General features: G+C 64.8%; 49 protein-coding genes and 1 tRNA gene (1 of these 50 running past the window's edge). 31 read left to right on the top strand and 19 right to left on the bottom strand.

The window, feature by feature from the left end; genetic code table 11:
* Window positions 1-125 carry the 3' end of a GMC family oxidoreductase gene (locus A7X12_RS02395; protein ID WP_064310058.1) on the top strand. It extends 1,549 nt beyond the left edge of the window, so 125 of the gene's 1,674 nt are visible here — the last part of the coding sequence; the start codon falls outside the window, past its left edge; the stop codon is at window positions 123-125.
* A 42-nt stretch (window positions 126-167) separates the two neighbouring features.
* Here the strand turns inward: A7X12_RS02395 and A7X12_RS02390 are convergent, their stop codons facing one another.
* The gene (locus A7X12_RS02390; protein ID WP_064310057.1) at window positions 168-530 is read right to left on the bottom strand and encodes a response regulator; all 363 of its coding nucleotides are present in this window, start codon (window positions 528-530) and stop codon (window positions 168-170) included.
* 175 nt (window positions 531-705) lie between these two features.
* Here A7X12_RS02390 and A7X12_RS02385 point away from each other — a divergent pair, with 175 nt between their 5' ends.
* The 5 genes from A7X12_RS02385 to A7X12_RS02365 all read left to right on the top strand — a co-directional run bounded on the left by A7X12_RS02385 (window position 706) and on the right by A7X12_RS02365 (window position 8,750).
* Window positions 706-2,808, top strand: a complete 2,103-nt coding sequence (locus tag A7X12_RS02385; protein ID WP_157105480.1) for a PAS domain-containing sensor histidine kinase — start codon at window positions 706-708, stop codon at window positions 2,806-2,808.
* 32 nt (window positions 2,809-2,840) lie between these two features.
* Entirely contained in the window at window positions 2,841-3,608 is a 768-nt protein-coding gene (locus A7X12_RS02380) for an ATP-binding cassette domain-containing protein (RefSeq protein WP_064310055.1), read from the top strand.
* Complete coding sequence (locus tag A7X12_RS02375) at window positions 3,605-5,128, top strand: ABC transporter permease/substrate-binding protein (RefSeq protein ID WP_064310054.1); 1,524 nt, start codon at window positions 3,605-3,607, stop codon at window positions 5,126-5,128. Before A7X12_RS02380 ends, A7X12_RS02375 begins: the two co-directional genes overlap by 4 nt.
* A 419-nt stretch (window positions 5,129-5,547) precedes the next feature.
* Entirely contained in the window at window positions 5,548-7,749 is a 2,202-nt protein-coding gene (locus tag A7X12_RS02370; RefSeq protein ID WP_084444980.1) for a TonB-dependent hemoglobin/transferrin/lactoferrin family receptor, read from the top strand.
* Between the two features lie 17 nt (window positions 7,750-7,766).
* Entirely contained in the window at window positions 7,767-8,750 is a 984-nt protein-coding gene (locus tag A7X12_RS02365; RefSeq protein WP_064310053.1) for a DUF6607 family protein, read from the top strand.
* 223 nt (window positions 8,751-8,973) lie between these two features.
* Here the strand turns inward: A7X12_RS02365 and A7X12_RS02360 are convergent, their stop codons facing one another.
* Window positions 8,974-9,987, bottom strand: a complete 1,014-nt coding sequence (locus A7X12_RS02360; RefSeq protein ID WP_232318284.1) for a serine hydrolase domain-containing protein — start codon at window positions 9,985-9,987, stop codon at window positions 8,974-8,976.
* A 556-nt stretch (window positions 9,988-10,543) separates the two neighbouring features.
* On the opposite strand from A7X12_RS02360, the gene A7X12_RS02355 reads away from it, so the two are divergent.
* The 3 genes from A7X12_RS02355 (at window position 10,544) to A7X12_RS02345 (ending at window position 17,357) form a co-directional block, all read left to right on the top strand.
* Entirely contained in the window at window positions 10,544-12,874 is a 2,331-nt protein-coding gene (locus A7X12_RS02355) for a S9 family peptidase (protein WP_064310249.1), read from the top strand.
* Window positions 12,875-12,882: 8 nt separating this feature from the next.
* Window positions 12,883-15,627 (top strand): DUF5695 domain-containing protein, encoded by a 2,745-nt coding sequence (locus A7X12_RS02350; protein ID WP_064310052.1) that lies wholly within the window; start codon window positions 12,883-12,885, stop codon window positions 15,625-15,627.
* Window positions 15,628-15,785: 158 nt separating this feature from the next.
* Entirely contained in the window at window positions 15,786-17,357 is a 1,572-nt protein-coding gene (locus tag A7X12_RS02345) for a family 43 glycosylhydrolase (protein ID WP_064310051.1), read from the top strand.
* A 67-nt stretch (window positions 17,358-17,424) separates the two neighbouring features.
* On the opposite strand, the gene A7X12_RS02340 is transcribed toward A7X12_RS02345, so the two are convergent.
* The 3 genes from A7X12_RS02340 to A7X12_RS02330 all read right to left on the bottom strand — a co-directional run bounded on the left by A7X12_RS02340 (window position 17,425) and on the right by A7X12_RS02330 (window position 22,118).
* On the bottom strand, window positions 17,425-20,412 hold the full coding sequence (locus A7X12_RS02340) for a TonB-dependent receptor domain-containing protein (protein WP_232318282.1): 2,988 nt from the start codon (window positions 20,410-20,412) through the stop codon (window positions 17,425-17,427).
* A 510-nt stretch (window positions 20,413-20,922) separates the two neighbouring features.
* Window positions 20,923-20,997: transfer RNA gene (locus tag A7X12_RS02335), tRNA-Gln, on the bottom strand.
* A gap of 23 nt (window positions 20,998-21,020) precedes the next feature.
* Window positions 21,021-22,118: a branched-chain amino acid aminotransferase gene (locus A7X12_RS02330; RefSeq protein ID WP_064310049.1), complete on the bottom strand. Its 1,098-nt coding sequence runs from the start codon at window positions 22,116-22,118 to the stop codon at window positions 21,021-21,023.
* 69 nt (window positions 22,119-22,187) lie between these two features.
* Here A7X12_RS02330 and A7X12_RS02325 point away from each other — a divergent pair, with 69 nt between their 5' ends.
* Window positions 22,188-22,673 (top strand): MarR family transcriptional regulator, encoded by a 486-nt coding sequence (locus A7X12_RS02325; protein WP_064310048.1) that lies wholly within the window; start codon window positions 22,188-22,190, stop codon window positions 22,671-22,673.
* A 21-nt stretch (window positions 22,674-22,694) separates the two neighbouring features.
* On the opposite strand, the gene A7X12_RS02320 is transcribed toward A7X12_RS02325, so the two are convergent.
* The 5 genes from A7X12_RS02320 to A7X12_RS02300 form a co-directional block, all read right to left on the bottom strand.
* A complete protein-coding gene (locus tag A7X12_RS02320; protein WP_064310047.1) occupies window positions 22,695-23,306 on the bottom strand; it encodes a hemerythrin domain-containing protein in 612 nt (203 codons plus the stop codon).
* 72 nt (window positions 23,307-23,378) lie between these two features.
* Window positions 23,379-24,182 (bottom strand): pyrroline-5-carboxylate reductase, encoded by an 804-nt coding sequence (gene proC / locus A7X12_RS02315; protein WP_064310046.1) that lies wholly within the window; start codon window positions 24,180-24,182, stop codon window positions 23,379-23,381.
* A 1-nt stretch (window position 24,183) separates the two neighbouring features.
* Window positions 24,184-24,693, bottom strand: coding sequence for a YbjN domain-containing protein (locus tag A7X12_RS02310; protein WP_064310045.1), 510 nt, complete (start codon window positions 24,691-24,693; stop codon window positions 24,184-24,186).
* 112 nt (window positions 24,694-24,805) lie between these two features.
* Window positions 24,806-25,066: an accessory factor UbiK family protein gene (locus A7X12_RS02305; protein WP_064310044.1), complete on the bottom strand. Its 261-nt coding sequence runs from the start codon at window positions 25,064-25,066 to the stop codon at window positions 24,806-24,808.
* A gap of 15 nt (window positions 25,067-25,081) precedes the next feature.
* Window positions 25,082-25,645, bottom strand: a complete 564-nt coding sequence (locus A7X12_RS02300) for a TspO/MBR family protein (RefSeq protein WP_064310043.1) — start codon at window positions 25,643-25,645, stop codon at window positions 25,082-25,084.
* A gap of 97 nt (window positions 25,646-25,742) precedes the next feature.
* On the opposite strand from A7X12_RS02300, the gene A7X12_RS02295 reads away from it, so the two are divergent.
* A complete protein-coding gene (locus A7X12_RS02295) occupies window positions 25,743-26,066 on the top strand; it encodes a hypothetical protein (RefSeq protein WP_064310042.1) in 324 nt (107 codons plus the stop codon).
* 57 nt (window positions 26,067-26,123) lie between these two features.
* On the opposite strand, the gene A7X12_RS02290 is transcribed toward A7X12_RS02295, so the two are convergent.
* On the bottom strand, window positions 26,124-26,873 hold the full coding sequence (locus A7X12_RS02290; protein ID WP_064310041.1) for a TlyA family RNA methyltransferase: 750 nt from the start codon (window positions 26,871-26,873) through the stop codon (window positions 26,124-26,126).
* A gap of 134 nt (window positions 26,874-27,007) precedes the next feature.
* On the opposite strand from A7X12_RS02290, the gene A7X12_RS02285 reads away from it, so the two are divergent.
* From A7X12_RS02285 to A7X12_RS02230, 12 genes are all read left to right on the top strand, one after another.
* Window positions 27,008-27,730, top strand: a complete 723-nt coding sequence (locus A7X12_RS02285; protein WP_064310040.1) for an RBBP9/YdeN family alpha/beta hydrolase — start codon at window positions 27,008-27,010, stop codon at window positions 27,728-27,730.
* A gap of 322 nt (window positions 27,731-28,052) precedes the next feature.
* Window positions 28,053-28,439 carry a MerC domain-containing protein gene (locus A7X12_RS02280; protein ID WP_064310039.1) on the top strand — a complete coding sequence of 129 codons (387 nt, stop codon included), beginning with the start codon at window positions 28,053-28,055 and terminating at the stop codon, window positions 28,437-28,439.
* A 53-nt stretch (window positions 28,440-28,492) separates the two neighbouring features.
* Window positions 28,493-28,951: a Fur family transcriptional regulator gene (locus A7X12_RS02275; protein ID WP_064310038.1), complete on the top strand. Its 459-nt coding sequence runs from the start codon at window positions 28,493-28,495 to the stop codon at window positions 28,949-28,951.
* Between the two features lie 51 nt (window positions 28,952-29,002).
* On the top strand, window positions 29,003-30,928 hold the full coding sequence (gene dxs, locus A7X12_RS02270) for a 1-deoxy-D-xylulose-5-phosphate synthase (RefSeq protein WP_064310037.1): 1,926 nt from the start codon (window positions 29,003-29,005) through the stop codon (window positions 30,926-30,928).
* A 185-nt stretch (window positions 30,929-31,113) separates the two neighbouring features.
* Window positions 31,114-31,485 (top strand): plasmid mobilization protein, encoded by a 372-nt coding sequence (locus A7X12_RS02265; protein ID WP_064310036.1) that lies wholly within the window; start codon window positions 31,114-31,116, stop codon window positions 31,483-31,485.
* Window positions 31,482-31,709: a hypothetical protein gene (locus tag A7X12_RS02260; RefSeq protein ID WP_064310035.1), complete on the top strand. Its 228-nt coding sequence runs from the start codon at window positions 31,482-31,484 to the stop codon at window positions 31,707-31,709. The genes A7X12_RS02265 and A7X12_RS02260 overlap by 4 nt, the downstream gene beginning before the upstream one ends.
* Before the next feature lie 42 nt (window positions 31,710-31,751).
* Complete coding sequence (locus A7X12_RS02255; protein ID WP_064310034.1) at window positions 31,752-32,780, top strand: COX15/CtaA family protein; 1,029 nt, start codon at window positions 31,752-31,754, stop codon at window positions 32,778-32,780.
* The gene (gene cutA / locus A7X12_RS02250) at window positions 32,777-33,091 is read left to right on the top strand and encodes a divalent-cation tolerance protein CutA (RefSeq protein ID WP_064310033.1); all 315 of its coding nucleotides are present in this window, start codon (window positions 32,777-32,779) and stop codon (window positions 33,089-33,091) included. The genes A7X12_RS02255 and cutA overlap by 4 nt, the downstream gene beginning before the upstream one ends.
* Before the next feature lie 136 nt (window positions 33,092-33,227).
* Window positions 33,228-33,707, top strand: a complete 480-nt coding sequence (rplM, locus tag A7X12_RS02245) for a 50S ribosomal protein L13 (RefSeq protein ID WP_019369452.1) — start codon at window positions 33,228-33,230, stop codon at window positions 33,705-33,707.
* Window positions 33,707-34,276 carry a 30S ribosomal protein S9 gene (gene rpsI / locus A7X12_RS02240; protein WP_064310032.1) on the top strand — a complete coding sequence of 190 codons (570 nt, stop codon included), beginning with the start codon at window positions 33,707-33,709 and terminating at the stop codon, window positions 34,274-34,276. Before rplM ends, rpsI begins: the two co-directional genes overlap by 1 nt.
* A 403-nt stretch (window positions 34,277-34,679) precedes the next feature.
* On the top strand, window positions 34,680-36,353 hold the full coding sequence (locus A7X12_RS02235; protein WP_064310031.1) for a DUF1800 domain-containing protein: 1,674 nt from the start codon (window positions 34,680-34,682) through the stop codon (window positions 36,351-36,353).
* A gap of 12 nt (window positions 36,354-36,365) precedes the next feature.
* The gene (locus A7X12_RS02230; RefSeq protein ID WP_064310030.1) at window positions 36,366-37,727 is read left to right on the top strand and encodes a DUF1501 domain-containing protein; all 1,362 of its coding nucleotides are present in this window, start codon (window positions 36,366-36,368) and stop codon (window positions 37,725-37,727) included.
* Here the strand turns inward: A7X12_RS02230 and A7X12_RS02225 are convergent.
* From A7X12_RS02225 to A7X12_RS02210, 4 genes are read right to left on the bottom strand one after another with little or no spacing between them, the layout of a single operon-like run.
* Entirely contained in the window at window positions 37,724-38,470 is a 747-nt protein-coding gene (locus A7X12_RS02225) for a metallophosphoesterase family protein (RefSeq protein WP_064310029.1), read from the bottom strand. The two genes, A7X12_RS02230 and A7X12_RS02225, sit on opposite strands and share 4 nt — an antisense overlap.
* Entirely contained in the window at window positions 38,467-39,309 is an 843-nt protein-coding gene (locus A7X12_RS02220) for a diacylglycerol/lipid kinase family protein (protein WP_064310028.1), read from the bottom strand. Before A7X12_RS02220 ends, A7X12_RS02225 begins: the two co-directional genes overlap by 4 nt.
* Before the next feature lie 39 nt (window positions 39,310-39,348).
* Window positions 39,349-40,122, bottom strand: coding sequence for an enoyl-CoA hydratase-related protein (locus A7X12_RS02215; protein ID WP_084444976.1), 774 nt, complete (start codon window positions 40,120-40,122; stop codon window positions 39,349-39,351).
* 57 nt (window positions 40,123-40,179) lie between these two features.
* Window positions 40,180-41,400, bottom strand: a complete 1,221-nt coding sequence (locus tag A7X12_RS02210) for an NAD(P)/FAD-dependent oxidoreductase (RefSeq protein ID WP_064310026.1) — start codon at window positions 41,398-41,400, stop codon at window positions 40,180-40,182.
* Window positions 41,401-41,980: 580 nt separating this feature from the next.
* Here A7X12_RS02210 and A7X12_RS02205 point away from each other — a divergent pair.
* The 3 genes from A7X12_RS02205 to A7X12_RS02195 all read left to right on the top strand — a co-directional run bounded on the left by A7X12_RS02205 (window position 41,981) and on the right by A7X12_RS02195 (window position 45,697).
* Window positions 41,981-42,673 carry a sugar transferase gene (locus A7X12_RS02205; RefSeq protein WP_232318281.1) on the top strand — a complete coding sequence of 231 codons (693 nt, stop codon included), beginning with the start codon at window positions 41,981-41,983 and terminating at the stop codon, window positions 42,671-42,673.
* Window positions 42,674-43,134: 461 nt separating this feature from the next.
* Window positions 43,135-44,007 carry a glycosyltransferase family 2 protein gene (locus tag A7X12_RS02200; protein WP_064310024.1) on the top strand — a complete coding sequence of 291 codons (873 nt, stop codon included), beginning with the start codon at window positions 43,135-43,137 and terminating at the stop codon, window positions 44,005-44,007.
* 379 nt (window positions 44,008-44,386) lie between these two features.
* Window positions 44,387-45,697 (top strand): cellulase family glycosylhydrolase, encoded by a 1,311-nt coding sequence (locus A7X12_RS02195; RefSeq protein ID WP_064310023.1) that lies wholly within the window; start codon window positions 44,387-44,389, stop codon window positions 45,695-45,697.
* Between the two features lie 25 nt (window positions 45,698-45,722).
* Here A7X12_RS02195 and A7X12_RS02190 read toward each other — a convergent pair whose 3' ends face one another.
* From A7X12_RS02190 to A7X12_RS02175, 4 genes are all read right to left on the bottom strand, one after another.
* Window positions 45,723-47,054, bottom strand: coding sequence for a glycoside hydrolase (locus A7X12_RS02190; RefSeq protein WP_157105478.1), 1,332 nt, complete (start codon window positions 47,052-47,054; stop codon window positions 45,723-45,725).
* 184 nt (window positions 47,055-47,238) lie between these two features.
* Window positions 47,239-48,306, bottom strand: coding sequence for a glycosyltransferase (locus A7X12_RS02185; protein ID WP_443029286.1), 1,068 nt, complete (start codon window positions 48,304-48,306; stop codon window positions 47,239-47,241).
* A gap of 49 nt (window positions 48,307-48,355) precedes the next feature.
* Window positions 48,356-50,566 carry a GumC family protein gene (locus A7X12_RS02180; RefSeq protein WP_064310020.1) on the bottom strand — a complete coding sequence of 737 codons (2,211 nt, stop codon included), beginning with the start codon at window positions 50,564-50,566 and terminating at the stop codon, window positions 48,356-48,358.
* Between the two features lie 46 nt (window positions 50,567-50,612).
* On the bottom strand, window positions 50,613-51,869 hold the full coding sequence (locus tag A7X12_RS02175; RefSeq protein WP_084444972.1) for an outer membrane beta-barrel protein: 1,257 nt from the start codon (window positions 51,867-51,869) through the stop codon (window positions 50,613-50,615).
* Window positions 51,870-52,066: 197 nt separating this feature from the next.
* Between A7X12_RS02175 and A7X12_RS02170 the strand changes: the two genes are divergently transcribed.
* The 5 genes from A7X12_RS02170 (at window position 52,067) to A7X12_RS02150 (ending at window position 56,993) form a co-directional block, all read left to right on the top strand.
* Window positions 52,067-52,753: a polysaccharide export protein gene (locus tag A7X12_RS02170; protein WP_232318279.1), complete on the top strand. Its 687-nt coding sequence runs from the start codon at window positions 52,067-52,069 to the stop codon at window positions 52,751-52,753.
* 75 nt (window positions 52,754-52,828) lie between these two features.
* Complete coding sequence (locus A7X12_RS02165; protein ID WP_157105477.1) at window positions 52,829-53,266, top strand: hypothetical protein; 438 nt, start codon at window positions 52,829-52,831, stop codon at window positions 53,264-53,266.
* 136 nt (window positions 53,267-53,402) lie between these two features.
* Window positions 53,403-54,587, top strand: a complete 1,185-nt coding sequence (locus A7X12_RS02160; RefSeq protein WP_064310016.1) for a polysaccharide pyruvyl transferase family protein — start codon at window positions 53,403-53,405, stop codon at window positions 54,585-54,587.
* Window positions 54,584-55,825: a glycosyltransferase family 4 protein gene (locus tag A7X12_RS02155; protein WP_064310015.1), complete on the top strand. Its 1,242-nt coding sequence runs from the start codon at window positions 54,584-54,586 to the stop codon at window positions 55,823-55,825. Before A7X12_RS02160 ends, A7X12_RS02155 begins: the two co-directional genes overlap by 4 nt.
* A 145-nt stretch (window positions 55,826-55,970) precedes the next feature.
* The gene (locus A7X12_RS02150) at window positions 55,971-56,993 is read left to right on the top strand and encodes a glycosyltransferase family 4 protein (RefSeq protein ID WP_232318277.1); all 1,023 of its coding nucleotides are present in this window, start codon (window positions 55,971-55,973) and stop codon (window positions 56,991-56,993) included.
* Window positions 56,994-57,671 lie beyond the last annotated feature (678 nt).

Here is a 57,671-nt window from a genome sequence, read left to right as displayed (position 1 = left end):
CGTCGAACCTCTATGTCACCGATGGCGCGCAGATGGCTTCCGTCTCCTGCGTCAATCCGTCGCTGACCTTCATGGCGCTGACGATGCGCGCCGCCGATCATGCGGTGAAGCAGCTCCGCGGCTGAACCGGCAGCAGGGCGCGGATCGCGCCGCGCCCTGCCCCGCCGTTACCCAAGCAGGCTGTGCAGCTCGTCATACAGCGCGTCCGGGTCGAACGGCTTGGCGAGGAACCGGGAGGCCCCGGCTTCCAGCGCACGTCGCTCCACATCCTCGCTGGCAAAGGCGGTGATGAGGATCACCGGCGCCCATCCGGCCGCGCGCAACCGGCGCGCCAGCTGGATGCCGTCGGTGCCGGGCATCTGTACGTCGCTGATGAAACAATCGAAGCCGGAGAGATCGTCGCGCGCAAGCAGCGCATCCGCGGATTCGAACAGCACCGCCGCATGCCCGGCACTGTCCACGAGCATCTCGAGCGAGAGCCGCACATCCTCGTCATCATCCACCACAGCCACGAGCGATTGGACGCTCACGCCAGCAATCCTCCGTCGCGACTATTCCGTCCGCAACTGTGAAGGCGCCTCCATATCGACACAAGCATACCGCGGTAGGGGCGCCATGCCTGAACGAAGGGTAGGCTTTTGCGACAGTCGAGGCTAAACCAGTGTAGCGGCATTGGCGCCCTGCGTTCCCGGATTCGTTCCTACGGTGAAGAAACATGATGTCATGGAGGGATCGGTCTCGCCGGCTGGCAATTTCGCCTCGGCAACCGGTCTATCCGACCCGTACGAGCTGCTGAACGAAAGTGTCGCCCGTTTCGATCCGCAGGGCCGGATCCTTGGCTGGAATCGCGCAGCCCAGCGGCTCTACGGTGCGAGCCGAGCCGCCGCACTGGGCCAGGCCTTCGCCGTGCTGCTGGAAGACCGCAGCGAAGATTGGGACCTTCGCCTGGACGCGTCGGACAACTGGGTCGGCGATGTCGTCCGGCGGACGGTCGACGGTCCGGCTCTCGTCCAGCTGCGCTGGGCAGCCGTTCGGGACGGCGACGGGACACTGCGCGAGATCATCGAGACCAGCCGCGCCGCGCCCGAACTGGAGCGTCTTCGGCGGGAAGTTCGCGGCGCGACCTATCGCTACGAGAACCTGTTCCAGGCGCTGGCCGTCAGCTTTTTCGAGACCGACTTCCGCAAGGTGGGCGATGCGCTGAAGCGCGTGCGCGACAGCGGCGTGACCGACCTGCGCGCCTATCTGCTGGAAGATCCCGCCCGCGTTCGCGCGCTGATGGATCTGGAAGATGTGGTCGACGTCAACGCCGCTGCGGTGAAGCTGTTCGGCGCCACCGAGGTTGCCGACCTCACCGGCATGCGGAGCAGCCGTCTCTGGCCGGACGAGAGCATCCCGGATTATGTCGGCGCGCTGATCGCCGTGATGGAAAAGAAGCCGCACTATGTCTGCGAAACGCGGCTTCGCGCGCTGGACGGTGCGCTGATCGACACGCTGTTCACCGTCGCATGGTCCCCCGAAAGCGCCAAGCGGGGCGTTATGATCGTCGGTATCGTCGACGTGCGCGACCAGAAGAACGCCTTTGCCGAACTCAAGCGCAGCGAGGAGAAGTTCCGACGGCTGTTCGACGCGATGTCGATCGGCTTGCTCGAATATGATTTCTCCAAGGCGGACCCGCTGATCGCGCGCTACCGCGACGACGGCGTGGTCGATTTGGAAAGCCTGTTGCTGGGCGACCCGGTGCGGATGCAGGAAATAGTCGATGCCATGCGGGTCGGCGCCATCAACCAGCGCGCGATGGAGATTTTCGGCCTCGCGCCCGAAGATATCAAGCCGCAGGGCGTAGGCTGGCTTTGGCCGCCCCATACCTGGCCCATTGTCGCCCATGCCGTGAACGGCCGCCTTCATCGGCGCACGATCGCGCCGCAGGACCATCGCTTCCGGCGACCGGACGGGCGCGAGATCGACGTGAACATCACGCTCTGGGCCGATCCCGAACGCCGGCCCGATCGCCCGGTCCTCTGCGGGGTCATCGACATCAGCGAGCGGCTGGAGGCACAGCAACGGCTGGAAGTGCTGCGCACGGAGTTCGCCCATGCCTCCCGCATCGCCACGCTGGGCGAGCTGGTCGCATCGGTCGCGCACGAGATAAACCAGCCGCTGTCGGCGATCATCACCAATGCGGGCACCGCGATCCGCACGCTGGACCGCGACGAGCCCAAGCTGCCGCTGCTCCGCTCGCTGGCGGATCGCAGCCTGGGGGCCGCGCGGCGCGCCGCCGACATCGTCGCCCGCATCCGATCGGTAGTCGCCCCGATCGCACCCGAACGCGAACCGCTGTCACTGCATTCGATGGTGTCCGAAGCCCTGCCCTTTGTCCGCTACGAACTGAAGCAGGGCCAGGTCCATCTCGAGCTGCGGCTCGATTCGAACCTGCCGCGCGCCTCGGGCGACCGGGTCCAGCTGCAACAGGTGGTCGTGAATCTCGTGCTGAACGCGATCCAGGCCTTGCAGGATATTCCGGCCGCCGAACGCCGGATCGAGATCGTCACCGCCCGCGAAGGCGATTTCGTGACGCTGACGGTCGATGATACCGGGCCCGGCTTCGCGCCCGACGATGCGGATCGGCTGTTCGATTCCTTCTATACCACCAAGCCCAGCGGCATGGGCATCGGCCTGGCGGTATGCCGCTCGATCGCGGAATCGCATGGCGGCACCATCCGTGCGAGGGCGCTGGACCGCGGCGCGCGCTTCGTTCTGGCCATCCCACATCTCGAGAGCTCGGAGCCGGACGCGCACCACCTTTGACCTTTGCCGCAACATTCCGCACAACCGCGCGGATGCCGGATCCCTTGCGCAGCGTTGCCCTTGAAGGCGTCGGCAAATCCTACGCGCGGGGCGTGCGGGCGGTCGACGACATATCGTTGACCATCACGGGCGGCAGCTTCGTTGCGCTGGTGGGCGCCTCGGGATCGGGCAAGTCGACCCTGCTGAAGATGATCAACCGGCTGATCGCGCCGAGCGAGGGCCGTGTTACCATCGATGGCGTTCCGGTCGATGCCGAGCCCGCCCCCCTGCTCCGCCGCCGCATCGGCTATGTCTTCCAGAATGTCGGCCTGTTCCCGCACCTGACGGTCGGCGAGAATGTCGCGATCGGGCTGCGGCTGGCGGGGCTGCGCGACCGGGATGCGCGCACTGCCGAGCTGCTTCGTCTGGTCGACCTGCCGGAATCCATGGCCCAGCGCATGCCGGATGCCCTGTCGGGCGGCCAGCGCCAGCGCGTCGGTGTCGCCCGCGCGCTCGCCACCAGCCCGAAGCTTCTGCTGATGGACGAGCCGTTCGGCGCGCTCGATCCGGTCACCCGCGACGCGCTGGGCAAGGCGATCCGCGCGCTGCACGAAACGATGGGCCTCACCACCATTCTCGTCACCCATGACATGGCCGAAGCGCTGCTGCTCGCCGATCGCATTCTGGTGATGGAGGGTGGAAAGCTCGTCGGCGACGCCACCCCGCGCGCGTTGCTCGCCGGCGAGGGCGGCCCGGCCGCCGACGCGCTGGTGGCGGTGCCGCGCGAACAGGCCGAGCGGCTGGCGGCGCTCGCCCGATGACGGCTGCCTTCGCCCGTGTGCCCGAATTGCTGGCGCAGCATCTGTTGCTCGCCTTTGCCGCGCTGCTGCTCGGCATCGCGGTCAGCCTGCCGCTCGCGGTGCTGTCGGCACGGCACCGCGGTGTCGCGCGGGTGGCGCTCGGGCTCGCCAGCCTGATCCAGACCATTCCCAGCCTCGCGCTGCTCGCATTATTCTACCCGCTGCTGCTCTCGCTGTCGGCGCTGGTGGGCGGCGGGATACCGGCGCTAGGGTTCCTCCCGTCGCTGCTGGCGCTCACGCTCTACGCGCTGCTGCCGATCCTGCGGAATGCCGTCACCGGTCTCGTCACGCTGGATCCGGCGGTGCGCGAGGCAGCGGACGGCGTGGGCATGACGCGCTGGCAGAGGCTGCGCATCGTCGAGGCGCCGCTGGTCGCACCCGTGGTGATGGCGGGGATCCGCACCGCCGCCGTCTGGACGATCGGCGCGGCGACACTCTCGACCACGGTCGGCCAGCCGAGCCTTGGCGATCTGATCTTCGCCGGGCTCCAGACCCAGAACTGGACGCTGGTGCTGGTCGGCTGCCTCGCGGCCGCGGCGCTCGCCCTGGCGGTCGATGCGCTGCTCGGGCTGGCGGAATGGGGCATCGGGCGCCGGCGACGCGGCGTGGTGTGGCTGAGCCTCGGCCTGCTAGCCGCCGGCGCGCTGGCGGCACTCGCCCCTGCCTGGCCGGCACCGCGCGGCACGGTGACGATCGGGGCCAAGGGCTTTTCGGAGCAATATATCCTCGCCCGTCTCATCGGCGCGCGGCTGGAAGCGGCGGGGTATCAGGTGCGGTATCGCGAGGGGCTCGGCTCGGGCGTCGCCTATGGCGCGCTCACGAGCAATGCGATCGACGTCTATGTCGATTACTCGGGCACGATCTGGACCAACCAGATGCGCCGCACCGACGTGCCGTCGCGCGCTGCCATGGTTCGCGGCGTGGCGAACTGGGCAAAGCGGACGAACGACGTCACGCTGCTGGGAACGCTTGGGTTCGAAAATGCCTATGCGTTCGTGATGCGCGGCGACGATGCGAAGCGGCGCGGCATCGCCACCATCGCCGATCTTGCCCGGGTGGCGCCTTCGCTGAAGCTGGCGACCGACATCGAGTTTCTCGAACGCTCCGAATGGAAGGCCGTACAGGCAGCCTATGGCCTCCGCTTCGCCGAGGCGCATCCCTATCAACCGACCTTCATGTACCGGGCGCTGACCAGCGGCGCGGCAGACGTGATCCCGGCCTTTTCCTCCGATGGCCGCATCGCCGCGCAGCACCTCACCGTCCTCAAGGATCCGAAGGGCGCGATTCCCGGCTATGATGCGATCCTGCTGGTTTCGCCGGGGCGTTCCGGTGACCAGCATTTCCAGGCTGCCTTGCGACCGCTGATCGGCGCCATTCCGGTCGAGCGGATGCGCGAGGCCAACTATATGGTCGACCGCGACACCGACAAGCAGACCCCCGACGCCGCCGCCAGATGGCTCGCGCGGACGCTCCCACGCTGATCGGGGGATCGCGGCGGAGGCAGCACGCCCGTCCCAGGGCCGCGCAGGCTCCCTGCCGGACGGCGCGGTTGCTGCGGAGGTCGCTCGGTGCGGCTATCACGGTCGGCGGACCGGCCAGGATCGCCTCTTACAGGCCACGGCGATTGCAGGCTCGCTGACGTTCGCTGCGGGATGCACCCCGGAGCCGTTTGTACCATCCGCGCGCCCGGCGTCCTTCGACCGAAACGAGATCTACCACCAACGCCGGTGAGGCTCGGTCGTGCCACAAACTTCCTGCGGGCTTCACTGCCGTATTCCCAATCCCAGCCGGATCCAGGCCTCAAGCTGACCGAACGACCGTTTCGGCGATGTTTGACGATCCATATAATCAAGCTATATCTACTGCGAATCAGTAGCATTATCAAACAAGGGGAGTTTTCGTGAATCATGCAATCGTCCGCCTGACCGGGGCGGCGAGCCTTTTTGCCTATGTGGCTTCCGCGCCTGCCTTCGCTCAAGCGCGTCAGACCACCGTCGCGGCGGAGGTAGACGGTAAGCTCGATCCGTCCACGATCACGGTCACCGCAACGCGCCTTGCCACCGATACGCAGAAGGTGCCGGCGAACGTCACAGTCGTCACCGACGAGAAGATGGCCGACCAGCTTGTCAGCGACGTCAAGGATCTGGTTCGCTTCGAACCCGGCGTGAGCGTGCCGCGTCAACCAGCACGTTTCGGTGCGGCATCGGGCACTACCGGCCGCGCAGGGAATGAGGGTTTTGTCGTTCGCGGCATCGGCGGCAATCGCGTTCTGATCCAGGTGGACGGCGTGCGTGTGCCCGACGGCTTCACCTTCGGCGCGCAGAGCGTGGGGCGCGGCGACTATGTCGATCTCGGCTTGGTAAAGTCGGTGGAGATCCTGCGCGGTCCGGCATCGGCGCTTTACGGCAGCGATGGCCTTGCTGGCGCGATCAGTTTCACCACCGCCGATCCGGGCGACTTCTTGGCAGGCGACAAGTCCGTGGGGGGGCTCGTGCGCGCGGGTTACCAGTCGTCTGACCAGGATTGGACCGAGACCGGCATTTTGGCGGGCAAGTCCGGTGCGTGGTCGGCGATGGTCGCTTATACCCGCCGCGACTTCGCCGAGCTGAAGAACAAGGGCCGCGTCGGTGGCAGCGGGGCTGCGCGCACCAAGGCCAACCCGCAGGATGGCGATTCGAACGCGTTGCTGGGCCGGATCGTCTACGAGCCCGGCGCCGGTCACAAGCTGCGGCTGACCGGAGAATATCTAGACAATCGTCTCGACAGCAACGTGCTGACCAGCGTCAGCGCCAGTGTCGCCGGTACCACCGCCAACGACAACACGAAGCGCAAGCGCGCCGCGTTCGACTGGATCTGGGACGGCCAAGGCAAGATCCAGCGCGCCCGCCTCAGCCTCTACTGGCAGCAGGCCAAGGACCGTCAGTTCTCCGCCGAGGACCGTACCGTGCTTGCCGATCGTACCCGGCTGAACACCTTCGACAATCGCGTGTTCGGTGGATCGGGCGAGATTGTTTTGGACTATGGGACAGGCGCGCTCCGCCACCGACTGATCGTCGGGGCGGACGCAAGCCGTACCCGGCAGGAAGGCATCCGCGACGGCACCGTACCACCGGCGGGTGAGACCTATCCCACCCGTGCCTTCCCGATCACCGATTTCACATTGGCGGGCCTGTTTGTGTCAGACGAGATCAGCGTCGGGCCGGTGACGCTGTTCCCGGCGCTGCGCTTCGACCATTATTCGCTAGACCCCAAGAAGGATGCAGCGCTGCCGACGTTCAACTCGGCGCGCCAGAGCGGTTCGCGCGTCTCGCCCAAGATCGGCGCGACCTGGTCGCTGAGCCCCGACGTGAGCCTGTTCGCCAACTATGCACAGGGCTTCAAGGCGCCCGAGCCCTCCCAAGTGAACCAGTTTTTCCAGAACCTCGCCTTTGGCTATCGCTCCGAGCCCAACCCAAATCTTAAGCCCGAGACAAGCCGCAGCGTCGAAGGCGGCATCCGCTTCGGCGGCGGCGGCGTGCGCGTGCAGTTGACCGGCTTTCATGCCGACTACGACAACTTCATTTCGCAGGAAGTGGTTGGCGGCGCGTTCACCCCTGCCAACCCCGCGGTGTACCAGTTCATCAATCTCGACAAGGCGCGGGTGAACGGGATCGAAGGGCGTGTTGACGCGCGATTTGGTCGCGGATTCACCGCCAACTTTGCCTTTGCCTATGCCGATGGCGATGTGATCCGCAACGGCGCCCAGGCGTCACTGGCGACTGTCGATCCGGCGAAGATGGTCGGCGGGCTCGGCTACCGCGCCCCGGACGGAAGCTTCGGCGGTCAGCTGATCGTGACGCACAGCATCCGGAAGGAAGCGAGCGCCACCACCGGCGTATGCGCCGCCGCCTGCTACCGGCCCGATGCCTTCACCATCGTCGATGCCACCGCCTTCGTGCAGTTGATCCCGGGGCTCACCCTGCGCGCGGGCATCTTCAATCTGTTCGACACGAAATATGCCTGGTGGAACGACGTGCGCGGCCTCGCCGCCAGCTCGACCATCACCGACGCCTACACCCAGCCGGGACGCAACGGCAGCGTCTCGATCAGCTACCGCTTCTGACCATCGGAGGGCACATCATGAAGTTTCGACACATCGGCCTGCTGGCCCTCGTCCTCGCCACGCTGCTGCCGGCACGGCCCGCGGCGGCCGACGGCCCGGTCCGCCCACGCAGCGCCGCCGAGGAGCAGGCGTCGTTCGAGGCCGATCGGCGCGACATCCTCGCCATGGCGGGCACCTTCAAGGTCCGCTTCGACATGCAGGAATCGACATCGTGGCGCGCCGACTACACCCCAATCGACCGCTCGATCTCCGGCGGCAACGAGGTGGTGCGGGTGATCGAGGACACCGGCCGCCATGTCGTCCTCCAGCACCTGCTGGTGGCGGAACAGGGGGGCAAGCCCATAGTGATCAAGCACTGGCGCCAAGACTGGGACTATGAGCCCGCGCGTATACTCGTCTATGCCGGCCCGAACACGTGGACATGGGAAGCGGTGCCCGAGGCGATGCGCCGCGGCCGCTGGTCGCAGACCGTGTACCAGGTCGACGACAGCCCGCGCTATGGCAGCTGGGGCCAGTGGACAACCGAAGGCGGCGTACGGCGATGGCGTTCCGGCTGGACCTGGCGTCCGCTCGCCCGGCGCGACGCGGTGCGCGGCCCCATCTATGACCGCTATCTTGGCATCAACCGCCACCAGCCGACGCCGACCGGCTGGATCCATTGGCAGGACAACACCAAAATGGGCGTGATCGACGGCAAGCTCGCTCCGGTCGTCCAGGAATATGTGCTGAATAGCTACACCCGATTCGACGGCTACGACGTAGCGGCGGCGGACGCCTATTGGACGGCGACCAAGGGGTATTGGGCGGCGATCCGTGCGGAATGGAATCGCATCGCCAACGCAAAGAACGGTATCCGCATCACCGAGGCGGCGCAGGCGGGCACCGTGATCGCGAGCCGACTGCTGGAAATTGCCGACGACCTACGGACCGGGAAGACCGAGGAAGCCGACGCGATCGCGCTGGCGAAGAAGCTCATGGATCAGGCGACCAAGGCTGCCTGATCCAGCGCGCGGGCCGGGGAGTTCGAAGGCCACCGGCCCGCACGCGAATAGGTGACCCTAGGATCGAAGGAGCCGGAGCAAGTCTCTAGATCACAGCGATTATACGCCTCGGACACCGTGGCATCGAGCACACCGATCTTCGTCGTCAGCGGATCGACAGGCGGAGCGGGTCGCGATCAGCGCTACGGCAAGAAAGCACGAGGTCATCATGTTCACCAGCCTGTCAGTTCATCTGGCCTCGGAGGAAGGCTATCAGCTTGGAATCGCTGCCAGTGCGCTCGAGGATCGGTAGGATAATCCGCCATCCGTTGTCGCTGTTGGTCAGGATGACGATCCCGTCTCCGGTTGTGCGATCGATGGCGGCGAATGTGAAGGAACCGGCATCCTTGCCGGTGTGGAGCATCGTTGTCCCGCCGGGAAAGCCCAGCAGCTGCCAGCCCAGCCCAAAGCCAGTCCAGGCAGGGCACGTGCTTCCTTTCGGGCCAGCGCATGTATCGGGCGTTAGATCCGCCTGCAGCCGGCTGCGCTCTGCCGCGATCGAAGACGCCAAGCCCTTGTCCGCTTGGACCTCGATGAGGAATTTGGCGTAATCTCGAGCCGTCGCATGGGCCAGGTCCGCGGCATTGTAGTGCATCACCGGCTCGGCGGGCAGCGGCTTCCCGGCGGCATCATAGGGCAAGGCGACGGGGATCGTGGCGCCTTGCGCTGACACATAGCCCGATGCGCGCATGTTCGACGGAGCGAAAAGCCAGCGCGCGGCAAGCGCTTCAAACGACTGCCCGGTGCGATGCTCGGCATACCGCGCGGCATATTGATAGCCTTCCCCGGAATAGCCTGTGGTGGTGCCAGGGTCATGATCGAAAGCCAGGCCAGTCTTGTCGCGCCAGTTCGGCAGACCGGTACGGTGACTGAGCGCCATGCGGACCGTCAGCTTCATCCGCCGAGGATCGTTCGTCAGATCAGGGTCGCTCCAATAGCGATCCATCGGTTCATCGAGCGACAATTTGCCTGCCGACACCAGTCGCAGGACAATTTCCGCCGTCAGCGGCTTCGTCAGCGAAGCCAGATTATAGGGTGTGTCGACCGTCGCCGCCCTGCGCGGTCCTGCCATGCCCCAAGCGCCCGTCGCGACGATCCGCCCGTTGCGGATCAGGGCGACCGACATACTCTTCACATGGTGATCACGCAGCGTCGCGGTCATGTCCGGAAGTACCGCACGCGGTTTTGCGTCTGCCATGGAAACCAACGCCGGAAGGACTATCATTGCGCCGAAGACCATTCGCTTCAGCGATGCGCCAAGTGATATACTCATATAATACAGCTAGCCAAGTTTACGTTCGGCATCAACATCGATTTTTGCCGACCGCATCGCCCTTTTAGCCCGTTGCGCTCTCTCACAGAAACGTCCCGCAACGAGCGGGAAATTGGCAGGCGAAGCCCGAAGAATGATCCATTCTAAATCTGACTGGCCCGGGCAAATCGCCGCAAGGGCAAGTCAACCTTCGCTCACCAGATGCATTAGCAAACCCCTCGGATCGCCAAGCAAGACAGTCAGTCCCATGTCCCCGACGAGCATCATCCTCGCTCGCGAACAGCGACCGGGGCGGTCCGGCTTGGTACGGCCAAGCGACCGAGTGGATCGCCCGCAAAGCCGCAAGGATGCAGGAGCGGCGCATCGGGCAAACCCGCCGAGGAGCCTGCATAACGATAATATACCGTATAATATGCCATTGACCCTGGGCAAGCAGCATGGTCTAAACACCGCCGGGATGGGGGCTATCAGGATGGGGCATATGCGTAGATCGCAACGGCGGCGGCTTGGACTGGCGTTGCTGTTGGCAGCCCCCCTGTCGGCACTCGCTCAGCCGGCGCCACAGACGATCGAAGCACGCTATGCACTCGCCGACCGCTATCTTGGCGACGGGCTGAGCAAGCTGATCGTCGATCGCAGCCTGCGTGCGGCCTTTACCACCGACAGCGCCGGCATCGTCTATCGGCATGGCCCTTCGGGTGCGCGGACGATCGCCTATTTCGATATCGCCACTGCGAGCACGCGCCCCATCGGTAGCGAAGCAGCGATCGCCGCCGCGATCGCCAGGGCGACCGGTCAGCCGCTCAAGCCCGATGCGCTCCAGATCGACGATGCCGCGTTCGATCGCGCGACCGGTACGCTGCGGTTCAGCGCCGGACATCGCGACTGGGTGTGGCGCGCCGACGGAACACTGACCCCCGGCGCGGACCCCCAGGAATCGCGGTCACCGGACGGGCGCTTCGGAATCGTCGCGCGCGACAACAATCTCTATGCCGTCGATACTGCCAGCGGCCGCGAAGTCGCGCTGACCACCGACGGCACGCGCGACCAGCCCTATGGCCGTGGCATTCCCGAGCTCGCCGACATCCTGGCGCAGGGGACCGAGGATCCCAGGATGCCGGTCTCGATCCGCTGGTCGCCCGACAGCAAGCGGATCGTTACCTGGCGCCTCGATACGCGCGACGTGGTGCGGCTCGGCATCGTGCAGGCGACTCCGCCCGGCAGCCTCTACCCGCGAACCTTCCGCTACATCTATCCGCTCGCCGGTGCGGAGAAGCTGCCCCAGGCGACCCGCTACGTGGTCGATGTCGAGGACGCGCTGCGCCGGCGCAAGGCGCGGCTGGTGAAACTCGACATCCCGAGCGAATCGCTGCTCTACCCGGCCGATCCGGACATGAATTGGGTGAACGGCAAGGTTCGCGCGCAATGGACCGAACGCGGCTACACGCAACTCGTCGTGTATCACGCCGATCCGGAGACCGGCGCCGCGACGGTGGTCGCGCGTGAGGCGCTGGCGCCGAATGTTTCGGTCGTCTCGAGCTTCCTGATGCCCGCACCCGATTTGGGCGGCGAGCTCGTCGTCTCCGAACGCAGCGGCTGGGCGCAGCTCTATCTCGTCCGTCCCGATGCACCGGCGGGCGGCATCCCGCTGACCCGCGGCGAATGGGAGGTTATCGGCGTCGACCATGTCGATGCGGCCGCGGGCGCGATTCTGGTGCGCGGCGTAGGCCGGGAGCAGGATCGCAATCCCTACTACACTGCGCTCTACCGGGTGAGCACGCGCGGCGCGCAGCCGCTGCTGCTCACGCCCGAGCCGGTGAACCACGATGTTCTCGTCGCGCCGGACGGCAAGACCTTCCTCGACGCAATGTCGACGCCCGCCCAGCCGACCCGCACGGTCGTGCGCAGCGCGGTGGATGGCCATGTCCTGGCCGAACTGGGCCGGGCAGACCCCAGTGCGCTGCTCGCCGGCGGATATCGGATGCCGGAGCCGTTCCAGGGCGTAGCGGCCGACGGCAAGACGCCGATCTACGGCATGATCTATCGCCCCGCGCAGTTCGATGCGAACCGCCGCTATCCGGTGATCGACAATGTCTATACCGGCCCCACCACCACGCAGGTGCCGGTAAGCTGGACGGCCGCGGTGGGGGCGCCGGGCTCCAGCGTTTCGCAGCTTGGCGCGATCGTGGTGATGATCGATGGCCGCGGCACTTCGCGGCGCGGTCGCGCGTTTCGCATGCCCGCCTATCAGAATTTGGGCGAGGTGGGGCTGGACGACCATATTGCGCTGATCCGCCAGATGGCCGAACGCTACCCGCAGCTCGACCTTTCCCGCGTCGGCGTCTTCGGCGGATCCGCCGGCGGATATGATGCCGCGCGCTTCACGATCCGGCGGCCCGGCTTCTTCAAGGTCGGCATAGCCTCGTCGGGCAATCACGACCTGCGGCTGGACAAGGCCTGGTGGCCCGAAGTGACGATGGGCGCCGCAAGCCCCAACGACTGGGCGCGGAACTCGAACATGGTCGCGGCGCCCAATCTCGGCGCCAAGCTGCTGCTGATCCATGGCGACATCGACGACAATGTCCCGATCACCGAGAGCTTCCAGCTCGCCACGGCACTGATCTGGGCGGGGCGAGACGTCGACATGGTGGTGCTGCCGAACACCACCCATTCGGTCTACCAGCCCTATTTCTGGCGCAAGTTCCGCGATTATTTCGTCCGCAACCTGATCGGCGAGGCGCCGCCCGCCGATATCGGTTTCGACGCGCCCGCCTGGCGCGAACAACGCCCGCTGCTGCGCCCTGAACAATGAGGTCCCCGATGCGCTCCGCCCGCCTGATCCTCGCCGCCGCCGCGCTTGCGGGCGTCAGCAGCCTGCCGTTCTCCGCCCCGTTGTCCGCACAGGAACAGCAAGCGCCGAAACCGGTCTATCCCCCGATCCGCACGACAGCGCTGCGCGTCGGCGGCTTCCTGCTCGAGCTGCGCAGCGACACCGGAACGCTCGCCCGCCTGTCGCCCGCCGCCGAGCCAGCGTTCGACTTCGTTCCGGGGGCCCGTGAAGCGGAACGGCAGGGCGACGGCTATAATCATATCGGCGATATCAACCTTCGCCTGCGGACTGCCGGCGGTGATTGGCGCGACTTTGCCTCGGCCCGCGCGCGAAGGCCGATCCGCTCCTTGCCCGCCGCCCCCGGCGTGCTGGCGGCGGCCGACATTAGCGCCAGCATGGGCGAAGGCATGCCGCTGCGCGTCGAGCGGCGCTGGATCGCCGCGGCCGGCGTGCCGGTGCTGCGCTTCCGGCTGGTCAACACCTCCCACACCCCGGTGGAGATCGGCGGGCTGGGCCTGCCGATGGTGTTCGACAACATCATCCGCGACCGCACATTGGAAACCGCCCACGCCCAAGCGAGCTTCGTCGATCCCTATATCGGCCGCGATGCCGGCTATCTCCAGGTCACGCGGCTGAGCGGCAAGGGCCCGGCGCTGCTGGTGCTGCCCGACGGCAAGACGCCATTGGAGAACTACGCCCCGCTCAAGAACCCGCGCGAGCCCGGCGCGATCTTCACCGACAAGAGCGAGCGCAGCCAAGTCTCGGAAGGCTTTTACGACTGGACGGTCGCCTCCAGGGGATTTGTCGACCAGGAATGGCGCAAGGCCGGCGAGCAATGGAACCCCGCCAGCAGCTTCACCCTCGCGCCGGGCGAGGCACGCGAGATCGGCGTGCGGCTGGTGCAGGCACCGTCGATCCGCGGCATTCAAGCAACGCTGATCGCGCAAGGGCGGCCGGTCGCGCTCGGCGTGCCCGGCTATGTCGTGCCGAACGATCTCGAAGCGTCGCTCTTCCTCCACTATACGAAGCCCGTCGCGAAGGTGGACGTCTCCCCCGCCGGGGCGATGACCCTGACGGCGGCCGGGACGGTGAATGGCTGGCGGCGCTACACGGTGCGGGGCCTTGGCTGGGGCCGAGCCCGCGTCACCATCACCTATGCGGACGGGACCGCGCAGACGGTCAGCTATTTCGTCACCAAGCCGCTCGAAAAGACCATGGCCGATCTCGGCCGCTTCACCACGACGAAGCAATGGTTCGACGATCCCAAGGACCCGTTCGGTCGTTCGCCCGCGATTCTCAGCTATGATCGTGAAGCGGACAAGATCCTCACCCAGGAACCGCGCGTGTGGATCGCAGGGATGAGCGACGAGGGCGGCGCCGGCGGCTGGATCGCGGCGATCATGAAGCAGCTCGACAATCCCGATCCGGCCGAGATCGATCGACTCGAGACGCTGGTCGACAAGACGATCTTCGGCAAGCTCCAGGAGGCCGGCGGCGAGCATATCGGCGCCGTGAAGAAGAGCCTGTTCTACTACGATCCCGCCGCCTTCCCGAGCTATTACGACCCGGCGGCGAACTGGAAGACCTGGACAAGCTGGTCGAAGAAGGATGCGGGCGATCTCGGCCGTTCGTTCAACTACCCGCATGTCGCGCTCGGCTATTGGACGCTGTACCGGCTGGCGCGCAACCACCCCGGGCTCGTCACCCATCACGACTGGCGCTGGTATCTCGACCATGCCCGGATGACGATCGTCGCGATGATGCGCGATGCACCCTATTACACCCAGTTCGGGCAAATGGAGGGCGAAGTCTTCGTCGATATTCTCGACGATCTGAAGCGCGAGGGGATCGCCGACGGCGCGGCGCAAATCGAGGCGCTGATGAAGTCGCGGGCGGATCACTGGGCGGGGCTCGCCTATCCGTTCGGCAGCGAGATGGCGTGGGATTCGACCGGTCAGCCCGAAGTCTATGCCTGGATGCGCTATTTCGACCATCCGAAACAGGCGGCGGAGACGGTGGAAGTGATCCTCGGCTATGATCCGTTGATCCCGCACTGGGGCTATAACGGCAATGCCCGGCGCTATTGGGACTTCCTCTATGGCGGCAAATATCCGCGCATCGAGCGCCAGATCCACCATTACGGCTCGACCAACAATGCGCTGCCGCTGTTCGAGGCGTTCCGCGCGAACCCCACCGACCTGCATCTGTTGCGCGTCGCCTATGGCGGGCTGATGGGCGGCATCACCAATATCGATCGCGACGGGTTCGGATCGGCGGCGTTCCACAGCTGGCCGGACCGGATGGAATGGGATCCGTATAGCGGCGACTATGGCTCCGGCTATTTCGCCCATGCCTATGGCGCCGCCACCTATCTGGTGAAGGACCCGGTGTTCGGCTGGCTCGGCTATGGCGGCAATGTGCGGATGGCCGCCGATGCCGTGACGATCTCGCCTAAGGACGGTGCGCGCAGCCGGCTGTTCGTTGCACCGGCGGGGCTATGGATTACGCTGGAAGCGGGCAAGATCGCCGCCGCACGCTATGCCCCGGCGACCGGCGTGGTGACGCTCACGCTGGATCCGCGCACCGCCATGACCCCGCGCGCGCTGATCCGGCTGGAGAAAACCACCCCCGGGCGGAGCTATCAGGTCGAGGACGGCACGCCCGAACGCGGCGGCGCGACCCTATCGCTCGCTGCCAGCCCGCTAACGGTGCGCTTGTTGCCCTCACGGCCTTAGCCCGCGCGCACATCGAAGGTGCCCGCACCGATCTGCGCCGCCAGCTGCGTGGCTGATCCCCCGCCTCGGCGCATCGTGCCGCGCGGCCGCAAGAACCATCCGCCACGCAGTCACATCCTGGGAATGGCACTGCGGGCGCCTTTACCGAAAGAGCCATCATGCGCGCCCTACTGCCTCTGATCGCCCTGCTCCCCGCGCCCGTGCTTGCACAGGCCCAAGCCGACGCGCCGACCGTGCAAGGTGCGGGCAATCCCATTCTTGCCGACGGACGCTATTACAGCACGGATCCCGCGCCGTTCGTCGATGGAGACACATTGTGGATCCTCGCCGGGCGCGACGAAGCGCCCGCTGGGATCAATGATTTCATCATGAACGAGTGGCAGTTACTCGCCACCAACGATCCCGCGACGGGCGAATGGCGGCACACCCCGGCAATCGCGCGTCCCGAAACCATGTTCGCCTGGGCAGAGCCGGGACGCGCCTATGCCGGCCAGATCGTCAAGGCCCGCGACGGGCGCTTCTATTTCTATGCCGCCGTTCTGCAGAACGAGAAGACCGCCGCCCCCGGCACGCGGGACCGGTTCGCCATCGGCGTGGCAGTGGCCGATCGCCCGACCGGGCCGTGGCGGGATGCGCATCCTGCGGGCCCGATCGTGTCGCAGGCTGTACCCATCGCCAACGATATCCAGAACATCGATCCCACCGTGTTCATCGACGATGATGGCAGGGTTTTCCTCTATTGGGGTACGTTCGGCAGGCTTCGCGCCGTCGAGCTTGCGCCCGACATGGTGACGATCAAGGGGCAGGAACAACCGATCGCAGGCGCCACCGGCTTTTTCGAGGCGCCCTGGCTGATGAAGCGCAACGGCACCTATTATCTTCTCTATGCCGCCAACAATGCAGGGCCGAACAGCCCGTGCACCCCGGCAATCTATCATGCCTGCCAGGCCTATGCGTCGGCGCCCTCGCCGCTCGGACCCTGGACCTATCGGGGCGTGATCCTGCGGCCGGTCTCCTCGACGACCTCGCATGCAGGCGCCGTTGCGTTCAAGGGACGCTGGTATCTTGCCTATCACACCGCCGATGCCGCCGGGGGCGGGCACTTCCGGCGCTCCGTCGCGCTGGACCTGCTGGCGTGGGACGACACGGTGTCCCCCGCCGCGATCCGCCCGGTGACGCCGACGCGCAGGCCCGCCCCGCCGCCGCCACCCAGTCGCAACGTGGCGCCCGGCGCGGTCGCCGCGGCGTCGAACGAACCGGTGCCGGTGCAGTACTGGATCGCCGCGCTCAACGACGGCCTCATCCGCGAGGCGCCGCTGCCGCCGGACATGTGGGCCAACTGGAGCCGCGCCAATCCCGCGCGCGCCTGGATCGAATATCGCTGGGCGGCGCCGGTGACGCTCAACGCCAGCCGCATCCGCTTCTTTGCCGATCATCCCGCCGGCGCGAGCGAGGGAATCGCCCCGCCGGCGCGCTGGCATCTCGAATTTTGGCGCAACGGCTGGAAACCGGTTCGCGCGGCCGGTGGCGCCGCCCCCCGCGCCGACCATTTCGCAGAGCTGCGCTTCGCACCGGTCACGACGCGCTGCCTGCGTGCAGTGTTCGATGCATCGGGTGGCGGGGGCACCTATTCGGGCGTGGGCGTGCAGGAATGGGAAGCGCTGGCGGTCAAGCCCGTACCGCGTCCGTCGCGGCCGACGGGTGTCGTACCGCCCTGCGACGGGCGATGACGGTCGCACGTCGCCACGCCGAAAATGACGGGCTGCCCGGCGCCGGGACGCCGGGCAGCCCGCAACCTCAGAAACGGGCCGATATGCCCACCCGCAAGGTCCGTCCCCGCACGTCGTAATAGGCGGGGAAGGTGTTGAAATACTGCCCGATAATGTAGGATGGGTCGTTGCCGATCAGGGGCGGGTGCTTGTCGAACAGATTCTGGACGTTGAACCGCAGGTCGATCCCCTTCACCAGCGTGACATTCGAGTTGAAATCGAAATAGCTGTAGCCGGGGATATGGCTGGCCAGCGGATAGGTCTGCCCCGGTGCCGCGGCCAGCACGGTGTTGCTCGACAATTTCGAGATGCGGGTCGGCCCGGTGTAGCGCCAGGTAAGGCCTACCCCGCCCTTGATCCACGGCAGCTGCCACTGCACGGCCGCGACATGACGCCAGCGCGGCATCGGATCGCCGCACGCGAAGCCGAAATAGCCGAGGCACGACCAGGGGGTGTTGCCGGGCGCGAACTGCCGCTCATACTTCGTCGTCAGCGTGCCGTTGAGGTTCAGGTTGAATGTACCAAGATGATCGCCAATCCCCAGCCGCTTCGGATCGAGCGCATAGTTGGTCGAGAAGTCGATGCCGCGCGTAGCAGTGTAGCCGGAATTATTGTAGCGGGCGTCGGCCACCAGCAGCACGCCCGACTGGGGATCACGCTTGTAGAACTGGCAGAAGAACTGGACCTTGTTATCATAGCATTGGCTGAACGCCATGCCGATGCGGGTCCATTCGAACGCGCCGCGGATCATGATGTCATACCAGTCTACCGTGGCGGTGAAGCCTGGGAAGAAGCTTGGCTGAATCACCGTACCCACGGTGATGCTGCGCGAGCGTTCCGGCTGCAGGCTCGAATTGCCGCCATTGACCAGCGTCGTCGGGCAGAAGCCGTTGGAATCGCAGCCGGTGTAGCTGCTCAGCGCATCATATTGCGCCCGCGTCATGCCGATCGAGCATTGCTCGAACGTGTAGCGCTTCGGGCCGTTGCCGCTCGCAGAGGCGCGCGGCGGTGCGCACAGGTCGAGCATCGGCGAGTTCGAATAGCGGTTTTCGCCCTCCAGCCGCTCCAGCACGCCGACGCGCACCGCGCGGTTGTAGCTGCCGCGGAAGCGCAGGCCGTCGACCGGGGCCCAGCTCGCCTCTGCCTTCCAGCTGTGGATCAGGCTGCTGTACACGTCGTAATCGGAAATCCGGTAGCCGCCGTTGACGGTGAGCTCCTTGAAGAACGGCTTGTTCTCGATCAGCGGAATGTCGATTTCGCCGCCCAGCTCGCGGACGCTGGTGCTTCCGTCGAAGGTGGTAAAGTTCGACCAGACACCATAGCCCTGCGACTGGTTCCGATATTTTCGATACTCGCCGGTGACCGCGAACCCGATGCCGCTGGTGGCGAACGGGCTCTTCAGGCCATAATCCTCCAGCGTGCCGGAAACGACGCCGTTGAGCACCCGGAGGTCGTTCTGCTGCCGGCGGCTACCCGCCGACGTCACCCAATTATACACCGCGTCGCTGATCGACGTGTTCGACGAGAAGGCGTCGATCGGCTGGCAGTTGGGATCGGTGCCGTCGATCTTCGACAGGCAGGTCGGGGTGCCGTTGACGTTGCGCACCTGCAACCCGCGCGCCATACGATCGGGAAGATCGTCATACCACAGGTGGTCGGCCGAGCCCTGCTGGATATTGCGCGTCTGCTGATAGCCCAGCTCGAACCGGACCTTGTCGACGATCTTGCCCGACAGCGTCAGCGCGCCGCGCCAGTCGGTGGTGGTGTTGCGGAAGTTCTGGAACATGCCCGGCCGGAACAACGACAGGCTGATCGGATCACTGAGCGCCGCGGTGCCCGCTGCCGGGCCGCATATCATCTGCGCCTGCTGCTGGCCGAGGAACGGATTGTCGCAGTTGACCGGCGCCGAGGGCGTCCACAGGCCGCCATCGACCGAGTTGCGGCCATTTTCGACGATGTGGCTCCACAGGAAGCTGCCGCCCAGTCGCATGCCGAAGGGCAGGTCCGCGGTGACGAAGCCGCCGGCATTCACCGTCTCGCTGCGTCGCTGCACCGAGTCGACCCGCTGGATGCGCTTTTCGTCGGCCGTGTCGTACGGGCGGAAGCTGCGCGAGCCGTCCTTCGCGTTGGTCATGTCCTGACCGTTCACGGTAAAATAGTTGTACGGGTTGTAGGTGGTGCCGTCACACGTCCACTTCGTGTTGCCCGCACTCGGATTGGTGGGATCGAACATCAGCAGCGGGCAATTGGTGGTGTCCAGGTCCCGGTACTGGATCGGGTCGGCCTTCTTGTACGTCGCGAAGCCGCTGATGTTGACATGGTCGCCGAGGAACGACTTGCCCGCCGCCAGCGACGCGAAGTAGTTCCCGCCGCCAAGATAATAGCCATTAGGAAACGAATAGCCCGCATTCCGGGCGACCCCGGCCAGCAGCTTGCTGTTGTTGTTATGGTTGAATCCGCTGACCTCGCCATCGAACGCAATCCCGTTGAATTTGCGCTTGATGATGAAATTGACAACGCCGGCGATCGCATCCGAACCATAGACGGCGGAGGCGCCGCCGGTCATGATGTCGATCCGCTCGATCAGCGCGCCGGGGACGATGTTGACGTCATTGTCCATGCGCTGCCCGTTGAGCAGGGTAAGCGTCCGTCCGGCGCCCAGCCGGCGCAGGCCGACGGGTGCAGCGCCCGAAGTCCAGCTGGCACCCTGCAACCCCAGCATCGGCGTGACCTGCGGCAATTGCGCCAGCGCGTCCTCGACACGCGCGAGGCCCCGCTCCTTCAGATACGCGGCATCAATGGTGGTGATCGGGGCGTTGCTCGTCATGTTCGGGCGAACGATGCGTGTGCCCGTCACGATGATGTCGTCGCTGTCCCGCTGGGTCTTTTCCGCGTCTGCCGTGTCGGCCGTGACGGGGACGGAACTTGAATCCTGCTGAGGGCCACTCAAGCTCGCCGTGCTGACCTGCGCCGATGCTGCCCCGGTCAGCGACATCGCGATCAAAGACACACCCACGCTCAACTGCTTGGCGCGATATTTCATCAACTTACCCCCCGGTTCGTTTTTATCGTCCGGGGAGGCTACCGCAGCTTGGATCCATACGCAAATATATTATACGATATTCAGTGTGGGCAGTGCTGCACGCGATGTCGCTGCCTGCCAATTCTTGCGCCTGCGGTGCTGTGATTGCGTGCCGAACGGCCGACAGAGTGGCTCGAGAACGAAAATCCGCGCTTCACGATCGAGCATTGGCCGATCCCGGAGTCTCATTGAGAAGCCCAAAAGGCACGGCGCCACAGCGACTCGGTCGACATGGTCATCGCGCTGGGCATGGCGAAGGAAGGCTTCAACTGAATCTGGCGCGAACCTGCGATGACCGCAGGCCATCGCTCGAGCCTGACCGATGCGCCATCCCGCATCGCCACTTCCATGGCAGCCCAGCCACGGCGAACGCACAGCCCTTCGCGCACGACCGACTGGTTCGCGGTTCGCGGGCTAAGGCGTGGGGTGACTTTAAAGGAAATCTGGCTGGGGCGGGAGGATTCGAACCTCCGAATGACGGTACCAAAAACCGTTGCCTTACCACTTGGCGACGCCCCAACGGGAAGCGGGCTTATAGAGCCTCAGAACAGACGTTCAAGCCATCCGTGCGCATCCGGCGCCACCCCACGCTGAATTCCCACCAGCTGTTCGCGAAGACGCTCGGTCAGCAGGCCGGGGCCGCCATTGCCGATCTGGAACTCGAAGCCATTGCCACGCACCGCGCCGATCGGCGTCACCACCGCGGCGGTGCCGCAGGCAAAGGCTTCGCGCAGGCGGCCGCTCGTCGCGTCCTCGCGCCACTGGTCGATCGAATAGCGCTCCTCGCGCACCTCGACGCCCGCGCCGCGCGCCAGCGTTATCAGCGATTCGCGGGTGATGCCCGGCAGGATCGTGCCCGAGAGCGGCGGGGTGGAAATGGTGCCGTCGTCGAACACGAAGAACACGTTCATGCCGCCCAGTTCCTCGACATAGCGGTTTTCCACCGCATCGAGGAACACCACCTGGTCGCAGCCCTGCCGGATCGCCTCGGCCTGGGCGACCAGGCTGGCGGCATAGTTGCCGCCGCACTTGGCAGCACCCGTGCCGCCCGGCGCCGCGCGAGTATAGTGATCGGACACCCACAGCTTCACCGACGGCGCGCCGCCCTTGAAATACGCACCCGCGGGCGAGGCGATGACAAGGTAGAGATATTCGCTGGCGGGCTTCACCCCCAGGAACGTCTCGCTCGCAAACATGAAGGGGCGCAGATAGAGCGAGGCGCCCTCGCCCTCCGGGATCCAGTCGCGATCGGCCTTCACCAGCGCGCGGATCGAGGCGAGGAACAGTGCCTCGGGCAGCGGCGTCATCGCCATGCGCTCGGCCGACTCGCGGAAGCGGCGGGCATTTTCCTGCGGGCGGAACAGTCCAGCACCGCCATCGGGCAGGCGATAGGCCTTGAGCCCCTCGAAAATCTCCTGCGCATAATGGAGGACCGCGCAGGCTGGGTCGATCTGGAGCGGCGCATAGGGCTGGATGCGCGCATCGTGCCAGCCCTTGTCTGCCGAATAGCGGATCACCGCCATGTGATCGGTGAATACCTTGCCGAAGCCGGGGTTCGCGAGGATCGTCGCGCGCTCGTCGCCGGTGCGCGGGTTGGTGTGGGCTTCGAATTCGAAATCCAGGATCGTCGCGTCTTCCATCACTCGGTCTTTCTCGTCCCCAGAGCCTCGGGTTGCGCAGGACTAGGCGCGGTGGCAGAAACGGTCAACATGGCTGCCCCAATTCCTGCCTCTCCCCTCTTTCTCCGCGAACCCGAAATCCGGCGCGGCATCGAGCTGCTCTATTTCGGCTATTCGCACCTCACCCGCTCGATCGACGACGGGCTGGCGCGCCAGGGGCTGGGCCGGGCGCACCATCGCGCGCTCTATTTCATCGCCCGCAAGCCCGACCTGACGGTGAGCGAACTGCTCTCGCTGCTGGCGATCACCAAGCAGTCGCTGGGTCGGGTGCTGGGAGAGCTGGCGGAGCGGGGCTTGGTGGAAACGCGCGCGGGCACGCGCGACCGCCGGCAGCGGCTGCTGCGGCTCACCGACGCGGGTGCCAGGCTCGAATCGGAACTGTTCGAGGCGCTGCGCGAAAAAATGGCCGGCGCCTATTCGAGCGCCGGCCAGGGAGCTGTCGGAGGATTCTGGGCCGTGCTCGAAGGGCTGATGCCCGAGGACGAGCGCGGCCGGGTGGCGACGCTGGGGCGCTGAGCGCCCCGGCGCCAAGGCCGATCAGGCGAGCTTGAAGCCTTCCTTGTTCATCGCGTGGGTGAGCGCCTTGTTCTTTTCCTCGCTCAGCTGGGCGCGGAGCTCGGGGAACAGCGTGTCCTCTTCCTCGCGGATGTGCTTTTCCAGCGCGGCGCGGAATTCCTTCACCTTCTCCAGCCACTTGGGCGAGGTGCTCGGCATGTTCTCCAGCTCGTAGAGGAACTGCTTCACATAGCCATGCTCGGCGTTGAGTTCGTCGGCCTGCTCGGTCTTGCCCGCTTCGCGGAGCGCCGGATAGATGACATTCTCTTCCTCGATCGCATGCTTCACCAGCGCATGCTTGATATGCGCGAGGAGCATGTTGCGGCGGATCGTCGCCTTGTCGTCGGTCGCTTCGAGCGTGTCGAACACCTTGAGCACCGCCTTGTGCTCGGCCTTGAGCGCGTCGTCCCAATTCCCGGCGAGCGCGCTCGGCGCCTGCACCGCCGCCTTGCGGCCGAGCATCGCGAGCAGGCCCAGCGCCGCACCGCCGGCGGCTGCGCCGGCGATTACGCCCAGGCTGGTGCCGCTGCCGGTCTTGCTCGTATCCTTGGCGCTGGTCTTCGCAGTCCGCTTCGGTTCGGTCGTCGTAGCCATGGTAGCCTCCGTCGATACATGAGATCGGAGACTTAACCGCTGGGAGTAGTGCGCGTTCCGTCGACTGGCGCGCTATTTGCGCGCTTCGGCGGCCATCTCGGCATTACGGCGCGCGGATGCGGCAAGTGTCTCGCGAAGCAACACCTTCAGTGCACCATCGCGGTCGAGCACGTTGAGCCCTTCGCGGGTCGAACCGCCGGGGCTGGCGACGCGATCGGCCAGCACCGCCGGGCTTTCGCTCGCAGCAGCGGCCATCAACCCGGATCCTTCGACGGTGGCGAGCGCCAGTCGCTGCGCCTGGTCGGCCGGTAGGCCCAGCGCCGCACCCGCCTCGGCAAGCGCATCGACGAAGCGAAAGACGAAGCCGGGACCACAGCCGGCGAGCGCGGTCAGCGCATCGAGCATCGTCTCGCTCGGCACCCATTCGACCAGTCCGAGCGGCTGCATCAGCGTTTCGGCCGCGGCACGGGCCTCGGCATCGTCGCTCGGTGTGGTGAGGCCGACGACGCCCTTGCCGATCGCCACCGGCAGGTTCGGCATCGCGCGCACCACGGTCTGCGCCCCCAGCGCGTCCGCCAGCGTCGCAACTTCCACGCCCGCGAGGATCGACACCAGCAGCGGCACGCCCGCAACGAAGGGCGCCAGTACCGGCGCGACAGTGTGGAGCTGCTGCGGCTTCACCGCGAGCACCAGCGCGGTCGGCCTCTCGCCCTCGGGCGGCGCGGTCAGATGCCGCACGCCTTCGGGCACCACGGGGCTGCCCGGGTCGATGACGGTGATCGCGGCGGGGGCGATCCCCGCCCCTGCCCAGCGGCGGAGCATCGCCCCGCCCATGTTGCCGGCACCGACCAGCCAGATCCGCGACAGCAGCGCCATGTCAGGCCTCGCCCTGGGTCTCGATCAGCGCCGCGGCGATCGCCTCGGTCGGCGTTTTGCCGCCCCACAGGACGAACTGGAAGACGGGGTAGAAGCGCTCGCACTCGTCGATCGCGCTTTCCACCAGCAGTTCGGCCTGGGCGAGCGTCAGCGACGCGCCCTCATCGCCGTCGATCAGCGCGGCGTGGCGGAACAGCAGGATGCCGGTCGAGGACCAGAGCTCGAAATGGCCGATCCACAGCTGTTCGTTGACCAGCCCGATCGTCTCGTAGACCAGCCCACGCCGCTCCTCGGGGACGCGCACGTCGGGGAAGCCCATGAACTGCAGTACGCCGTCGTCCTCGCGCCAGATCGCGCGGAGTTCGTACTGGGTCCAGCTGCCCTTCACCTTGGCGACGATCTCGTCGTCCTCGCGCTCATGGGTCCAGCCATGCGCGGCGAAATAGGTCTCGAGCATGTCGATGGGTGCCGCGGCGTCGCGGTCGAATTCCGCTTCGTCTAGCATGCCCATGTCGCCCTCGGTCGTGTAGCCATGCCCGCTAGTGCCAAGCACGCGGACGGGGCACAAGCTTGCGCCTGCGCCCCGCCGCCGAAAGCTGTGGACAAGGAAAGCCTAGCCAGCGTCACGCATTCCCTTGCGGGTTGAGCTTCGCCTCGAGCGCATCGAGGCGCGCCTTCAGCGCATCGGCCTCGTCGCGCGCGGCGGCGGCCATCGCCTTTACGGCTTCGAACTCGTCGCGGCTGACGAAATCGAGGCCGCCGATCCATTCGCGGGCGCGCTCGCGGGCGCCGGCCTCGGCTTCGCGGGCCACCCCGGCGAAGGTGCCGGCGGCGCCGTTCACCATCTTCACCAGATCGTCGAACAGGCGGTTGTCGGTCTGCATGTCAAAGAATCCCAGTCAAAGCGTGTGGAGGCCGATGTGGGCGTTCGGCGCCGCCGACGCAATCTTTTCTGCACCGGGATTCAGATCGCGGACCTGCGAAAACAGCACGCTCGCGAAGCACACCCAGGCCAGATAGGGCAGCAGCATCAGCCCGGCGAGGCTGCGGACCCGCCAGAAGGCGACCATCGTCATCGCCACCAGCACCGCCAGCGCCACGATCACGATCAGCGCGAGGTCGAGCATGTGGAAGCGGAAGAAGATCGGCGACCAGGCAAGATTGACGCCAAGCTGGAGGACGAACAGCACGACCGCCGCGGTCCGCCCGCGTGCGCCGCGCGCGCTCAGCACCAGCGCGAGCGCCAGCCCCATCAGCACGTAGAGGATCGTCCAGACGACCGGAAAGGCGATGTTCGGCGGCTGGATCGCCGGCTTGGCGAGCGCGGTGAACCACGGGTTCTGGTCGCCGGCGGGCGCGACCATCGCCGATCCGAAGCCGAGCAGCACCACCAGCGGCACCGTCACCAGCGCACGCCGCCAGAAGCTGCGGCGCAGTTGCGCCTTCGATGCCAGTGCGTTCACGTGCCGTTTCCCCTCTGCGATCCGTTGTTTCCGTACGCCTAAGCGATCGCGCAGGGCATGCAAGGGGCCGGACCTACCATCGGCGGCTCCCGCCCGGTTGCGGACATCGGCGTGGCGCTGCATAAAGAAGGCGTTCCTGACCCTGTCGGCCGCACTCGGCCTCGCAGGCTGCGCAGCGGCCTCTTCCACCGAATGCAAATCCATTTCTAAAGAGAAGGCGGTAGAGCTTGCGAGAGAGCAGAAGCGCGGGATGCTTAGCCGCGCTTTTCGCTCCAGGCAGGAAAACTTTGCGTCCGACACCGCAATATTGGCCGGGGACCGCGCCGGTTATGCGGCAAAGGTCAGCTTCAAAGGAAAAGATGGTCAAGAGCTTGTCGGGTTGATCGGCGAAGACTGCTATGTCGGATGGACAATTAAATGACGGCTTCCCACCCTAACGCAGCCGCTCCAGGGCGCATCCACATCCCGCCAGATCAACTCAGCCTTCTGCGCCATCCCGCCGCATCGCCCCGATCAGAAACTCCACATTGCCCTCCGGCCCGGTGATCGGGCTGCGCGTGACGCCGAGCACTTGCCAGCCCTTGCCTTCCAGCCAGACGGCCACCTCGGCGCAGACCCGCTCGTGCACGGCAGGATCGCGGACCACCCCGCCCTTGCCGACCTCCTCGCGCCCCGCCTCGAACTGCGGCTTGATCAGCGCCGCCAGTCGCGCGCCGGGCCGGGTGAAGCCCAAAGGCACGTCGAGCACCTTGGCCAGCCCGATGAAGCTCGCATCGCATACCACCAGGTCGATCGGCTCGGGAATGTGCGCCGGCGTGAGGATGCGCGCGCTGGTCTGTTCGTGGACCACCACGCGCTCGTCCTGGCGCAGCTTCCAGGCGAGCTGGTTGGTGCCGCTGTCCACCGCATAGACGCGCGCCGCGCCGTTCGTCAGCAGTACGTCGGTAAAGCCGCCGGTCGAGGAGCCGACGTCGATCGCGACCGCGCCGGTCACCTCCCAGCCGAAATGCTCGAGCGCATGGGCGAGCTTGATGCCACCGCGCGACACCCAGGGATGGTCGCGCCCCCGCACCTCGATCGCTGCATCCTCGGCGAGCATCTGGCCCGCCTTCTCGATCTTGCGCTCGCCGGTGAAGGCGAGCCCCGCCATGATGAGCGCCTGCGCCCGCGTGCGGCTCTCGGCGAGCCCGCGGTCGACGAGCAGTTGATCGGCGCGAAGCTTTACCATGCCGCCCTTTAGGCGCGGCCAACGCCCCGGCGCAACCGCTCCTCCGTTCGGCGCAAGGCTTATTGCCCACTAATCCGATAGGGATTATGTCGTGAGTCCGGCCAGTCCCTCCAAGGACCAAGGAGAGGAACGCAATGACGATCTTTTCGCCGATCGATGATCGCTCGCCGATCATCCTTACCGTACCCGGCCTCGGCGGCTCTGGGCCGTCGCACTGGCAGACCTTGTGGGAGCAGTCCCGCCCCGACACGCACCGAGTCGAACTCGGCATGTGGAATACGCCGCATCGCAATGCCTGGGTAACCAAGCTCGACCAGGCGATCCGCAACGCACAGGCCCCGGTGGTACTCGCAGCGCATAGCCTGGGGTGCCTCGCGGTTGCCTGGTGGGCAACCCTTGCTGGGCAGACCTTCGGCACGCCGGTCGCCGGCGCGCTGCTGGTGGCGCCGGCCGATGTCGACCGCGACTCGGCGCCGTCCGAGCTGCACGCCTTCCGCCCGACGCCCGCGACGCTCCTGCCCTTCCCCAGCGTGGTAGTGGCAAGCAGCGACGATCCATGGATGTCGATCGAGCGCTCCGAGGACCTTGCCCGCGGCTGGGGCAGCCTGTTCGTGGATGCGGGCCCGCAGGGCCATCTGAACGCGGCCAGCGGAATCGGCTGGTGGGAAGAAGGTCAGGCCCTGCTCGACCGCCTGCTCGATACCGCTGCCGAGCGCAGCGGATCGGTACGCACCACCGCAGATGCACGCTCGCTGTTGGCCGTCCATGCCACCGAAGCGGCCCAGGCGCATTATCTCGGCAGCGCTCCGCCGCAGCAGAGACAAAATGCGATCAAACCGGCGCAACCGCACTGGTAAAATCAGGGAGGACAATCTATAGTAATGTTCATGGGCATGGCCGGGTGGCGTACCCTAGAGCGTCATCCGGCCTACCCTTCGCAGCGCTACGTGATCTTTACTGAATTGTGACGCGATTAGCGCGAGCTTTGTTGCATTTCTTGCAACTCCTTCGTCACGATCAGCATCAACTTTCGACGCCACTCGCGAAGGCTGCCTCCAACCGGAACGACCGCCCGTAACGAACAGCAGCACGTGCGGCTTTGGTCGCGCCACCAGATTAACCGCGAATTTGCGTCATGATATGTTGTACCGCCGCTTGGTCGGGTCTATATGTCGCCGGATGTCGCTGAGTATTCCCATAGCCCGCTGGTGGGCGGGCCTGGATGGCGCTTTTGATCGCATCGCGATCGGGATCAGCGGACTCTGCCTGATTCACTGCATCGCGACGACGGTGCTGCTCACCATCGTTTCTACCGCAGGCGGCCTGCTGAATCCGCATATTCACGAGGTGGGCCTGATGCTGGCGATTGGCTTCGGCGTCTATGCGCTGGGGCGCGGCATCGTGCATCATGGCTATATGGCGCCCGCGATCGTCGGGGCATTCGGCCTGGGAATCATGAGCGGCGCACTCAGCCTGCCGCATGGCGGGTTCGAGACCCTGTGGACGCTGATCGGCGTGTCGCTGGTGGCACTCGGCCATGATCTCAACCGCCGCGCCACCTATTGAGCCGCACCCGCCCGCTGCTTGCCGCAGCGGCCTGCAACGCCTAAATTGCCTGCATGTCCGCACATCATCATCACGAGCATCACGGAGCCGATCTTACCAAGGCGGCCCGCACCCGGCTGGAAGAGGCCGGCGAGCAGTGGACGGCGATGCGCGAGCGCGTATTCGAGGCATTGGCCGGGTTCGAAAAGCCGGCTTCGGCCTATGACATCGCCGAGGCGGTATCCAAGACAGAAGGCCGCCGTGTCGCGGCCAACAGCGTGTACCGCATCCTCGATCTGTTCGTCGGCTCCAATCTGGCACGCCGGGTGGAAAGCGCGAACGCGTACGTCGCCAATGCCCATCCGGAATGCCTGCACGACTGCATCTTCCTGGTGTGCGACAGCTGCGGCCAGACCACCCATATCGACGATGATACGATCACCAAGAACGTACGGTCCGCTGCGCAGCACGCCGGTTTTTCACCTGTTCGCCCGGTCATCGAGGTGCGGGGCAAGTGCGGCAAGTGCGACTGACCTGCCCAATAGACCGTTCGACTTGAGACTAACGTTGCGCTAACAAAGCCCATGGCTGACCTACCCAAGACGCCGCTGCTCGACACGGTCGACACGCCGCAGGACCTCCGGAAGCTCGCCCCCGCCCAGCTGCGCCAGCTGGCCGACGAGCTTCGCGCCGAAACCATCAGTGCGGTGGGCTCCACCGGCGGACATCTCGGCTCCGGCCTGGGCGTCGTCGAGCTGACGGTGGCGATCCACTATGTGTTCAATACCCCCGACGACCGGCTGATCTGGGACGTCGGGCATCAGTGCTACCCGCACAAGATCCTGACCGGCCGGCGCGATCGGATCCGTACGATCCGGCAGGGCGGCGGCCTCTCCGGCTTCACCAAGCGCAGCGAGAGCGAGTATGATCCGTTCGGCGCCGCGCACTCGTCGACCTCGATCTCCGCGGCGCTCGGCTTCGCCATCGCCAACAAGCTGAACGAGGCGCCGGGCAAGGCGATCGCGGTGATCGGCGACGGCGCGATGAGCGCCGGCATGGCCTATGAGGCGATGAACAACGCCGAGGCGGCTGGCAACCGGCTGGTGGTGATCCTCAACGACAACGACATGTCGATCGCGCCGCCGGTCGGCGGGCTTTCGGCCTATCTTGCGCGGCTGATCTCCTCGTCCGAATATCTCGGCCTGCGCGAGCTCGCCAAGCGCTTCACCCGCAAGCTCTCGCGCCGCCTCACCGTGGCGGCCGGCAAGGCGGAGGAATTCGCCCGGGGCATGGCAACCGGCGGCACGCTCTTCGAGGAGCTGGGCTTCTATTATGTCGGCCCGATCGACGGCCATAATCTCGAGCACCTGATCCCGGTGCTGGAGAATGTCCGCGACAGCGAGCAGGGCCCGATCCTGATCCATGTCGTGACCAAGAAGGGCAAGGGCTATGCCCCGGCCGAGGCGGCGGCGGACAAATATCACGGCGTGCAGAAGTTCGACGTGATCACCGGCGCACAGGCCAAGGCGCCCCCGGGCCCGCCGGCCTATACCAAGGTGTTCGCCGACGCGCTGCTCGCCGAGGCGGAGCGCGACGCGTCCGTCTGCGCGATCACTGCGGCGATGCCGTCGGGCACCGGCCTCGACAAGTTCCAGGCAACCTTCCCGGATCGCACCTTCGACGTGGGCATCGCCGAGCAGCATGCCGTAACCTTCGCGGCGGGCCTCGCCGCGCAGGGGATGCGGCCGTTCTGCGCGATCTACTCGACCTTCCTGCAGCGCGCCTATGACCAGGTCGTCCACGACGTCGCGATTCAGAACTTGCCGGTCCGCTTCGCGATCGACCGCGCCGGCTTGGTCGGTGCCGACGGCGCGACGCATGCCGGCAGCTTCGACGTGACCTATCTCGCCAGCCTGCCCAATTTCGTGGTGATGGCGGCGGCGGACGAGGTCGAGCTCGTCCACATGACCCACACCGCCGCGCTGCACGACAGCGGGCCGATCGCGCTGCGCTATCCGCGCGGCAACGGCGTCGGGCTGGAACTGCCCGAGGTTCCGGAGCGGCTGGAGATCGGCAAGGGCCGCGTGGTGCGCGAAGGCAAGAAGGTAGCGATCCTGTCGCTCGGCACCCGCCTCGCCGAGGCGCTCAAGGCCGCCGACACGCTCGAGGCAAAGGGGCTTTCGACGACGGTCGCCGACTTGCGCTTCGCCAAGCCGCTCGACGAGGATCTGATCCGCCGCCTGCTGACCACGCATGAAGTGGCGGTGACGATCGAGGAAGGCGCGATCGGCGGCCTCGGTGCGCATGTGCTCACGCTGGCCAGCGACACGGGCCTGATCGACGGCGGCCTCAAGCTGCGCACGATGCGCCTGCCGGACGTGTTCCAGGACCAGGACAAGCCTGAGAAGCAATATGACGAAGCGGGGCTGAACGCCGCGCACATCGTCGATACGGTGCTGAAGGCGCTGCGCTACAACGAGGCCGAGCTGGCTGACGGCGTGCGGGCGTAAACACGCCACATCCTCCCCCGCCAGGGGGAGGTGTCAGGCGCAGCCTGACGGAGGGGGAGGAAGCACGGCGGCCGAGAGGCTCTGGCATCCGCCCCCTCCCTCGCCTTCGGCGCCACCTCCCCCTGGCGGGGGAGGAAACACCTGTATCCTTGAATCTCCAACATGCACATGTTATGTACATGTGCATGGCAACGCAGCTTCCAGAGACCCGCTCCAGCCGTGTCGTCGTGCTGGTATCGCCCGAGGAAAAGCGGCGTATTTCCGCCAACGCGGAGGCTGCCGACATGACGGTGAGCGACTTCATGCGCACCGCCGCCGAACGCTATACCGAACCAACGCCTGCCGAGATGGCGCTGATGCGCGACCTGCTCGCCCAGCTCGAACAGGCCAATGCCCGTACGGACGAGGCCTTCGCAAGGCTCGAGTCGGCGCGCACGGCTGCGGCCGCGTTCGACGAGGACGCCTATCGCGCCCAAGTCCGCGAACAGCTGCTGGCCGATTCCTCGATCGACTGGGATGCGCTGTCCACCGCCCTGTCCGGCTGGGCCCGCCCGTGAGCTTCTGGACCGATGCGTTGCGCGCCCTCCAGCAGGTCGCGCTCCTCCAGCACAAGGTAGACCAGGCGCTGACCACCGCCGAGGAGGCCCGCCGCCACTCGATCGAGACGCGCGAGCGGGTGATCCGCCTGGAAACGCTGATCGATATCGCGATGAAGCGCCAGCCATCCGCGCCACCGCCCGCGCAGCCCGCCCTTCCCGAAAGTCCACAAGCGGGCAGCTAGCGCGCGCTTCCCCGAGCGCGTACATCGCGGTCCGTGCTGAAAATGACTGTACTCCCGCTCACCGCCCGCCCCCGCGCGCTTGCGCACTGGCTGTTCGTCGTTGCCGCGATGATCGTCGCGATGGTCGTCGTGGGGGGCATTACCCGGCTCACCGAATCGGGCCTGTCGATCACCGAATGGAAACCGATCTCGGGCATCATTCCCCCGCTCAACGAGGCGCAGTGGCAGGCGGAGTTCGACCATTACAAGCAGATCGGCCAGTATGAGCAGCTGAACCAGGGCATGACGCTCGCCGGGTTCAAGAGCATCTTCTTCTGGGAATATATCCACCGCCTGCTCGGCCGCCTGATCGGCATGGTGTTCGCGCTGCCCTTGCTGTGGTTCTGGATCCGCAAGCAGATCCCGCAGGGCTATGGCTGGCGGCTGGTGGCGCTGCTCGCGCTGGGCGGGCTGCAGGGCGCGTTTGGCTGGTGGATGGTGAAGTCCGGGCTCAACCACACCCGCACCTCGGTCAGCCATTTCTGGCTGGCGACCCACCTGATGACCGCGCTGTTCACGCTGGGCGGGATCGTCTGGACCATGCTCGACCTGCGCGCGCTCGCCGCCAACCACGCCGAGCGCCCCGCCCGGCTGAGCGGCCTCGGCGCAGGCGTGCTGGTGCTGCTGGCGATCCAGCTCTTTTACGGAGCCCTCGTCGCGGGGCTCGATGCCGGACTGGTCACCGATCAGTGGCCGCTGATGAACGACCGCTTCTTCCCCGGTATCAGCCAGATCGGCGAGAGCCCGCTCCACGCCGCGCTGTATGACCCCGCGATCGTCCACTTCATCCACCGCTGGTGGGCCTGGGTGGTCGTAGGCGGACTGATTATCCTCGCCCGCAAGGCCAAGGCAGCCGGCGATCGCCGCGCCTCGATCGCGATCCACTCGGCCTTCGGCATCCAGATCCTGCTCGGCATCGCGACGGTGATGACCGGGGTGAACCTCCACCTCGCCGCCACCCACCAACTGGTCGGCGCGCTGCTAGTATGCGCGACCGTGTGGGGCGTCCACTCGATCGGCCGGATCCGGTGAGCGACACCGCCCTCCTCTATGTCACCTTTGCCAGCCGCGCCGATGCCGAGCGGGTGGCGGAGACGGTGCTGGCGGACCGGCTGGCCGCCTGCGTCAACATCCTCGCGCCCTGCACCTCGATCTATCGCTGGCAGGGCGGCATCGAGCGCGGCGAGGAAGTCCCCGCCCTGTTCAAGACCCGCCCTGCCCTGGCGCTGCGCCTGCGCGAGCGGATCGCGGCACTCCACGGCTATGACCTCCCGGTGATCGAGCAATGGCCGGTCGAGGCGGGCAACGCCGTCGCCCGCTGGATCGCCGACGAGACGCGCTAAGCTAACAGGTATTATTTTACCCGTCAGCAAACCCACGCATTTCTTGACTTTCAGGCCCCAAATCGTCAGAGGGACATCGATCGCGCTGCCGGCAACGGTGGCGCGTATGCATTTCCTACGCGAAAGGTCACAGGCCATGAAGGCGCTGATGAAGACCACCAAGTCGGCCAAGCCGGCCGAGGTGGAGAAGAAGTGGCACATCGTCGACGCCGAAGGGCTCGTCGTCGGTCGTGCAGCGGTGGTGATCGCGAACGTCCTGCGCGGCAAGCACAAGACCAGCTTCACCCCGCACGTCGACTGCGGTGACAATGTCATCGTGATCAACGCGGACAAGATCCGTTTCACCGGCAAGAAGCTCGGCCAGAAGGTGTACTACAAGCACACCGGCTATGCGGGCGGCATCAAGGGCATCACCGCCGCCAAGGTTCTCGAAGGCCGCTTCCCGGAGCGCGTTCTGGAGAAGGCCGTGGAGCGCATGATCCCGCGCGGCCCGCTCGGTCGCCAGCAGATGCGCAACCTGCGCATCTTCGCCGGTTCGGAGCATCCGCATGAAGCTCAGAACCCCGAGGTTCTCGACATCGCCGGCATGAGCCGCAAGAACAAGGTGGGTGCATAATGTCTGACAACCGCCAGTCGCTTTCCGACCTGGGTGCCGCGCTGGGCCAGCAGCCCGCCGCGCCGACCGAAGGCCAGGCCGCCGCGCCGGCTGCCGCCGCCGCTGCAGACGCCTATCTCGCCGGCCAGATCGACGAGCCGGCCGCCCCGACCACGCCGCTGCGTGCGCAGGAGCTGGACCAGTATGGCCGCGCCTATGCCACCGGCCGTCGTAAGGACGCCGTGGCCCGCGTGTGGCTGAAGCCGGGCACGGGCAAGATCACGATCAACGGTCGTGACCAGGAAATCTATTTCGCGCGTCCGACGCTGCGTCTCGTCATCAACCAGCCGTTCGGTGTCGCCGAGCGTGAGGGCCAGTATGACGTGATCTGCACCGTCAAGGGCGGCGGTCTCTCGGGCCAGGCCGGTGCTGTGAAGCACGGCATCTCGCAGGCGCTGACCAAGTATGAGCCGGTGCTGCGCGCCCCGGTGAAGAAGGCCGGCTTCCTGACCCGCGACAGCCGCGCCGTCGAGCGTAAGAAGTACGGCAAGGCGAAGGCCCGCCGCAGCTTCCAGTTCTCGAAGCGCTAAGCGTCTCGGCTTCGGCCAAGGAACAAGGGGCGGTCCGGCAACGGGCCGCCCTTTTTCGTACGCGAACCACCGGACCGGCGGTCGCGCCGCGCATACCCAATTTGGTGCAAAGCCGCAGAAAACCGGGAGAATCGGAAAGATCCGTTGGCCAGCCAAATCCGCCGGGATTGCCGCGGCTACGCAATCGGGCCCTTTCGGATGCATGATCTCGACGTGAATCGCCGCACCCCGACAACGACTGACCGCAAGATTTTTCGATACGATACCGAAACTATGCTGGAAGATGCGGACTCCTTCCCGATATCGCAGCCGATCCCAGTCTGGGACAGGTCTTCCTAAAAATTTCGTTCCGCCATAGAGCGTAGCTGCAACGCGGCAAAACCTGCGGGCGGGGAATTCAGACATGCGTATCAAGTGGAAGGCGGTCGCGCTCGGCGCGGTCGGCCTGCTGTCGGCGTGCGACGGCGGCAGCACGAATGTGAACCTGGCAGACAGCCAGATGACCAGCGGCTTGGTCAGCATGGCGACGGCCAATGCCGGGACGTCTCCGGCCCAGTCGCAGATGACCGACGCCATCCGGCTCGCCCGGCAGGCCAGCTTCGGTCCGACGCCCGCGCTGCTCGAACAGATCGCGAAGGTCGGGATCGAGGGCTGGATCGACCAGCAACTGGAAGCGCGCGGCAGCACCTATGCGGATCTCGCCGTCCCCCGGCGGCGCGACCTCTGCAAGGATGCCGATTGCAGCCGCCGCTATTTCAGCCGCGTGCCGGTGGCCATGCGCTTCTATACCGATGCGGTTGCCGCGCCGGACCAGCTCCGCCAGCGTGTCGCGTTTGCCCTGTCGCAGATGATCGTCGCATCGGAGGTCGAAGTATTTGCCACCTCCGGCATCGCCGGCTTCAACCAGCTGTTCCTCGACAATGCCTTCGGCAATTACCGCACGCTGCTGAAGGCCGTCACGCTGAATCCCTATATGGGCCAGTATCTCGACATGGCCGGCAGCAACCGAAGTGCCCCTTCGGAGAATTACGCCCGGGAGATGCTGCAGCTCTTCTCGATGGGGCCGAACCAGCTGAACGCGGACGGCACGCCGCGCCGGGATGCGACCGGCGGCACCATCCCAAATTACGGCCCCGATGATATTCGCGGGGTGTCGCGTGCGCTCACCGGCTGGGACATGGCGCGCACGGGCAGCGGCCAGGGCTTCAACGACGATGTCCGCCCGATGGTGCCCGTGCCTGCGCGCTACGATAGTGGTGAAAAACGCTTCCTCGGCGTGACAGTGCCTGCGGGCGCGTCGCCGCAAGCGAGCGTAGACGCCGTGGTGGATGCAGCGTTCAGCCATCCCTCGACGCCACCGTTCGTTTCGCGCCACCTCATCGTCCACTTGGTGACCGCCAACCCCAGTCCTGCCTATGTCGGGCGGGTCGCGCGGGTGTTCGTCAACAACGGCGCAGGCGTTCGGGGTGACCTGAAAGCGGTGGTGCGGGCGATCCTCACCGATCCGGAAGCAAGGACGGCCCCGCGCAACGATCGCGGCAAGCTGAAGGAACCGGTGCTGGCGATGCTGTCGCTCGCCCGCGCCATCGGCATGACGACCGACGGTTTCGCCTTCATGAACCGCGATACCGCGCTGGGGCAGCCGGTGATGCGCGCGCCCTCGGTGTTCAACTTCTACCCGATCGATTATCCTTTGCCCGGCAGCCAGACGCTACGCAGCCCGGCGTCAAAGCTGTTCAACAGCAGTACCGTGCTGCGCTTCCACAATCTGGTGTACGACTGGACCGTCCGAGACAATGCCGCTGCGTCGGAATTTCGGCCGCAGAAGTGGATGGGCAGCGCCGGTACCAAGCTGGTGTGGACGACATGGGAAACCTTCGGCGACAATATCGATGCGATGATCGCCGCCGTCGACGTGCTGGTGCTTGGCAACACCATCACGCCCGTCCAACGAGCGGCACTGCGGAATGCCGCGCTCGCCGTGAACGACAAGAATACGCGCCTTCGCGCCCGCAAGCGCGCGCAACTCCTGTTCTACATCGCCGCCACCAGCCCGCAATTCCTGGTCGACCGGTAAGGGACCGATCCGATGACGCTTTCCCGACGCGATTTTGCCCGCCTCACCGCCGGCACCGGCGCCCTCGCCGCCCTGGGCCATCTTGGCCGTACCGCCGCCATCGCCGCCCCGTCCGGCAACTTCCGCGCGATGGTCGGGATCTTCCTCTATGGCGGCAATGACGGGTGGAACATGGTCGTCCCCACAGACGCCCGCCACGCCGCCTACCAGGCCGCCCGCGGCAGCATCGCGCTTCCGCGCAATGCGCTGACGCCCCTGACGAACAGCAGCTATGCCCTGCACCCGGCGATGGCGGCGTTGCGCCCGATATGGGACGAAGGTGCGCTTTCGCTGGTGCTTAACACCGGCACGCTGTTCGCGCCGCTGACCAAGACGACCTTCCAGACGCGCCCGGATCTGCGCCCCAGCAACCTGATGAGCCATGCGGATGAGCAGGACCATTGGCAGGGACTACGCGCGCGCGACGTGAGCAGCGACGGGTTCATGGGCCGCATCGCCGACCGCATGACGGGCGGCCGCCTGCCGCCGCTGATCTCGCTCGTGGGATCCACCCTTGCCGTGATCGGCCGGCAGAGCACGCCATTGGTCGTACCGGCCACCGGACTGCCCCCTCGCTCCGGATATCGGCTCGACGAGGCCGCGAAGAATCTGGCGATCACCGCGATGGCGACCAGCGCCGGTGGCCCGATCATGGACGGTGTCGCGACGACCCTCAGCGGCACCTATGCCCAGGCCGACCTCGCCAACGCCCTGCTATCCGGCGCGAGCAGCGTCAGCCGCCATTTTGTCGACTCCGCCGGCCGACCGCTGACCAGCGACCTCGCCCTGCAGTTGCTCGGCGCCGCCCGGATGATCGAGGCGCGCGGATCGCTGGGCCACACCCGCCAGACCTTCCTGGTCGGCCAGGGCGGCTTCGATCATCACGCCAATCAGGTCCAGGGCGGCACACCCACTGCCGGTGCGCAGGCCACCATGCTGGGTGGACTCGCCCAGGCAATGGCCGCCTTCCATCGTGCGATGAAGGCGCTGGGCGTGGCATCGAACGTCACCACCTTCACGATGAGCGACTTCGGCCGGACCTATGCGTCCAACGCGCAGTTCGGTACCGATCATGCCTGGGGCAACAACCATCTGGTCATGGGGGGCGACGTGACGAAGGGTGGCATCTTCGGGCGCTATCCCGACCCGGTGTTGGGCGGCGCCGACGACATAACGGATCAGGGCCGCTTCATTCCCGGCATTGCGCAGGAGGAATATCTCGGCGCCATCGCGCGCTGGCACGGGGTAAGCAACGCCGACATGCCCTATGTCTTCCCCAACTGGCAGACCTGGTCGACCGCAGGCCGCGGACCGCTGCCACTGTTCCGCAGCTAGAGCGCCACGCTCGGTTCGCCGAGGAAGCGGGCGCGGGTGGAAAAACCCGTGCCGTCCACGGTGATCTCGTTGAACGACGGCGGCTGGTCGCGCGTGCGCTCGGAAAGCGTGCCCGCGCCGATCAGACGAACCGCATGGTCGCCGATCCGGTGTTCGATGTCGAACGGATCATGGACATGGCCGCTCAGTACCGCGTCCGCCCCTGCCTGTGCGAGCGCCTCCAGTGCCCGCCTCCCGCCATGCGTGCGCGAGGTGGCCCGCGTGCCGGCCTCGACCAGGGGATGGTGCGCAGCGACGAACACCAGATCGCCGGTCGGTACCGCCTCCGCCAGCGCGAGCGATTTCCGCAGGGCGCGGGTGCTGACATGGCCCTTTGACCAATTGGTGCGGAACTGGAAGCGCGCGGTCGTCTTCAGCGGCACGATCGACACGCCGCGAACGTCGAGCGGGCGCTCGATCATCCGTTCCAGCGACCGGTAGCGGCGATAGGGCATCGCCAGGCGCGCGAACGGGTTGAAATAGGGCAGATCGTGGTTGCCCACCTCCACCGTCACCGGCACGCCCAGGCTTTCGAGCCATTCGGCGGCGGCGGCAAACTCCTTTGCCCGGGCCCGCATGGTGAGGTCGCCGGTCATGATTACCGCGGCCGGCTTTTCGTCGCGCACCCTGGCGTTGAACCAGTCGACCGCCTCCCGGTTCTCGCGACCGAAATGCACGTCGCTGACATGGAAGAAGCGGGTCATGCGGCGGCGCCTTCCGCGCGGGTGGCGATGAACGTCTCGAGGCTGCGTCCGGCGCGGATCGTGATCCCGGGATCGAGCGTTTCCGGCTCGCCGTCGAACAGCGCGAGCACCGGTCTGCGTTCGCCAAGCCGCAGCGTTTCGGCGCGGCTTTCGGTCACCGCCCGCGCCGCGACCCAATCGCCGGTTACCCATTCCCATCCCAGTTGCGCAATCGAACCCCAGTCGCGCGCGTCGACCGCTGCTACCTCCAAGCCTTCCAGCGTCGGAGTCACGAAGACGGCCTGATAGCGATCCCCCAGGTTGCGCGCACCTTCCACCCGCACGCCGCGTCGGTGGAAGGTATTCCGCCAGGCGCCCCGTACCGCCGCGATCAGACGCCCGAACCGGCCCTTGCGCACCACCTCTCGCGCCCGGAACCAGCTCGCCGCGGGTCCCAGGATCAGCCCCACGAATGCTCGATACTCGCCCGCGACGATATAGGGCAGCGCCACGCGCCGATCACAGCCATGCGCGGCATGGATAATCTTGTGCGGATCCGTTTCGGCATGCAGCGCCTTGGCGAGCAGGTTCATCGTGCCTCCCGGCAGGATCAGGAACGCCCCTTCCCAATCCGCCAGCGCGCGCAGTGCCGCGTTGATGGTTCCGTCACCCGCGAACAGAACGACCGTATCCACGTCCGCCGCGTAGAGCATCGCTGCCGGTGGCAGCGGATCTTCGGGGAAGTTGGTCCGGCCGGCGAGCGTCAGCCCGCGCTCGTCGAACACCGCCTCCATTGCATCGCATTTCGCCTGCGACGTCGTGCCGGAATTGGGGTTGGTGATGAACCAGAGCTTCTGCATGGTCCTCGTAACGCCCGAGAACCGATTTCGTGGCGTACCTCAACGCCCCGTAAAATGTGGCTCCCGCTTGGCGAGGAACGCAGCAATCGCCTCACGGCAGTCTTCGGTTTTCGCGGCGATGCTCTGATGCTCCGCCTCGATCTCCATCGTCTCGGTCAGCGTACCCGATAGCGCCACGCCGACCTGCCTGCGGATGAGACCCAGCGCTACCGTGGGCATTCCTGCCAGCTTCGCAGCAAGCCCGTGCGTGACCTGCCCCAAGGCACCGTCTTCCACCACTCGCGTGACAAGTCCGTTCGCGAGCGCCTCCTCCGCCAGCATCCGCTCTCCGAGCAGCGCCATCTCGAGCAGCCGCGCCCGGCCGGCCGCCTTGCCGATCAGCCATGTTGCGCCCGCGTCCGGCACCAGCCCGATATTGGCGAAGGCAAGCAGCAGATAGGCGGATTGCGCCATCACCACGATGTCCGCCGCCAACGCGATCGACGCCCCTGCCCCCGCCGCGGCGCCGTTCACCGCGCAGACGATCGGAATCGGCAGCTCGGCCATCGTGGCGATCACCGGATTATAATGCTGCCGCAGCGCCTCGCCCGAATCGCGCATGCCGACGCTCGCGGTGAGGTCTGCACCCGCGCAGAACGCGCGTCCCTCGCCGGTGAGGAGCACCGCTCGCGCGCCCTGCGCCGGCGCCTGCCGTAGCGTCGCCGCAAGCAGATCGAGCATCTCGGGCGTTAGCGCGTTGAGCCGATCGGGGCGGTTCAGGCGCACCACCGCGACATCGCCTTCCATCGCAAGCAGCACCGGCGCGTCGGACATCCTCATTTCTCCCTAGAACTGGAGAAGGGGATGCCCGCGCCGGCCTGCCCGCGCAACTCAAAGCTCTTTAAGCACCGTCATCGGGTCAGCGAGCGTGGCCGGATCGATCACCATCCGCTCGGTCACCAGCCGCTTGCCCTGCACATAGTCGCGCATGGCGTTGACGCAGTCGAGCGCGACCACCCGCCCCTGTTTCAGGTAGATCACCGAAAAGGAACGCGCCGCCGGATCGCCGCGCAGCACCACCGCGTCATGGCCGATCGAAAGACCCACCGTCTGCAGCTTCAGGTCGTACTGGTTCGACCAGAACCACGGCACCGCATCATAATGGGCCTCCTGGCCGGTCAGCAGCTTGGCGACCGTGTTCGCCTGGTCGTTGGCATTCTGCACCGATTCCAGCCGGATCTCGGTGCCGTCAGCATAGCGGTTCGCGTGCAGCGCGCAGTCCCCGATGGCGAACACGTCCGGCAGGTTGGTGCGGCACTGCGCGTCCACGCGTACGCCGTTTCCGCCAGCAGCGCCCGCATCGAGCAGCGGGGCCACTTCCGGCACGATGCCGATGCCGACAATTACCATGTCCGCCGGCAGCACCTCGCCATCGGCAAGCCGCACGCCGCAGACCCGCCCGTCCTGCCCCTCCAGGCATTCGACCATCGCACCGGTCCGTATCTCTACGCCGTGGGCACGATGCTCTGCCTCATAGAAGCGCGACAGCGGTTCCCCGGCGACCCGCGCCAGCACCCGGTCCATCGCCTCCAGAACGACCACCTGTTTGTCTGCCTTGATCAGCGCAGCGGCCGCCTCCAGCCCGATATAGCCGCCACCGATCACCACGATGCGCTGCGTGGTCGGCAGTTCGGCAAGCAGTTGGTCGACGTCGCGCTTGGTGCGGATGGCGTGCACGCCGGCAAGATCGTGCCCGCTGCACGCCAGCCGCCGCGCACTGCCGCCAGCCGACCAGACGAGCGCGCCATAACCGATCCGCGCACCAGCAGAATCGGTAACGGTCTTGCCCGCCGGATCCACCGCGACCACGCGCCGGCCGGTCAACATCGTCACCTGCCGCTCTTCCCAAAAGCCGGGCGCACGTATCAGGATACGATCAAAGCTCTTTTCGCCTTTCAGATAGTCCTTCGAGAGCGGCGGCCGCTCATAGGGAATCTCGGGATCCTCACCGATAACCGCGAGTGTGCCTGCGAACCCCGCCTGGCGTAGCGCCACCGCACACTGCGCCCCGCCATGGCCGCTACCCACGATCAGAATGTCGTACCTGTCCAAACGCCCTCTCCCCGCGCGACCCGCACCAGTTTGCTATAACACATAGCATATACGCAAATTCCTCAGGTGCGATGCCTTATCGCGGGCCTTGGCTTCCGCCAACGGGCCACCGCCCCAAGCGCTGCCGTATTCATCGCGCGATCAACCCTATCCAAGACGGACTTAACCGATGCGGTTACGTAATGATTCGGCGCCCTCGGACATTAACGGCGACAGCAAAGCCTCCGGATATCCGTAGACTGTCCCACTTCGGTGCAGAACTTGATCCGCCAGCGCCGCCGAACGAAAATGGCGCAGTCCGCAAAGACATGACACAAGTCCATGTTTCTAAATAAATATGCCGGGCGCCTACCTGAGACTTCGGCGATCCCCGACCGGGCGTGACTATCTGCCGCACCACCCGCTCGGCGATTTTGACAGATTAAGGGTGGATTAACCCCTACGATTATCTTATAGTTCTTCTACAGAAAAAATAGAGTTAGGATGAGGGTCTGAGCGGCCTGTTTGGAGTATAGCTTCAACAAGAGGGGGCCTGGGCAGTATCGTCAGGGGCACCTTCAGGCGCGCTTAGGGGGCTACCTTGAACACTACCATAGCAATCGCTCGAAAAGAGATGCAGGTGGAATTAGTGGGCCTTCAGGCTTCCGCACCCACCAGAACGCAGTCTGCCACTGTTATCCGTGCTTGCGATATCGTTCTCGCGTCCCTGCTCCTCGTGTTTCTGGCCCCGATGATGCTGCTCATCGCGATCTGCACCTATGTGGCGGATCCCGGCCCGATACTTTTCGCCCATCGTCGGGTTGGACATGGCGGGAAAATGTTTCCCTGCTTCAAGTTCCGGTCGATGGCGGTCGATGCGGCCGAGCGACTGAAGGAACTGCTCGAGAACGACCCCGCGGCCCGTGAGGAATGGGCGCGAGATCACAAGCTGCGGAACGATCCACGCATCGTCGGCATTGGCCGCTTTTTGCGCAAATCGAGTCTCGACGAGCTCCCTCAGCTCCTGAACGTCTTGCGCGGCGAGATGAGCCTTGTCGGCCCTCGGCCGATCGTCGTCGACGAAATCGAGCGCTATGGTCGCTATTTCAGCAAATATTGCGAAGTAAAGCCCGGCATCGCGGGACTCTGGCAGGTTAGCGGCCGTAATGACGTATCCTACCGCCGACGGGTCGCCATGGACGTAAAGTTCGCCGAGAAACAGTCGGTCACGTTGTACTTCAAGATACTCGTACTGACTGTGCCCATGGTACTGCTATCGCGCGGAAGCTACTGAACGGCGATGGCGCGCCGTTCCCTTCTGCATGGAGGGAGCGGCAGCGCCGGCGACAGGGTACCGCATGCTATCGAACAGCAGAACGCCGATTGGTAAAGCGCGCGCACTCCATTTTGCGGCTTTTCCTTTCGGCGCTGCCGCGTCTCACGTGCATATAGCGGTCGCGTTACCTACGTTTTCTCGATTACAAACATGTGATGGAAAGAGGACATCCATGCGATACTAGCGCAGCGTTCGAGCACATATCTAAAGCGCGCTTTAGACCGGAGGCCGTCTCAATGCTTTAATGCATCGAGATTCTATGCAAACGCCGCGAAATCTAGTCGGCGCGAATGCCAATGTCGCGACGAATGCATCTCGATCCAAAACATCTTTCGACTTCCACGGTTTTTGCTGCCTTGCACAATAAAGGCTTTTCCTGCAAATCTTACCGGCGAGCCACTGCATGCCGAGGGGGATACATGCCAGGCATCTACGTCATCATCGCCACGATCGGTCGGGCGGAACTCACCCGACTGACCGTAGACCGTCTTGCGGACCAAACGCGTCCGCCCGACGGCGTCGTGGTGGTTTCCGTTAAACCAGAGGACGTGACCGGTGTCGACCAGGCGCGTGGCAATGTTTCGGTCGTGTTCTCCGAGAAGGGCTCCAGCCATCAGCGCAATCGCGGCATTGATCTCGTCATCGACAAGGCAGATATCCTGATCTTCTTCGATGACGATTTTCTGCCCTGCGATAACTATCTCGAAGAAGCCGAGCGAATCCTTACGGCGTCACCCGATATTGCCGGCATCACCGGTGATCTTATAGCTGACGGAATTCACACGGGTGGCTATACGTTCGAGGAAGCCGTGGCGATGGTAGACAGCCATACGCCGCCAGCTGAACCGCAAGTTCGGGATCGTCCCGCGCTGTATGGTTGCAACATGGCGATCCGCGCATCTGCGGCGCGGGATATTCGATTCGATGAGACACTCCCGCAATATGCATGGCTGGAGGATATCGACTATGCGCGCCAGGTCTTCGTGCGGGGCCGGTTGATTTCCAGCAGCGCCGTCAGCGGCGTCCATCTAGGCGTACGCGGTGGGCGCACATCGGGCATCAAGCTCGGCTATTCGCAGGTTGCTAACGTCGTTTATCTGAAGCGAAAGGGCACCATCCAGCCGTGGCTGGGCGAAAGACTGCTGCTCCAGCAGCTTACGTCGAATCTGCTTCGAAGCCTGCGCCCTGAGCCGAATATTGATCGGAGGGGGCGTCTGAAGGGCAATCTCATGGCCATTGGCGATATATTATTCCGAGGCCGCATAGACCCTGGCCGTATCAACCGCCTATAGGATGGCGCTTGTCGCCCGCAAGCATCGCTGGCGGGACTGCGCTACCCGTACCGTTCTGTGCACGACGCGGGACCTGTACAGCGGAGCCAAACCGCGTGCGCGGCGGCGGTGCCATCGAATCGCTTTCTACGCGGAATTCGCCATCAATTCTGACGCTTTGCTGCCATCCCTATCTCGTCGACAGATGTTTCTGCGGCCAATGATCCTGGCGACCTCGCGTTAAAATAGTCAGCGCACGCCGTAGAAACGCGATACGCATCAGTCTATGCTTGCGCAGTCCTAATCGTCTAGCGTCGGAAAGTACCGTCGGATGCCGGGAAGCGCCCTAAAAGCCGTGAGCGGAAACAAGCGCCGTCGCCGATTGCGGATTTGGACATGCATGATTGGAGCCGCAGCGATTGGTGCGCTGGCGTTCCAGGCAGCCTCTTTTTCCGCGCAGCTGTCGCCGGACGAAGCGCATGCCGAGAACATGGTAGCCGGCGCGACGTTGCGTTCTCTCCTCTCAGTCCAAATCGTCGGAAATGTCCCGTTTGATCTGCAATTGGCCACGGCGCGAAAGCTTGGGGTCGGTGGCGTTCGCATGGGCATGTACTGGGATCGCACGGAAGTTCGCGTCGGCGAGTATGATTGGCGTCAGAATGACGCGCGCGTGGCCGCAGCACGCGGCGCAGGGCTTTGGACCATTCTGACGCTCTTCGGCAAAGCACAGGGCTATGTCTCCGCCGATCCCACGACCCGCGCGCCCGCCGGTGGCGATGCGCAGGCAGGCTTTGCGCGTTTCGCCGCCGCCGCTGCGCAGCGTTATGGCGCTGGCACGGCTGTAGCGCCGGTGATTTACGAAATCTGGAACGAGCCGAACACACGCACCTTTTGGGGCGGTAGCGGACCCGATCCCGAGGGCTATGCGGGCATGGCAACAGAGGTGTGTGAGGCGATCAAGGCGGCGCTATCGCAAGCGACGGTGTCCGGGCTTGTGATGGAAGGGACGCCGGTGAAACCCGCCCATTTCGTGCCTTCCTATGGCATGGACATTTACCAGCAATGGGCGGGTCGGGCTGCGGAGCCCAGGCTGATGGCGTGCCTGGATGCAGTGAGCTTGCACCCCTATCTCAATACGCCCGAAGCCTATCTGAAGGACGAACCAGCCCTTGAGCGGTTCTTCGCCGAACACCCGTTGCGCGGACGTGCGACCCGCATCATCAACAGCGAGGCCGGCTTCGCGGTAAACATGGCCAAGGGCGTTGCCGAAGACCAGCAAGCCGCCCTCGATCTCCGAACGGTATTGATCTACACCGCGCGCGGTCGCACGACCAACCTGTACCAGGCGGTGGACACGGGATCGGACCGGACGAATTCGGAACTGTCGTTCGGCCTTGCGACCACCACCGGAGAGCTAAAGCCTGCCGGCGCAGCGATTGCCCGACTGATGCAGCAAATCGGCGACTTCGAGATCGTCGGCATTACGCCGCTTCGCGATCGGCCAGACCTTTTAATGTTCACGGCGCGGCGTGGTGGCGCGCACGCCTATGTGTTGTGGTCGGTCGCCAGCCAAGCAGAGGCAGTTGACCCGCGCGATTTGCCGGCCCCCGTGACGCGCGGCATCGACCTCGTTTCCGGACGCGCCCTCGCCTTGAGCGCGCCACTCATGGTCGGCGCCTCACCGGTGCTTCTGACAAACCTGGATGAATAGCCGCTTTGCGCGAAACCCAAGGCGATCATGGCCCCTCCACCGGCCGAGCTTCTCGAAGAAGGCCATAACGGTGATATTGCGCACGCCAGGATTCCGCCGTCACGCTTTGACGCGATGACGTGGCACGTGCCCGCAATGCCAGCGCCGCAGCAGCGAAGATCGCGAAATTGGCGCCAGGATCCGCGCTCGGTGATCCGACCGCCTGCGGGATCAGGACACCAAGGGCAGCCCAAGACGCGGCGACACCCAACCCAAGCATTGGATCATCCGTCGCGCCATAGGTGCTGTTCCGCAGCGGCTTCAGAACCCAGAGCACATAGGTCACAAAGGTCACCGCCCCGATCACGCCCATCGATCCAAGAACTGCGGTGATGAGGCTGGACGAGCGGAAGCTGCCTGGACCGATCCCGAGGCCGTGACTCACCCAGAATGCCTCGAATCCCTTTTTCGCCCAGAACGCACGCTGCAGGCCGGACTCGGAAGTCCCTTTATCCACCGTCATGTGGTAGAACATGTCGCCGAATGCCGTCGGCAGCGCCGGCACAATCAGACACACCGCCGCCACCAGCGTTGCCCCGCCCAACAGCGCGCCGAGGAGATAGGGCATGCTTCGGCCCAACACGCTGCCGGGAATGAGCACCCGCAACATCAGGATCAACGAATATCCGCCCAGCCCGACATAGGCGAGCCCCGACGTCGAAAACACCAGAAGCAGCCCCATCGCCGCGGCGGTAATCCCGGTCACGCGCGGCCAGATCCCGCGCAACCAGCTCTCGAACATCAGCACGAACCAGCCAAAGGCAAAGCCCGAATAGGCGGACGGCTCCGGCGTGATCCCGGTCAGGCGAATGAACCCGCCATAGCTCTGATCGAGTTGCGCATAGTTGCCGTTGCGGAAGAACTGGAAGAACGCGTCTGCCGGCGTCCCCTTGAGCGCTACCCCGGCGACGCCCAGGATCATGTGGATCCAGCACAAGGCCACGGCCGTGCGAAGGAAATAACGCGGGCCAGCATCGGTACGAATCGCCGCATGTACGCAGATCGCGATCAGCAAGGTGCCGACCATATAGACCGAGGTCGTGATGTTCTGCGACGACGGCGCCAGCGGTACGGCCGCGTAGATGTAGGTGAGGCCGGTGAAACGCAGCGGCGGTACTTGCATGCTTCCGGCGAAAATCCGCGGCAGCGCGTATGATCCGATGATGCCGTACAAGACGAAAACGAGCAGGGGTGCATTCGCCTTGATCGCGTCGCCGAGCCGCGCAAGACTGCCCGGGGTGGGTAGCAGGACGCGAAGCGCGAGGAAGCCGAGCGCCAATTGCGCCGGCGGAATCGAAGAAGCACCCAGCGCCGTCATGATGATCGCTGCCGACCCGATCATGAGGCTGGTCAGCATGAGAAACGACATCATCGCCGCGCTCGAGCCGATGGCGAGCAGCAGCGCCCCGACGATGACGACGAACAGGCCGATCGTGGTCGGAAGCATTAAACCCCCTGCATCCGCCCGGCGCGCGTCCCATCAGGCAAGGGCAACGACACGCTCACGCAAGCGCCGCAATCATGCCGTCGTCAAAGCGCTCGGGAGCGAAGCGCGCTGCCTGTGCGATCGCGCAATCCGGATCGAAATGCGGAAGCCACCGCTCGAAACGCTCCACCGCCTCGACAAGCGAGTCCGGCGTTTGCGCATCGAAAAACATCCCGGTTTGATCGGGAACGATGCTGTCCAGTGCCCCGCCGCGGCCATAGGCGATCACAGGACGCCCCGAGGCCATCGCTTCGACCGGCACGATCCCGAAATCCTCTTCGGCAGTGAAGATCAGCGCGCGCGCCGAAGCATAGGCATGCTGAAGTCCCGAGAGATCGAGCCGCTCGACAAAGCGAATGTTGGGCCCTGCACGGCGACGCAGTTCCGCAGCCATCTCGCCATCGCCCACCATCAGCAGCGGCAAGCCCAGGCGATTGAACGCCTCTACCGCGAGGTCCGCGCGTTTGTAGGGGGTCATCTGACCTACCCAGAGATAGTGCGGCTCGACGGCATCGATCTTACCGAACAGATGTGTCGCCACCGGCGGGTGCACCACCTCCGCCTCCCGCCCCCAGGTTCGGGCGATCCTGCGTTTGATGAAGTTCGAGTTCGCGACCAGTCGATCGACCCGGGCCGCGGACGTGACATCCCAGCTTCGCAGGCGGTGGAAGAGAAAAGGCATAAGCGCTCGGCTCACGGTCCCGGCGGTTTCACGATAATCGTGATAATGGTCCCACAGATAGCGCATCGGGGAGTGGACATAGCTGAGGTGCAATGCATCGGGCGCTGCGATCACGCCCTTCGCTGGTCCGGATTCGCTGCTCAGCACCAGATCATATCCGCGCAGATCGAGTTCCTCGAGCGCCATCGGCATCAGCGGGAGATATTTCTGATAGTGCTTCGTCGCTCCCGGGAGGCGACTGATGAAGCTCGTCGTCACCTTTCGAGCGCGAATGATGTCGGACATTTTTTCCGGCACGTACACATGCGTGAAAATGTCCGCGTTGGGAAAGAGGTGCAGCAGGCGCTCGATCACGCGCTCGCCCCCTCTCATGGTGACCAGCCAATAGTGGATGATGGCCACGCGTTGATAGCGTCGGCGCAGTGCCTCTAGCGAAGGCAGGTCCGCGCTATCACGCATAATAGCTACGGTAGGATCCGTAGTGGAATTCGCCGTCGCCATAACCGTATTTTACCTGCCTCTTCATATCGACCTGGGTAAGGGCCACGCCGACAAGGTTGACGTCTTGCGGGGGCAGCATGCGCAATGCTGCGCGAACCGCGGTGTCAGGGGTCCTGCGCCACTGCACCAGCAGCAGGGCGGCATCGGCCTTCGTCGCAACCAATCGCGCGTCGGCGGTCGGCAATAGCGGCGCGGTGTCGAGGATTACCCGTGCAAAGCGCTGCCGCAGGGTTACGAGAAGATCGTCGAACGCCTTGCCCGTGAGCAACTCCGTTCCGTCGACATCATCGATCGAGAGGGCGAGGACATGGAGTCCGGTGCCCTCCTTGATCAGCGCGTCCGAAAGCGTTGCCGTACCCCGCAGAACGTCGATCAGACCCGCGCGGAGCTGGGATCCTTCGATCGAGCGGGTTACGCCTTTACGGCGCAGGTCGCAGTCGACCAACACCGTGCTTTGCCCGGAAAGCTGATAGGAGCGGGCGAGGCAGATCGCGGTCGTCGTCTTGCCTTCCTTGGGCAAGGAAGAAGCGACGGCAATCACCTGGGCGCCGCAGCGATTGAAGAAGCTCAAGGTTGCGCGCAACGAACGGAAAGCCTCCGCAAAGGGCGAGCGCGGATCGTTGACGACGGCCGAAACCGGGGTGTCCTTCGTCTTGCGCACCGATTTCAGCGTGGGGATCATCCCGACATAGGGCACATGCAGGCGGCCTTCGACATCTTCACCTGTCGTAAGCCCCGAATAGAGCAGCTCGGTGGCGAGCGCTGCCGCCGCGCCCACCCCCGCGCCGACCACAAGGGCGAGCGCCAGGTTCAGCATCGGACGAGGAGAAAATGGCCGCTCCGGCACGCTCGCCGGCGACAGGATGCGGGAGCCGGGCTGCTCCGTGCCTTCCTGTGCCAGGACTTCCTTGTATCGATTGAGATAGTTCTCGTAGAGCCCCTGCGATGTCGATGCCCGCCGCATGAGATCGTCGAGTCCGGCCATCGCGCGGTTGTTCTGGGCCAGGGCACCGGACGCCTTGTTGAGCGACCCCTTCAGAGAACCCTCGCGTTGCACCGAAACGCGCTGCTTTGCCTCCAGGTTGGAGATGATGCGCTTGATCTCCGCCTCAACCTGCTGATTGATTGCGTTGAGCTGGCTCTCGGTCTTGACGACCTCCGGGTACAAGTTGCCGTAATTCGCTTTCAGGTTAGCCAGTTGGGCGATCAGTTCGGCCTGTCGGGCGCGAAGCGCCGTCACCACCGGCGATTGCAGCGCCTCTCCGACATCGTCCCCGCTGGACCCGCGCGCCAGCTGGCTCCGTGCCGTATTCAGGCGTGCCGCATCTTCCGCGCTCTGCGCATGTGCCGACGCGACCGCCTGGTTATAACTGGAAATTTCCTGCTCGGTGAGATTGGCACCGGTAGTGCTCGGCAGATTGTTGGCGATTCGATAGCGTTGCACCGCTTCCGTGTCGGCCTGCGCTTCCTTGCGCAGTTGCTCCAGGCGCCCTGAGAGAAACTGGGTCGACTGCTTGCTCTGCAGCTTTTTGTCGATGATGTCGGCGTAGGTGTATTGCCGTGCATATTCGTTCGCCATTGCTGCGGCGAAGGCAGGATCTGGATCCGTGAAGCCGATAAGCAACACCAACGTCTCGCCCACCCGCTGCGCCGTCACATGCGTCTGAAGATACAGCGCCGCATTGGCCTTCGCCTGCTCGACCGTCAGCGGTGTCGCCGGCGTCGCGGCGATCAAGCCGAACAACTGCGCTGGTCGTGCCGGCACTTCCCGAAAGCGCGCCTGCTGCGCCAAGTTCAGCGCATTGACGACGCGCATCGCCATGTCCTGCGAGGTAATGACTTGCACCTGCGTGTCGGCATAGGTGCTGGTTGGCGGCACCTGCTGCGACACGGAAGCCGTCGTGCTGGTCGGCGCGATTTGGTTGGTTTGCGAATTCAACGAAATTTGCGCGGCCGCGGTGTAAAGCGGCGTCTGCTTCAGCGTAAAGACAAGCCCAAGAAGCAGCGCTGACACCACGATCGCGATGAAAACGCCGATGCGGCGCCGAAATATCGACCAGATGCCGCGAAAGTCGAGACGATCTGCCCCCGCCGCGCGTTCACCACGAACCTCCGGCAGGATTTCGCCGCCCGCAGGCGTCAGGGTAAGCGCCTTGTTCACCGCCGTGTTACTCCAATCAAGACTGGCCTGGCCATATTGTTTCCGATCAATACTTTGCGACCGCACCCACACGAATTTCGCTCGCGTCGAAGTTGCGCGTGGCAATAGCGGAGGATTGGTTGCGAAAACTGACCGATGCAGTCAGGTCGATAAACCGTGTAAGATTGTACCGCCCACTCAAACTGCTGACCAGCCGGTTTTCGGAACGCCCTATTCCGCGAAAATTGGTACGAAGATGTTCGACAGCACCGGTTATGACCATCCGGCGGAGCACTTCATAGTCCGCCGTCAGTCGCACGATATCTTGGTCGAGGGCGGAAACATCCTGCAACGGGGCGCGCTGCAGCGTGCGCATCGCCACAAGTTCAAGGCTGAGCAGGGTCGTGGGGTTCCAGTACAGCTTGGTCGAATAACCGAGCCCGCCGACGTCCCGAAAAAGCGAGGAGACAAACCGCTGCTTGAGATAGGTGACCGTCACCTCGCCGCCTACAACATCCCCCAGGTCGAACTGAAGACCACCCCCTGCCGTATAGCCGTCGGACGCGCGATCGATAGCTTGCGGCCTGGGGTATCGCGCGCGATTCACGGAACCGCTGGCGAAGAGATAGATGCCTGGCCTGACTTCATATCCACCACGCGCGGTGAGCGAAGCGGTCTCGAAATCGCGGCCGCCCAGATCTACGACAGATCCGTCGGCGGCACGACTATCCAGATAGCTGAACTTCGTCGCACTGCCGTCAAGCCGGAACAACATGCGCCCGGGCGTCAGCGCAACACCCAATCCCGCCGATGTCTGATTATAGCGGGTAGGCCGCGGTCCAATGAAAACATCGGTCGCACTGCCACGCTCCTCGATACGGTGCGCGAAACCACCACTGACGTTGAGGCGGACGTCCCGGGCAAGGTCATAACGACCGACGAGGTTCGTACTGAATTGATTGGAATTCTCGGTCTTCAGGTCGAAATAGCGCCGCGCTTCCCCGTCCATCGTGAGCCGCAGCGAATGCCGGCTCCAGGAAGAGCGCAGCGCCAGACTCGGGCTGAACCGTACATGCCCCTCGCTTAGGATCGGCGCATTGCGATTATACACATTGTCGTCATAGCCGATCATCGTTCCAAGCGCCGGAACCAACCTGAAGCCGCCGACGGGAATTCCCTGCGGCGTGACACCGGGGAGCGTGCGCGCCGAGACCGAACTTTGCTGCGCGAGGGACAGATCAGAATTCTGCGCTGCGGCGCACCCCGGCACGAACGTGAGGGCGAGCACCACCAATCGCAAACCGTCTTGCCCCAAAAGCGTCATGTGAAACGAGCGCCTCCCCTTCAAGGGGCTAGCATAATCAGAGCAATCTGTCCCCTTATTATTGCGGCAGTGCAGCGTAGGCTGTGCATTTCTGAAACGGTTCTATCCCTCCGGAAGGGAATCCTTGGAGCGCAGACTAGTCTCTTCCGGAACGACAGCATCCGATCGCCGCACTTTTTCTGCGCAAAATCAGTCTGATGCTAGCAGTTCATGATGCAGTCTGGAGCGATGGCCAACATGCCCTGCAAAAAGTCAGTTGGCCGTTGTACAATATTGTGCACTCGCGGTACGATAATGCATCTGCCAGGGGAATCACGATGAAGAGACGAACATTCGCTGCGGCCCTTGTGGTGGGCATGGGCGCGCTTTCGGCTTGCGCATCTACTCCGCCGGCGCTGGAAGCGAGTCAGATTGCGCCACTCAACGCAGGCTATTTGTTGGCGGCCGGGGACCGGGTGCGCATCATTGTATTCAACGAGACCAGCCTCACCGGCGAGTACAGCGTCACGCCCCAGGGCACGATCGCATTCCCCCTCATCGGCACCATCCAGGCAGACGGCAAGACAACCGAGGACGTCAGCCAATTCGTCCGCGAAAAGCTGAAGCAGGGGTATGTGCTGGATCCTCGCGTGAGCGTCGAGGTCATCAGCTACCGGCCCTATTACATCCTCGGCGAGGTAAACAAGCCCGGCGAATATTCCTTCTCCAACGGCCTTACCGTTCAGCAGGCGGTAGCTGCCGCCGGCGGTTTCAGCTATCGCGCAAATCGCGGCAAGGTATTTCTTCGTCGCCGCGCGGGTGAGGAGCGCACCGTTGATCTGAACGGCCCGGCAGTTCAAGTACTCCCCGGCGATACGATCCGCGTCGGCGAACGCTATCTATAATGCCCGGACGTTGCGCCATCGCGCGTGCCGTGGGCTTAACGGGATATCAAGTCGCGCGCGGATACGACGGTCTCCATGCTGGAACCGTCGACATTGGCGCCTGTTCACTTCGTGCGGCTCGCGCGCGCGGCGGCGCTTGCCTTGCTGATGCTGATGGCGCTTCTCGCTAGCTCCGGGTCTCGATCCTCACTGCCGGTCCTTCTGTATTTCCTCACGATCGCGCTGATGGTCGGCTTCCCCAAACTGCGCAGCGGCGACATCGCAGGATTCTTAGTATCGATCGCTATCCTGCTGTGCTTCATCGAGTTGTCTGAAAGTCACAGCCTTTCCTGGGAGCGCGCCTGCACGCTTGCCGCGGGAATTGGCGCCGCCATCTTCCCGTTCAAGGCGAGCCGAATCCGACGCTTGGCGAATAGCGAACTTTATCGCACGCTCGCGGATAGGCGAGATCGCGCAGCACGATCGACTTCGTCGGAAGCGAGCAGCGCGCTTATCATCATCAAAGCGCCATAAAACGGCACAACAGGCGGCTTGTAGACACCGCCGGGATGATTGCGCAGTTGTATGCTGCGTCGCAACAAGTTACTGAGTCAGACGATCGACCGGAAGCGAACCGGCGGCCTTATTGCCTGGGGGGGCGCGCACGTCCATGACTCGCATCGCGATATTCAGCGTCAAATACAGTCCCAATCTGGGTGATGGTCTGCTGTCGGAATGCCTGGAGCACGAATTGCAGCGCCATGTTCCAGGGCTTGCGCTGACGTCGCTCGACCTTGCTGGCCGTGCCGCCTATGGGCGGTCCCTCCCCAACCGCAAGCTTGCGCTTCGTGCTCTGGGGCTGATGCCAAAGCCCTTGCGGCGATTCGCCACCCGCACGGCGCTCGAGCGGCTGGCGAGACGGCGGCTTCATCCTGCCTGGCGGGCCGCACTCGCAGACTGCGACGCGGCGATCATCGGCGGCGGCAATCTGTTCGCCGATGCCGATCTTAACTTCCCGATCAAGATCAACGTGGCGCTGCAGGAGTTACGCGATCGCGGCATTCCGGTTGCCGTATATGGCGTGGGGGTTACCCGGAACTGGTCCCCGGCAGGGCATCGACTATTCAGCCAGGGACTTGCCGACGCGGAGGTAGTGGACGTGACGGTGCGCGACACGCGCTCCCAGGTCATCTGGAACGACTTGCTCGCGACTTCTGGCGCGCCGTCGGCAGGGCTCTCACACGATCCGGGACTGCTCACCGCGCGCTACTTTCCAGCAGCGACCGAAAAATCGGACCGCATCGGCTTCTGCATCACCGATCCGGTGGCGCTTCGCTACCATGCGGCAGCGGGGGCCGTGCGCGGGGACCTTCGGACCTGGTACGACGAAGCGATCGCCGCGCTGGCCGCCAATGGTCGATCGGTCATTTTGTTCACCAATGGCAGCCCCGAAGACGAAGCGTTCCTCGCCCTGCATGCGAACCGCTGGGCCAGCATAGCGGGCGTGTCGGTCGCCCCCAGCTTCGACCGCCCCGCACAATTGGCGGAATGTATCTCGCGCTGCGCGATGGTGATCGCGCATCGCATGCACGCCTGCATCGCTGCACATTCCTATGGCATCCCGGCGATCGGGTTGGCGTGGGACGTGAAGCTCAACAGCTTCTTTGACTTGGTCGGACGCTCTGCTTGGGTGATTGATCCCGCCGCAGTTCCGCCCTCGGACATCCCGGCACTGGCGCAGCGCGCGACCTCGCAAGGCATCGATGCGCCGTCGCTGAGGATGTTGATCGAAGCGTGTAGCAACGATGTCCGGCGCCTGGCCGACACGCTGCTCGCGGCGGCCGGCAAAAGATGATCCGACGCATCGTCATCCTGAACGATCTCGCCGAGCCCAAGGGCGGCGCGACGGCGCTGGCGCTGCTTTCCGCACATCGATTTCTCCAGCGCGGCCACCCGGTGACATTCATCACGGGCGACAGCGGCGACAACGCCCAACTTCGCGAGGACGGCGCAGAAATCGTGGCACTCGGCCAGAACAGGCTTTTGTCGGGGTCCACCCTGGCCGCCATGCGGGTGGGTTTATATAATGGCGCGGCATACCGCATGGTTGCCGACTGGATTCGCGCGAACGATACGCCGGGCACCGTCTACCACCTGCATGGCTGGGCGCAGATTTTGTCGCCTTCGATATTTCGTGCGCTCCAGCAGGTGCTCGATCGCGTGGTGCTATCAGCGCACGACTTCTTTCTCGCCTGTCCAAATGGCAGCTATTCTCTGCTCAAGACCGGCGAGGTGTGCACCCTCTCCCCAATGTCGCTGCGTTGCATCGCCACCAATTGCGACCGTCGCAACTATGTTCACAAGCTTTGGCGGGTCACGCGTCAGGCGATCCAGCGCTACTTCTACAATCGACGCACCTCCCCGCCGATATTGGCGATCCACGAGGCGATGCGCCCTTTCCTGATGCGCGCCGGCATACCCAGTTCGGCGATCAGGACGCTGCCCAATCCAGTGACGGCCTGGACTCAAACGCGGATCGTTGCGGAGGAGAACCGCGATATCCTGTTTGTCGGCAGGCTTGAAGAAACCAAGGGCGCGGATCTCGCGGCACAGGCGTGCAAAATGGCAGGCGCAAAGCTTCGCTGCATCGGCGACGGCGTATTGCGAGCGGCGCTTTCCCGCAATCCTGCCGTGCAACTGGAAGGCCGTCAGAACGCAGCGGGAATCGCCGCCATTGCAGCGCAGGCACGCCTTCTGGTGATGCCCAGTCGCTACCCCGAGCCCTATGGCCTCGTCGCCGCCGAAGCTGCCTGGAGTGGATTGCCGGTGATCGCTCCGCCCACCGCATTTCTGACCGGCGACCTTGTCGCGGCGGGCGCCGGTATGGCGGTAGAGCCGCGCGACACCGCCAATTTCGCCGCCACCCTGCGTCGGATTATCGACGACGATGCGCTTTGCGCACAGATGAGCCACGCCGCTTTTTCGGGTACCCGCGCGATCGCGCTGGATCCTGACGCGTGGATCGATCGCCTTCTCGACACATATAGCGAGCGGCTTTCGATCTCTAGCGCAGCAGAGCTGCATGCTTCATAAACCCGCCACTTCCTTGTCCCACGCAGGCGGCAGCCTCCCGATCAAAGGTCAAGCGCGGATGAGACCCTGGCCGACTACAAGGTGGATCATCAACGGACGGTTTCTGACCCAGAAAACTACCGGCGTGCAACGCGTGGCGCGCGAATTGACCAAGGCGATCGACGACATAATCGGTACGCGCACAATCCCCGCGACGTTCCAGTTGATGTGCGAGCACAATGCCGACCTGTCGAGTCTGCAGCTTCGCAATATCGCCGTGGAACCCGTTGGTCATACGACCGGGTATGTATGGGAGCAGGTCACGCTTCCGCGCGCGGCCGGAAATGCCAATCTATTGTGCCTGGGGAACACGGCCCCCCTCTGGCCTCTGGCCAGGAACCGCAGCGTCAGTGTCATGATACACGATCTGTCGTACCGGCTCTATCCAGAGGCATACAGCCTACCCTATCGCGCCGCCCACGCCGTCATGCTGCCGCTGATCCTCAAGCGCGCCCGCCATATCATTGCGGTTTCCGAAACGGAGAAAGCCAGCATCTCCGCCTTGGAAGACGATTTGCACAATCGCATTACCGTTGCCCAGAACGGAGGCTGCATTGACCGCGGCGGCCACGCCATGGCCAACATTAAAGCACGCTTTGGTAACGGCTACGTACTGTACGTCGGTTCTCTTTCTCTACGTAAGAACATTTCGGGCCTAAAGCAAGTCGCGGTTCGGCTAGCGCGAGAAAGAGGACAATCTTTTCTCTTCGTCGGGTCAAACAGTCGTTTTTTTGCCGAAACCGATCTCAATATTCCTGAAGATGTCGCACATCTCGTCAAGTTCGTAGGACATATCGAGGATCTGGATCAGATCAGCGAAATCTATCAAAACGCACGATGCCTCGTCTTCCCATCTTTCTACGAGGCATCCCCCCTGCCGCCTCTGGAAGCCATGTCCTGCGGCTGCCCCGTCGTGGGATCGGATATTCCCTCTATGCGCGAACGGTGCGGTGAGGCCATCGGCTATTGCAACCCTCATGATCTCAACGACATATACCGCATGGTCTCCGCGGTGCTTGACGATCCAGATTTAACGGCAAAGCTGGTTGCAAAAGGCTATGAGCAGTCGCAACGCTTTTCCTGGCAGCGGCAGGCAGAGCATATCCTGGCGGCATTGCTGGCCGATTGACGGCGCCATACGGCCGCGCTCAGCCCTGCGGTCCGCAGCGGAGAGCGCTGGCGCCCGATCAAGTCCGCTACGGTGCATGTTCGCCGGCCAGCCCTTGTAAGAGATCTTGGAGGCGCGCATACTCCTCCTCCGGCAGCATATACCCGCTGTTAACATGCGTGATAATATGCGGGGCCGGTTGGAGAGGCTCGCAATGCCACGCCGAGGTTTTTTGTCAGAAATCCGTCGCCGCGACGGTACGATGCCGCCCGCACCGGGGCGACCGCCCCAGGCGAGTGCGCCGGAGGCGGCAACCCCTTCTCCGGAAGACGCGGAAAGCGAGCGGACCATCGGTGCGCCTGCCCCACGGGCGCCCGTGGGAGACCTCCAATTCAAGCTACGTGCCGCTCTCGATCAGCTGCCTGAGCCGGAGGTCACCAAATTCCCCCGCGCCGTGCGCCTTGGCCTGTTGCTCGTTCCGGCCATTGTCCTGTGGTTGGGCGTGACCTGGCTACTCCGAGCCGTTAGCTAAACTTTAGCCCGACGCACCTCGAATGGCGGGCGTACGCCTTCCACAAGAACCTGCGGGCACCCTTGGCAGCGCCGCCAACGAGTTGAAAAATACGCCGTTGAAAAACTAGAGCAATTTCACATTGACCGTTGATATCCAGCGGCCTGGAAGAAGTTGGCACATTCGCA

The sequence above is a fragment of the Sphingomonas sp. TDK1 genome (genome assembly GCF_001650735.1).
In the GTDB taxonomy this organism is placed as follows: Bacteria; Pseudomonadota; Alphaproteobacteria; order Sphingomonadales; family Sphingomonadaceae; genus Sphingomonas.
Note: the sequence above shows the minus strand (reverse complement) of the source record. Positions and strands in the feature narration are given on the sequence as shown.

What these genes read in the sequence shown, in the direction of transcription:
- A7X12_RS02380 (WP_064310055.1), top strand. Translation starts at nt 2,841, where the DNA reads ATGCCGGATCCCTTGCGCAGCGTTGCCCTTGAAGGCGTCGGCAAATCC.
- A7X12_RS02375 (WP_064310054.1), top strand. Translation starts at nt 3,605, where the DNA reads ATGACGGCTGCCTTCGCCCGTGTGCCCGAATTGCTGGCGCAGCATCTG.
- A7X12_RS02365 (WP_064310053.1), top strand. Translation starts at nt 7,767, where the DNA reads ATGAAGTTTCGACACATCGGCCTGCTGGCCCTCGTCCTCGCCACGCTG.
- A7X12_RS02360 (WP_232318284.1), bottom strand. Translation starts at nt 9,987, where the DNA reads ATGGCAGACGCAAAACCGCGTGCGGTACTTCCGGACATGACCGCGACG.
- A7X12_RS02355 (WP_064310249.1), top strand. Translation starts at nt 10,544, where the DNA reads ATGCGTAGATCGCAACGGCGGCGGCTTGGACTGGCGTTGCTGTTGGCA.
- A7X12_RS02350 (WP_064310052.1), top strand. Translation starts at nt 12,883, where the DNA reads ATGCGCTCCGCCCGCCTGATCCTCGCCGCCGCCGCGCTTGCGGGCGTC.
- A7X12_RS02345 (WP_064310051.1), top strand. Translation starts at nt 15,786, where the DNA reads ATGCGCGCCCTACTGCCTCTGATCGCCCTGCTCCCCGCGCCCGTGCTT.
- A7X12_RS02330 (WP_064310049.1), bottom strand. Translation starts at nt 22,118, where the DNA reads ATGGAAGACGCGACGATCCTGGATTTCGAATTCGAAGCCCACACCAAC.
- A7X12_RS02325 (WP_064310048.1), top strand. Translation starts at nt 22,188, where the DNA reads ATGGCTGCCCCAATTCCTGCCTCTCCCCTCTTTCTCCGCGAACCCGAA.
- A7X12_RS02320 (WP_064310047.1), bottom strand. Translation starts at nt 23,306, where the DNA reads ATGGCTACGACGACCGAACCGAAGCGGACTGCGAAGACCAGCGCCAAG.
- proC (WP_064310046.1), bottom strand. Translation starts at nt 24,182, where the DNA reads ATGGCGCTGCTGTCGCGGATCTGGCTGGTCGGTGCCGGCAACATGGGC.
- A7X12_RS02310 (WP_064310045.1), bottom strand. Translation starts at nt 24,693, where the DNA reads ATGGGCATGCTAGACGAAGCGGAATTCGACCGCGACGCCGCGGCACCC.
- A7X12_RS02305 (WP_064310044.1), bottom strand. Translation starts at nt 25,066, where the DNA reads ATGCAGACCGACAACCGCCTGTTCGACGATCTGGTGAAGATGGTGAAC.
- A7X12_RS02290 (WP_064310041.1), bottom strand. Translation starts at nt 26,873, where the DNA reads ATGGTAAAGCTTCGCGCCGATCAACTGCTCGTCGACCGCGGGCTCGCC.
- A7X12_RS02285 (WP_064310040.1), top strand. Translation starts at nt 27,008, where the DNA reads ATGACGATCTTTTCGCCGATCGATGATCGCTCGCCGATCATCCTTACC.
- A7X12_RS02280 (WP_064310039.1), top strand. Translation starts at nt 28,053, where the DNA reads ATGTCGCTGAGTATTCCCATAGCCCGCTGGTGGGCGGGCCTGGATGGC.
- A7X12_RS02275 (WP_064310038.1), top strand. Translation starts at nt 28,493, where the DNA reads ATGTCCGCACATCATCATCACGAGCATCACGGAGCCGATCTTACCAAG.
- dxs (WP_064310037.1), top strand. Translation starts at nt 29,003, where the DNA reads ATGGCTGACCTACCCAAGACGCCGCTGCTCGACACGGTCGACACGCCG.
- A7X12_RS02265 (WP_064310036.1), top strand. Translation starts at nt 31,114, where the DNA reads ATGGCAACGCAGCTTCCAGAGACCCGCTCCAGCCGTGTCGTCGTGCTG.
- A7X12_RS02255 (WP_064310034.1), top strand. Translation starts at nt 31,752, where the DNA reads ATGACTGTACTCCCGCTCACCGCCCGCCCCCGCGCGCTTGCGCACTGG.
- rplM (WP_019369452.1), top strand. Translation starts at nt 33,228, where the DNA reads ATGAAGGCGCTGATGAAGACCACCAAGTCGGCCAAGCCGGCCGAGGTG.
- rpsI (WP_064310032.1), top strand. Translation starts at nt 33,707, where the DNA reads ATGTCTGACAACCGCCAGTCGCTTTCCGACCTGGGTGCCGCGCTGGGC.
- A7X12_RS02235 (WP_064310031.1), top strand. Translation starts at nt 34,680, where the DNA reads ATGCGTATCAAGTGGAAGGCGGTCGCGCTCGGCGCGGTCGGCCTGCTG.
- A7X12_RS02230 (WP_064310030.1), top strand. Translation starts at nt 36,366, where the DNA reads ATGACGCTTTCCCGACGCGATTTTGCCCGCCTCACCGCCGGCACCGGC.
- A7X12_RS02225 (WP_064310029.1), bottom strand. Translation starts at nt 38,470, where the DNA reads ATGACCCGCTTCTTCCATGTCAGCGACGTGCATTTCGGTCGCGAGAAC.
- A7X12_RS02220 (WP_064310028.1), bottom strand. Translation starts at nt 39,309, where the DNA reads ATGCAGAAGCTCTGGTTCATCACCAACCCCAATTCCGGCACGACGTCG.
- A7X12_RS02215 (WP_084444976.1), bottom strand. Translation starts at nt 40,122, where the DNA reads ATGTCCGACGCGCCGGTGCTGCTTGCGATGGAAGGCGATGTCGCGGTG.
- A7X12_RS02200 (WP_064310024.1), top strand. Translation starts at nt 43,135, where the DNA reads ATGCCAGGCATCTACGTCATCATCGCCACGATCGGTCGGGCGGAACTC.
- A7X12_RS02195 (WP_064310023.1), top strand. Translation starts at nt 44,387, where the DNA reads ATGATTGGAGCCGCAGCGATTGGTGCGCTGGCGTTCCAGGCAGCCTCT.
- A7X12_RS02190 (WP_157105478.1), bottom strand. Translation starts at nt 47,054, where the DNA reads ATGACGGCGCTGGGTGCTTCTTCGATTCCGCCGGCGCAATTGGCGCTC.
- A7X12_RS02175 (WP_084444972.1), bottom strand. Translation starts at nt 51,869, where the DNA reads ATGACGCTTTTGGGGCAAGACGGTTTGCGATTGGTGGTGCTCGCCCTC.
- A7X12_RS02170 (WP_232318279.1), top strand. Translation starts at nt 52,067, where the DNA reads ATGCTAGCAGTTCATGATGCAGTCTGGAGCGATGGCCAACATGCCCTG.
- A7X12_RS02165 (WP_157105477.1), top strand. Translation starts at nt 52,829, where the DNA reads ATGCTGGAACCGTCGACATTGGCGCCTGTTCACTTCGTGCGGCTCGCG.
- A7X12_RS02160 (WP_064310016.1), top strand. Translation starts at nt 53,403, where the DNA reads ATGACTCGCATCGCGATATTCAGCGTCAAATACAGTCCCAATCTGGGT.
- A7X12_RS02155 (WP_064310015.1), top strand. Translation starts at nt 54,584, where the DNA reads ATGATCCGACGCATCGTCATCCTGAACGATCTCGCCGAGCCCAAGGGC.